The organism is Streptomyces sp. NPDC012474, assembly GCF_042955185.1.
Lineage (GTDB): Bacteria > Actinomycetota > Actinomycetes > Streptomycetales > Streptomycetaceae > Streptomyces > Streptomyces cahuitamycinicus.
The window spans coordinates 12481-69181 of record NZ_JBIBEP010000019.1 but is presented as its reverse complement, the minus strand read 5'-3'; the positions used below and the strand labels follow the sequence as shown (position 1 = coordinate 69181).

The 56701-nt window shown below is 69.7% G+C and carries 60 protein-coding genes and 3 pseudogenes (2 of these 63 running past the window's edge); 47 read left to right on the top strand and 16 right to left on the bottom strand.

What is annotated here, in order from left to right; translation table 11 throughout:
• The 9 genes from ACFY9S_RS32395 to ACFY9S_RS32355 form a co-directional block, all read left to right on the top strand.
• Nucleotides 1–547 carry the 3' portion of a hypothetical protein gene (locus ACFY9S_RS32395; RefSeq protein ID WP_391135503.1) on the top strand. It extends 170 nt beyond the left edge of the window, so 547 of the gene's 717 nt are visible here — the last part of the coding sequence; its start codon lies beyond the left edge, outside the window; the stop codon is at nt 545–547.
• 155 nt (nt 548–702) lie between these two features.
• The gene (locus tag ACFY9S_RS32390; RefSeq protein WP_391135501.1) at nt 703–1344 is read left to right on the top strand and encodes a WhiB family transcriptional regulator; all 642 of its coding nucleotides are present in this window, start codon (nt 703–705) and stop codon (nt 1342–1344) included.
• Nucleotides 1341–2936 carry a hypothetical protein gene (locus ACFY9S_RS32385; protein ID WP_391135499.1) on the top strand — a complete coding sequence of 532 codons (1596 nt, stop codon included), beginning with the start codon at nt 1341–1343 and terminating at the stop codon, nt 2934–2936. Before ACFY9S_RS32390 ends, ACFY9S_RS32385 begins: the two co-directional genes overlap by 4 nt.
• Entirely contained in the window at nt 2933–3124 is a 192-nt protein-coding gene (locus ACFY9S_RS32380; RefSeq protein ID WP_365225244.1) for a hypothetical protein, read from the top strand. Before ACFY9S_RS32385 ends, ACFY9S_RS32380 begins: the two co-directional genes overlap by 4 nt.
• Before the next feature lie 85 nt (nt 3125–3209).
• On the top strand, nt 3210–3446 hold the full coding sequence (locus ACFY9S_RS32375) for a hypothetical protein (RefSeq protein ID WP_391135496.1): 237 nt from the start codon (nt 3210–3212) through the stop codon (nt 3444–3446).
• Nucleotides 3443–4069: a plasmid mobilization protein gene (locus tag ACFY9S_RS32370; protein ID WP_391135493.1), complete on the top strand. Its 627-nt coding sequence runs from the start codon at nt 3443–3445 to the stop codon at nt 4067–4069. Before ACFY9S_RS32375 ends, ACFY9S_RS32370 begins: the two co-directional genes overlap by 4 nt.
• Entirely contained in the window at nt 4066–5808 is a 1743-nt protein-coding gene (locus ACFY9S_RS32365; protein ID WP_391135490.1) for a relaxase/mobilization nuclease domain-containing protein, read from the top strand. Before ACFY9S_RS32370 ends, ACFY9S_RS32365 begins: the two co-directional genes overlap by 4 nt.
• A gap of 439 nt (nt 5809–6247) precedes the next feature.
• Nucleotides 6248–6691: a hypothetical protein gene (locus ACFY9S_RS32360; protein WP_391135487.1), complete on the top strand. Its 444-nt coding sequence runs from the start codon at nt 6248–6250 to the stop codon at nt 6689–6691.
• 79 nt (nt 6692–6770) lie between these two features.
• Entirely contained in the window at nt 6771–7463 is a 693-nt protein-coding gene (locus ACFY9S_RS32355) for a hypothetical protein (protein ID WP_391135484.1), read from the top strand.
• A 556-nt stretch (nt 7464–8019) separates the two neighbouring features.
• Here the strand turns inward: ACFY9S_RS32355 and ACFY9S_RS32350 are convergent.
• The 3 genes from ACFY9S_RS32350 to ACFY9S_RS32340 all read right to left on the bottom strand — a co-directional run bounded on the left by ACFY9S_RS32350 (nt 8020) and on the right by ACFY9S_RS32340 (nt 9606).
• Nucleotides 8020–8841 (bottom strand): DUF317 domain-containing protein, encoded by an 822-nt coding sequence (locus ACFY9S_RS32350; RefSeq protein ID WP_391135481.1) that lies wholly within the window; start codon nt 8839–8841, stop codon nt 8020–8022.
• Between the two features lie 15 nt (nt 8842–8856).
• Nucleotides 8857–9147, bottom strand: a complete 291-nt coding sequence (locus tag ACFY9S_RS32345) for a hypothetical protein (protein WP_185015125.1) — start codon at nt 9145–9147, stop codon at nt 8857–8859.
• Nucleotides 9148–9252: 105 nt separating this feature from the next.
• Nucleotides 9253–9606, bottom strand: a complete 354-nt coding sequence (locus ACFY9S_RS32340; RefSeq protein WP_356927522.1) for a DUF317 domain-containing protein — start codon at nt 9604–9606, stop codon at nt 9253–9255.
• 766 nt (nt 9607–10372) lie between these two features.
• On the opposite strand from ACFY9S_RS32340, the gene ACFY9S_RS32335 reads away from it, so the two are divergent.
• The 6 genes from ACFY9S_RS32335 (at nt 10373) to ACFY9S_RS32310 (ending at nt 18815) form a co-directional block, all read left to right on the top strand.
• Nucleotides 10373–12448, top strand: coding sequence for an AAA family ATPase (locus ACFY9S_RS32335; RefSeq protein ID WP_391135476.1), 2076 nt, complete (start codon nt 10373–10375; stop codon nt 12446–12448).
• Complete coding sequence (locus ACFY9S_RS32330; RefSeq protein WP_391135473.1) at nt 12445–14934, top strand: WD40 repeat domain-containing protein; 2490 nt, start codon at nt 12445–12447, stop codon at nt 14932–14934. The genes ACFY9S_RS32335 and ACFY9S_RS32330 overlap by 4 nt, the downstream gene beginning before the upstream one ends.
• Nucleotides 14931–15761: a hypothetical protein gene (locus tag ACFY9S_RS32325; RefSeq protein WP_391135470.1), complete on the top strand. Its 831-nt coding sequence runs from the start codon at nt 14931–14933 to the stop codon at nt 15759–15761. Before ACFY9S_RS32330 ends, ACFY9S_RS32325 begins: the two co-directional genes overlap by 4 nt.
• Nucleotides 15762–16303: 542 nt before the next feature.
• Complete coding sequence (locus ACFY9S_RS32320; RefSeq protein WP_391135468.1) at nt 16304–17029, top strand: hypothetical protein; 726 nt, start codon at nt 16304–16306, stop codon at nt 17027–17029.
• A 456-nt stretch (nt 17030–17485) separates the two neighbouring features.
• Nucleotides 17486–18268 (top strand): hypothetical protein, encoded by a 783-nt coding sequence (locus tag ACFY9S_RS32315; RefSeq protein WP_391135465.1) that lies wholly within the window; start codon nt 17486–17488, stop codon nt 18266–18268.
• A 325-nt stretch (nt 18269–18593) separates the two neighbouring features.
• On the top strand, nt 18594–18815 hold the full coding sequence (locus ACFY9S_RS32310; protein WP_391135462.1) for a hypothetical protein: 222 nt from the start codon (nt 18594–18596) through the stop codon (nt 18813–18815).
• Nucleotides 18816–19302: 487 nt separating this feature from the next.
• Here ACFY9S_RS32310 and ACFY9S_RS32305 read toward each other — a convergent pair whose 3' ends face one another.
• The 6 genes from ACFY9S_RS32305 to ACFY9S_RS32280 form a co-directional block, all read right to left on the bottom strand.
• Nucleotides 19303–20145 (bottom strand): winged helix-turn-helix transcriptional regulator, encoded by an 843-nt coding sequence (locus ACFY9S_RS32305; protein ID WP_391135459.1) that lies wholly within the window; start codon nt 20143–20145, stop codon nt 19303–19305.
• A gap of 41 nt (nt 20146–20186) precedes the next feature.
• Nucleotides 20187–20600 (bottom strand): hypothetical protein, encoded by a 414-nt coding sequence (locus tag ACFY9S_RS32300; protein WP_391135456.1) that lies wholly within the window; start codon nt 20598–20600, stop codon nt 20187–20189.
• A gap of 10 nt (nt 20601–20610) precedes the next feature.
• Complete coding sequence (locus ACFY9S_RS32295; protein ID WP_391135453.1) at nt 20611–21054, bottom strand: hypothetical protein; 444 nt, start codon at nt 21052–21054, stop codon at nt 20611–20613.
• Nucleotides 21051–21533: a hypothetical protein gene (locus ACFY9S_RS32290; protein WP_391135763.1), complete on the bottom strand. Its 483-nt coding sequence runs from the start codon at nt 21531–21533 to the stop codon at nt 21051–21053. The genes ACFY9S_RS32295 and ACFY9S_RS32290 overlap by 4 nt, the downstream gene beginning before the upstream one ends.
• Before the next feature lie 95 nt (nt 21534–21628).
• The gene (locus ACFY9S_RS32285; RefSeq protein WP_245936718.1) at nt 21629–21982 is read right to left on the bottom strand and encodes an SH3 domain-containing protein; all 354 of its coding nucleotides are present in this window, start codon (nt 21980–21982) and stop codon (nt 21629–21631) included.
• A 152-nt stretch (nt 21983–22134) separates the two neighbouring features.
• Nucleotides 22135–22758, bottom strand: a complete 624-nt coding sequence (locus ACFY9S_RS32280; RefSeq protein WP_391135450.1) for a hypothetical protein — start codon at nt 22756–22758, stop codon at nt 22135–22137.
• On the opposite strand from ACFY9S_RS32280, the pseudogene ACFY9S_RS32275 reads away from it, so the two are divergent.
• The 3 genes and pseudogenes from ACFY9S_RS32275 to ACFY9S_RS32265 all read left to right on the top strand — a co-directional run.
• Nucleotides 22739–22906, top strand: a pseudogene (locus ACFY9S_RS32275) (IS5/IS1182 family transposase); the annotation flags it as partial. The gene ACFY9S_RS32280 and the pseudogene ACFY9S_RS32275 overlap by 20 nt on opposite strands.
• A 357-nt stretch (nt 22907–23263) precedes the next feature.
• The gene (locus tag ACFY9S_RS32270) at nt 23264–24622 is read left to right on the top strand and encodes a hypothetical protein (protein ID WP_391135447.1); all 1359 of its coding nucleotides are present in this window, start codon (nt 23264–23266) and stop codon (nt 24620–24622) included.
• A 51-nt stretch (nt 24623–24673) separates the two neighbouring features.
• Nucleotides 24674–25126 (top strand): hypothetical protein, encoded by a 453-nt coding sequence (locus ACFY9S_RS32265; RefSeq protein WP_391135444.1) that lies wholly within the window; start codon nt 24674–24676, stop codon nt 25124–25126.
• Nucleotides 25127–25453: 327 nt separating this feature from the next.
• Here ACFY9S_RS32265 and ACFY9S_RS32260 read toward each other — a convergent pair whose 3' ends face one another.
• The 6 genes from ACFY9S_RS32260 to ACFY9S_RS32235 all read right to left on the bottom strand — a co-directional run bounded on the left by ACFY9S_RS32260 (nt 25454) and on the right by ACFY9S_RS32235 (nt 31961).
• Nucleotides 25454–27916, bottom strand: coding sequence for a tyrosine-type recombinase/integrase (locus ACFY9S_RS32260; protein WP_391135441.1), 2463 nt, complete (start codon nt 27914–27916; stop codon nt 25454–25456).
• Nucleotides 27909–29108: a tyrosine-type recombinase/integrase gene (locus ACFY9S_RS32255; protein WP_391135439.1), complete on the bottom strand. Its 1200-nt coding sequence runs from the start codon at nt 29106–29108 to the stop codon at nt 27909–27911. The genes ACFY9S_RS32260 and ACFY9S_RS32255 overlap by 8 nt, the downstream gene beginning before the upstream one ends.
• 551 nt (nt 29109–29659) lie before the next feature.
• Nucleotides 29660–29911, bottom strand: a complete 252-nt coding sequence (locus ACFY9S_RS32250) for a hypothetical protein (protein WP_391135436.1) — start codon at nt 29909–29911, stop codon at nt 29660–29662.
• An 18-nt stretch (nt 29912–29929) separates the two neighbouring features.
• Nucleotides 29930–30415 (bottom strand): hypothetical protein, encoded by a 486-nt coding sequence (locus ACFY9S_RS32245; RefSeq protein ID WP_020271124.1) that lies wholly within the window; start codon nt 30413–30415, stop codon nt 29930–29932.
• Nucleotides 30412–30954 (bottom strand): DUF4913 domain-containing protein, encoded by a 543-nt coding sequence (locus tag ACFY9S_RS32240; protein ID WP_391135760.1) that lies wholly within the window; start codon nt 30952–30954, stop codon nt 30412–30414. The genes ACFY9S_RS32245 and ACFY9S_RS32240 overlap by 4 nt, the downstream gene beginning before the upstream one ends.
• Nucleotides 30955–31205: 251 nt before the next feature.
• A complete protein-coding gene (locus ACFY9S_RS32235; RefSeq protein WP_031109304.1) occupies nt 31206–31961 on the bottom strand; it encodes a site-specific DNA-methyltransferase in 756 nt (251 codons plus the stop codon).
• A gap of 514 nt (nt 31962–32475) precedes the next feature.
• On the opposite strand from ACFY9S_RS32235, the gene ACFY9S_RS32230 reads away from it, so the two are divergent.
• The 8 genes from ACFY9S_RS32230 (at nt 32476) to ACFY9S_RS32195 (ending at nt 40445) form a co-directional block, all read left to right on the top strand.
• The gene (locus ACFY9S_RS32230; RefSeq protein WP_391135433.1) at nt 32476–33606 is read left to right on the top strand and encodes an NlpC/P60 family protein; all 1131 of its coding nucleotides are present in this window, start codon (nt 32476–32478) and stop codon (nt 33604–33606) included.
• Nucleotides 33607–33778: 172 nt separating this feature from the next.
• Nucleotides 33779–34144, top strand: a complete 366-nt coding sequence (locus ACFY9S_RS32225) for a hypothetical protein (protein ID WP_391135432.1) — start codon at nt 33779–33781, stop codon at nt 34142–34144.
• A 216-nt stretch (nt 34145–34360) separates the two neighbouring features.
• Nucleotides 34361–34675: a DUF6112 family protein gene (locus ACFY9S_RS32220; RefSeq protein WP_011031268.1), complete on the top strand. Its 315-nt coding sequence runs from the start codon at nt 34361–34363 to the stop codon at nt 34673–34675.
• On the top strand, nt 34675–35367 hold the full coding sequence (locus ACFY9S_RS32215; protein ID WP_391135429.1) for a hypothetical protein: 693 nt from the start codon (nt 34675–34677) through the stop codon (nt 35365–35367). The genes ACFY9S_RS32220 and ACFY9S_RS32215 overlap by 1 nt, the downstream gene beginning before the upstream one ends.
• A gap of 36 nt (nt 35368–35403) precedes the next feature.
• On the top strand, nt 35404–36783 hold the full coding sequence (locus ACFY9S_RS32210; protein ID WP_391135426.1) for an ATP-binding protein: 1380 nt from the start codon (nt 35404–35406) through the stop codon (nt 36781–36783).
• 80 nt (nt 36784–36863) lie between these two features.
• Nucleotides 36864–38336 (top strand): SCO6880 family protein, encoded by a 1473-nt coding sequence (locus ACFY9S_RS32205; protein ID WP_391135423.1) that lies wholly within the window; start codon nt 36864–36866, stop codon nt 38334–38336.
• A gap of 104 nt (nt 38337–38440) precedes the next feature.
• Complete coding sequence (locus tag ACFY9S_RS32200; RefSeq protein WP_391135421.1) at nt 38441–38902, top strand: DUF6238 family protein; 462 nt, start codon at nt 38441–38443, stop codon at nt 38900–38902.
• 28 nt (nt 38903–38930) lie between these two features.
• The gene (locus ACFY9S_RS32195) at nt 38931–40445 is read left to right on the top strand and encodes a VirB4 family type IV secretion system protein (protein WP_391135418.1); all 1515 of its coding nucleotides are present in this window, start codon (nt 38931–38933) and stop codon (nt 40443–40445) included.
• A 143-nt stretch (nt 40446–40588) separates the two neighbouring features.
• Here ACFY9S_RS32195 and ACFY9S_RS32190 read toward each other — a convergent pair whose 3' ends face one another.
• Nucleotides 40589–41509 (bottom strand): hypothetical protein, encoded by a 921-nt coding sequence (locus ACFY9S_RS32190; RefSeq protein WP_391135415.1) that lies wholly within the window; start codon nt 41507–41509, stop codon nt 40589–40591.
• A 118-nt stretch (nt 41510–41627) separates the two neighbouring features.
• Between ACFY9S_RS32190 and ACFY9S_RS32185 the strand changes: the two genes are divergently transcribed.
• The 21 genes and pseudogenes from ACFY9S_RS32185 to ACFY9S_RS32085 all read left to right on the top strand — a co-directional run.
• Complete coding sequence (locus tag ACFY9S_RS32185; RefSeq protein ID WP_391135412.1) at nt 41628–42551, top strand: hypothetical protein; 924 nt, start codon at nt 41628–41630, stop codon at nt 42549–42551.
• Nucleotides 42552–42765: 214 nt separating this feature from the next.
• Complete coding sequence (locus tag ACFY9S_RS32180) at nt 42766–43833, top strand: hypothetical protein (protein ID WP_391135409.1); 1068 nt, start codon at nt 42766–42768, stop codon at nt 43831–43833.
• Between the two features lie 211 nt (nt 43834–44044).
• Nucleotides 44045–44491, top strand: a complete 447-nt coding sequence (locus ACFY9S_RS32175; RefSeq protein ID WP_391135757.1) for a hypothetical protein — start codon at nt 44045–44047, stop codon at nt 44489–44491.
• Nucleotides 44492–44539: 48 nt separating this feature from the next.
• Nucleotides 44540–45283 carry a glycosyltransferase gene (locus ACFY9S_RS32170; protein ID WP_391135754.1) on the top strand — a complete coding sequence of 248 codons (744 nt, stop codon included), beginning with the start codon at nt 44540–44542 and terminating at the stop codon, nt 45281–45283.
• Nucleotides 45284–45568: 285 nt separating this feature from the next.
• Nucleotides 45569–46027, top strand: coding sequence for a hypothetical protein (locus ACFY9S_RS32165; protein WP_391135406.1), 459 nt, complete (start codon nt 45569–45571; stop codon nt 46025–46027).
• On the top strand, nt 46024–47214 hold the full coding sequence (locus ACFY9S_RS32160; protein WP_391135404.1) for a hypothetical protein: 1191 nt from the start codon (nt 46024–46026) through the stop codon (nt 47212–47214). Before ACFY9S_RS32165 ends, ACFY9S_RS32160 begins: the two co-directional genes overlap by 4 nt.
• A gap of 18 nt (nt 47215–47232) precedes the next feature.
• Nucleotides 47233–48462, top strand: a complete 1230-nt coding sequence (locus tag ACFY9S_RS32155; RefSeq protein ID WP_391135401.1) for an MFS transporter — start codon at nt 47233–47235, stop codon at nt 48460–48462.
• 86 nt (nt 48463–48548) lie between these two features.
• Nucleotides 48549–49046 (top strand): hypothetical protein, encoded by a 498-nt coding sequence (locus ACFY9S_RS32150; RefSeq protein ID WP_391135398.1) that lies wholly within the window; start codon nt 48549–48551, stop codon nt 49044–49046.
• A gap of 99 nt (nt 49047–49145) precedes the next feature.
• A complete protein-coding gene (locus tag ACFY9S_RS32145; protein WP_391135396.1) occupies nt 49146–49571 on the top strand; it encodes a hypothetical protein in 426 nt (141 codons plus the stop codon).
• Nucleotides 49568–50413, top strand: a complete 846-nt coding sequence (locus tag ACFY9S_RS32140) for a relaxase/mobilization nuclease (protein WP_391135393.1) — start codon at nt 49568–49570, stop codon at nt 50411–50413. Before ACFY9S_RS32145 ends, ACFY9S_RS32140 begins: the two co-directional genes overlap by 4 nt.
• Before the next feature lie 14 nt (nt 50414–50427).
• Complete coding sequence (locus ACFY9S_RS32135) at nt 50428–51123, top strand: hypothetical protein (protein WP_391135390.1); 696 nt, start codon at nt 50428–50430, stop codon at nt 51121–51123.
• 23 nt (nt 51124–51146) lie between these two features.
• A complete protein-coding gene (locus ACFY9S_RS32130; RefSeq protein ID WP_391135387.1) occupies nt 51147–51905 on the top strand; it encodes a hypothetical protein in 759 nt (252 codons plus the stop codon).
• Nucleotides 51902–52552 (top strand): hypothetical protein, encoded by a 651-nt coding sequence (locus tag ACFY9S_RS32125; RefSeq protein WP_391135384.1) that lies wholly within the window; start codon nt 51902–51904, stop codon nt 52550–52552. The genes ACFY9S_RS32130 and ACFY9S_RS32125 overlap by 4 nt, the downstream gene beginning before the upstream one ends.
• Before the next feature lie 14 nt (nt 52553–52566).
• Entirely contained in the window at nt 52567–52974 is a 408-nt protein-coding gene (locus ACFY9S_RS32120) for a hypothetical protein (protein ID WP_391135381.1), read from the top strand.
• A 276-nt stretch (nt 52975–53250) separates the two neighbouring features.
• Nucleotides 53251–53634: a hypothetical protein gene (locus ACFY9S_RS32115; protein WP_391135378.1), complete on the top strand. Its 384-nt coding sequence runs from the start codon at nt 53251–53253 to the stop codon at nt 53632–53634.
• Nucleotides 53631–54434, top strand: coding sequence for a DUF317 domain-containing protein (locus ACFY9S_RS32110; RefSeq protein ID WP_391135376.1), 804 nt, complete (start codon nt 53631–53633; stop codon nt 54432–54434). The genes ACFY9S_RS32115 and ACFY9S_RS32110 overlap by 4 nt, the downstream gene beginning before the upstream one ends.
• A 28-nt stretch (nt 54435–54462) precedes the next feature.
• Complete coding sequence (locus ACFY9S_RS32105; RefSeq protein ID WP_359310462.1) at nt 54463–54819, top strand: hypothetical protein; 357 nt, start codon at nt 54463–54465, stop codon at nt 54817–54819.
• Nucleotides 54810–55628 carry a DUF317 domain-containing protein gene (locus ACFY9S_RS32100; RefSeq protein ID WP_366815839.1) on the top strand — a complete coding sequence of 273 codons (819 nt, stop codon included), beginning with the start codon at nt 54810–54812 and terminating at the stop codon, nt 55626–55628. The genes ACFY9S_RS32105 and ACFY9S_RS32100 overlap by 10 nt, the downstream gene beginning before the upstream one ends.
• A gap of 73 nt (nt 55629–55701) precedes the next feature.
• Nucleotides 55702–56214 (top strand): hypothetical protein, encoded by a 513-nt coding sequence (locus ACFY9S_RS32095; protein WP_362238471.1) that lies wholly within the window; start codon nt 55702–55704, stop codon nt 56212–56214.
• A 194-nt stretch (nt 56215–56408) separates the two neighbouring features.
• Nucleotides 56409–56486 (top strand): annotated as a pseudogene (locus ACFY9S_RS32090) (hypothetical protein); the annotation flags it as partial.
• A 182-nt stretch (nt 56487–56668) separates the two neighbouring features.
• Nucleotides 56669–56701: pseudogene (locus tag ACFY9S_RS32085) on the top strand (hypothetical protein); its annotated part runs 237 nt beyond the window's last position; the annotation flags it as partial.

Genomic DNA, 56701 nt, shown 5'->3' with positions numbered 1-56701 from the left:
CCAGCACATCCGCACCTCGCCGTACCAGATCCTGCCCGCGGACCTGGCCCGTCCCTGGGAGAGCTACCGACGCGACCGCCTGGCGAGGCACTCCGACCCGACACCGTCCGTCGACCCGGACGACCAGGCCGCCTGGACCGCCGAGCTGGTCGGCACCCGCCGCGCCGTCGCCGCAGGTACCGCGCAGCCCGCGCAGGCCCGGGCGATCACCAGCGGTCGCGACGGAGTCGACCCGAAGCTGGAGGCGCGGCTGCGGGAGATCGGCTCCTGCATACCGCCCGCCGCCCGAGCAGCCCTCGCGCCCTACCGGCCCGCCCGCGCAGTCCGTGAGGCCGCTGTCGCGCAGGGGCTGCCCGATGCCCTGAGCGTGCGGTGCGAGTGGTGCCTGGCCCAGCCCGGCGAGCCGTGCCGCCGCCGGAGGATCGGCCCCGATGGCGGAGCCCGCGGAACCGCCCCGCGCGCCACTCCGCACCCCGGCCGTCTCGACCTCGCCACCGCCGAGCAGGCACAGCGCACCGAACAGGCCCAACAGCCCGCCTTCGCCTGACCCGGCGCCTCCGGCGCGTGCATTCCGTCCGCTGCACCGCCGCAACATCACCGTCCCGCATCGGCTGCTCGCACGCCCCTGCGCCGCAGCTGGCACCCGACGCCGCACCCGCCGAGCACCGCCCGGCCGGCGCGGCAGCACATCGGAGACTCGCCTTGCGCCACATCACTACCCACGACGCGCCGGCCACCGGCCTGCGCGGCATCGGAGACACCAGCTGGCACGTCCGCGGAGCGTGCCACGGCATGGACGTCGAGGACGCCGACGCCGTGTTCTTCCCCGGGCCCCGGGACCACGAGGAGATCGCGGAGGCCAAGGAGCTGTGCGGTTGGTGCCCCGTACGCCGCGAGTGCCTGGACTTCGCCCTGGAGAACGTCCTCAAGGAGGGCGTCTGGGGCGGCCTCACCGAAGCCGAGCGGCGCCCGCTGCACGACGGACTGCACCAGCGCCTGGACTACCGGCGCGTGACCGCCTTCTTCCAGGGACGCGACGTGCATCTGACCGAGGCCGAGCGGCAGGTCGTCCTCGACCACGCCTACGTCCGGGGCTGGCAGCCCGACCGGCTCGCCGCCGCCCTGCAGATCAGCCACAAGCACGCCCGCGACCTGCTCCGGCAAGCCGCCAACAAGGTCCTCGACCGCGACCGTAACTACGGCGTGCCCCGCCCCAAGAAGAAGCGGAAGAAGACCTCCAAGACCAAGGGCACCTCCGCGCCCGCAGCTCCCGGCACGCAGGAGCCGGCAGGCCACCCGGCAGCGTCGCCCCCGACGCACGCCCCTCTCGGAAAGGCAGCATGACCCACCCCGTCCTCGCCTTCGGTGCTACTTCGGACCTTCCTCTCCTCCTCGCCGCCGTCGTGCCCGCCACCCTCGCGCTCGTGCTGACCGCCTGGACCATCCGGCGCCGGATATCTCGCTCGCAGAAGCGTCTCGGCGGCCCAGCGGTCAAGGTCGCCTCCGTCGCCGCCCTCGGCTGCACCGCCTACAGCGCCGATACCTCGTGGCGGTTCGCCGCCGACTACCTCGACATGGCCGGCGCCGCCGAGCGCGCCGGCATGTTCGCCGCCGCCGAACTCGCCCTGTTTGCCACCGCGCTGATGGCACGGCAGAACCTCGCCGTCCAGGGCGCCCCCGGCCTGCCGGGCACGCTGGTCTGGGTGATCACCACGGTGCAGGTGATCCCCGCCTACGCAGAGAGCGGCCCCATCGGCGGCACGGTCCGCGCCTTCGTCGGACCAGTCATGGCGGCGATGCTGTGGCACCTGGCCATGGGCATCGAACTGCGCCTGCGCACACCCGGCGCCGCCTCAAGGGGACTGATCGCCGTCCTGGGCCGGGAGGCACGCGAGCGGCTGCTGTCCCGCCTGGGCATCGCCGCGCGAGACCGCGACGCTGCGCAGATCACCCGGGACCGAGCCACCGCCCGTGCGGTCACCCTCGCCGCCCGCCTCGCCGAGCGCACACCCGAGCAGCAGCGGAACCGTCGAGGCCGTCGGCTGACGCGACGCCTGTCGAAGGCGGTCGGCAGGGCCTCGGTCGGCACCGACCCCCTCCAACGGGCACAGCTGCTCGACCAGCTCGCCGCCCGGCGACACGCGCTCGCGCTCGCCACGGTCCCGCTCCCTTCTCCCTGGTCCCCTGCGCACAGCAGCGCATCGGCGGCCGCGGTCCCCGCACAGCCGACATCGAATGTGCCGGTCCCCGTCCCCGGTCCCGACGGTTCCGACGAGCCGGTCCCGGACCGAGGACCGAGGACTCCTCGGGGACCGGTCCCCGAGGAGGCGGACCCGGAAGCCAAGGTCGGCGCGGGGGCCGAGGGCGACGAAACGGGAACGACCGCGGGAACCAAGCCCCCGGAAGACGGCGCGGTCCCGGGGACCGAACCCGCCGATCCAGAAGCCGCAGCGCGGGACACAGCGGCCACGAGGACCGACCGCAACACGCGAGAAGTAGCAGCTCAGGACCCAGATTCTCATCGGGGACCGAACCTCGCGAAGTCGGGGACCGAGAGCACCGAGGACCGAGGACCGACCACCACCGAGTCCGGGACCGAGACCACCCAGGACCGAGGACACAAGGTCCCACTCCGTCGGAAGCCGCCCCGGAAGTCCCGGACGAAGAACAAGGACAACCGTGCCCGGTCCCGCTCGCCGCAGACGGAGCGCCCGGCACGCGAGCTGGGCGAGTCCGAGCGCCAGCTTGTCCACGAGGTACGCCCACATGTTCCCGCCCTGCTCGAACGGGACGGCAACGGAGCGATCACCCGGGTGCAGCTGCGCGAAATCATCCGCCGCCAGGGCCTGACGGGTATCGGGAACGACCGACTCGGCCTCGTCCTCCAGGAGCTGCGGAACGAGGACATCACGACGACGAGGAGCACCGCCCGATGAAGACCTGCCACCAGTTCGACACCGTCCGCGCGGAGTACGAGCGAGAGATCGGGTTCATGCTCGCTCACTCCGAGCGGCACGCGGGCAGGCCGGCGGCGAAGTCCAGCGCGAAGCAAGCTGCCTCGGCGAAACAGCGGATGGCTCGCGCGCTCAACAGCCACATCGGGCGCTGCCCCGAGTGCGGCTGAACCGGCAAAGCCCCAGTTCAAAGCCCGTGCCCGCAAACGTGGCCCGGCTCCGTGCCGGGCCACCGCCCCGCTTAGGAGGTACGCCGTGATTCCGCGTCCCCCTCGTTCTTCCGAGCCCACCGTCGCCGAGGCCGATGCCTGGGCGGACGTCCTGGTCCGCCGGCAACTCCTACACGCCGTCGTCCTCACGCCGACCGGGCAGTGGCTCGTCCAGTACCGCCCCGACGGGCCGGTCCGCGTCCTTGCCAGCCCAGCCGGTGTCCTCGCGCTGGCCGCAACCATCCAGCAGCACACCCGCTCTACGAGGCCCGAATCCCGATGACGAACGCACGCAAGAACGGCACCACCCCGGAACAGGATCCCGACTCCAACTCGGTCTCGCGGCGAGCAAGTTGGGGCGGAAGCGTAGCTTCCGCCGAACCCGCCCCCTCGGGGGCGGGAGAGGACCTGCACCGGGGGGCGCAGGTCCTTGAGGCTTCGACCGGGGGCGGATCGAAGCCAGGGCAGGAGGAGAAGCAGACCGAACCGCGTGTACGCCGACAGCGCGCTCCTCGCGCCCGCCAGCGTCCGCGCCAGTCGCCCGAGAAGAAGCGCCTCCACCAGCCCAACACACGTTTCAGTGATGATGAGTTCGCCGTGATCAAGTCCGCCGCCGCCCAGTGCAATCTGTCCGTCGCCGGGTTCCTCGCCCGCTCCGCGCTCGCCGCCGCCCGCGACCTCAACCGCACCACTGCCGAGATCGCCGACGAACGCGAAGTCATCACAGCCCTGTTCGACAGCCGACGTCGGCTCGGCTGGGCCGGCAGCAATCTCAACCAGGCAGTCAAAGCGCTCAACTCCGGTGCAGACGTTCCTCAGCTCGAAGCGGCCGTCGCCGCCGTACGGCGTGCCGCCAACACCGCCCACGAAGCCGCCACACGGCTGATCGAGCACCACGGCTCATGATCCCCAGCGTCAACCCGTCCGGGTCGGACACCAGAGGTCTCCTCTACTACCTCTACGAGACCGGCAAGTACGAGGATCACACCGACCCCCATCTCGTCGCCTCCTTCGACGGCATGTCCCCCGACCCCGGCCGCGACCCGAGCGCCACCCTCACAGACCTCCAGCAGCTCCTGGACCAGCCCGTGATGGCCCTCGCCAAGCACGCCCGCCCGGCCAAGCACGTGTGGCACACCTCCGTACGCGCCGACCCCGGCGACCGGATCCTGTCCGACGAGGAGTGGGCCGACATCGCCCGCCGCATCGTCGCCGCTACCGGCATCGACCCCGGCGACGGACAGCCCGGCTGCCGCTGGGCAGCCGTACGCCACGCCGATGACCACATCCACATCGTCGCCACCCTCGTCACCGAGGACGGCCACCGCCCCGACGACTTCCGCTCCGGCGCCCGCGCACAGGCAGAAGCCCGGCTCATCGAGAAGGAACTCGGCCTCCACCAGGTCGCACCCGGCGACGGCACCGCAGCCCAACGGCCCACCAGCGCCGAACGCCACAAAGCCGAGCGGCAGGGTCGCGAGCGCACCGCCCGCGAGGAACTGCGCGAAACCGTACGACGGGCGGTGGCCGGCGCGAGGAGCGACGAGGAGTTCTTCGACCGGCTCGCCGCCGCCGGCCTCCTGATCCGCAAGCGCGCCGCTCCCTCTGGCGACCTCCTCGGATACAAGGTCGCCCTGCCCGATGACCTGAACAAGGACGGCGAGCCGGTGTTCTACCCCGGCGCACGCCTGGCCCCCGACCTGTCGCTGCCCCGCATCCGCGAGCGCTGGGCCGGTGACGCGCAGGACATTCCGGCTGCCCGGCGGGAGGGTGCGATCCGTACGGGGCCGGGCAGTCCGGCCGCCGCACGCCGCGGGACGGCCTCGGCCGTGCGGCAGGCCGTGCTCGTCGTCGAGCACGGCGAGGACGCGGTCGCCGCCGCCCACATCGCAGCGGCTGGCGAGGTCCTGGATGCCCTCGCGAAGACCTCCGCCGCCCACACTCGCCGCGAACTGCACGACGCTGCAACGGCTTTCGAACGGGCCTCGCGCTCTCACGTCCGCGCCGTGCGCGGGCACGATCGAGCCCTGCGGCAGGCCGCCCGCGACCTCGTCCAAGGCGGCCCGGCCCTCGGCCGCGGCGAGGACGGAGCCACCACGGCCATGGCCATCGACATGCTGTTCTTCCTCATCACCGCCGCCGCGCACTGGCACGCCAGGAAGGGGCACGCCCAGCAGGCCGAGGCCGCTACCCGGGCCGCCGCGCACCTGCGCACCGCCTACCAGGCCGCCGCCGCCCAGCCCCTAGGCGTGCTCTACCAGCGCGGCCGACGCCTGAGCCGACCGATGCTCCAGCGGCAGACCATGCTGCTGCGCGAGGCGCTGCCGGAGCTGGCCGAGCAGATCCTCGCCGAACCCGGCTGGTACGCCCTGGCGGCGACCATCGCGGAAGCCGAAGCCGCCGGCCATGACACGGCTGTCCTTCTGTCCGACGTTGCCGGCCGCCGCGAACTCGGCACCGCGGACTCCGTCAGCGACGTGCTCGTGTGGCGGATGCGGCGGACCGCCGATCTGCCCGCCGACGCCTCCCACCTGTCCGAGACCAGCACCGCAGGGCACCAGTCCGCAACGCGCGGGACGACCACCAGGCCCTCCGCGCCCGGCAGGCAGCGCAGCGGAGAGGACACATCACGTAAGACCCTGTGAGCCGGCCGGGTGTCTGCACTCGGACTCAGTGCATCACCGAGAAAAGGGGCAGCGCCACCGCTTCGCCCGCAATCCAAAGCATGGTCGTGCGCCACATCGAACCTCGGTGGCGACCAGGTCCGATGTGGGGGCTGTCGGCATCCGTGCACCCGCAGGACGGACGGGCGTGGCTCAGGTGGGGCGAGTCGAGCCAGTAGGCGTCGCGAAGTTGAGCGGTCGAGGGAGACGATGGCGTGTGATCGGGCACACCCTGGCATGGCCACCCCGGCGCATGGAGACACGCATCGTGGCCAACTCGTCATCTGGGCAGCCGAGACGCCGAACCTCTGCTGACCTGGCCGGAGGTGACTGTGGACTTTGTGAATTGAAACCGCCGGGGGCGTGGGGCACGATCATGAAACGCGCAGGACGAGGTGCTGAGGTAGAGGAGGACGCCAAGGTGTTTCACCGGATACGCCGCAGGGCCAAGGAGCAGAGCGAAGCTCAGAGACAGTTCGCCGAGCTGTACGTGCACCTGCAGGGCCAAGTCCCGCCCGGCTTCGGAGTGCCGGCGCCTGAGCCGGAGTCCGCCGAGCCGGCCGCCATCGTGGACGACTTCCTCCCGCCGGAACTGCGGGTGCCGAGCCACGACCAGGTCGAAGGCAAGATGATGCCGTGGAAGCAGCCCCTCGTCCTCGACGGCGAGATGGCCGCCTGCACCGAGTGCGGCGCATACCGGGACTGGCTCATCCTTTCCACCCGCGGTGAGATCTGGCTGCGCTGCAGGGCCGGACACCAGCAGCAGGAGACCCGCATCGACACCGCCTGGTACAACCGGCACTCCGGGCCGGCGGACGCGACGCACGCCACGTTCGAGGACTGCCTGCGCCACCTCGGGCACTGACCACCACTCCTACGACCCCACCGGGCCCGCGGGCCCGCACTGACCACCCGTCGCCTAGCACTAAGGGGTCAGTTCCGTCATGCGCGTTCGCGTCGCCACCACCGTACTCGGCATCACCGCCGCCCTCCTCGCCGTGCCCGCCTGCTCCACCGACACCACCGGATCCAAGCACCAGACCCCCTCCTCCCGCACCGGAAAGCCAGCCGACGCCGTCCAGAAGCCGGCCGCGCTCTCCTCGGCCGCGCTCGAGTCCCGCCTGCTCGACCCGCGCGACCTCGGCAGCGGCTACCTTCCCAAGCCGGAGCGTCCGGACCAGCACGACGACGTCACCGTCATCGGCTGCCCCGCCCTGAGCGAGCTGGGCGGCGACGCGGCGACTGGCGGCACGCTCGCCTTCCCGCACAAGGCGAAGGCGGACTTCACCTACGGCGGCAGCTCCTCGGAGGTCTCCGAGGAGCTGTACAGCGACAGCGTGAAGAAGCTCTCCGACGGCATCCACCGGATCTTCGACGCCATGACCAGCTGCCCGACCTATCAGGTCGTCGCGGGCGGCACCCCGGTCGACGTGACCTCGCAGAAGCTGCCCGCACCCCACGCCAGCGGTGACGAGCAGTGGAGCCAGCTCCTGACGTTCATCGCCGGGGGACGGAGCACCCTGGTCAAGCAGACCGCGATCCGCGACGGCAACCTGCTGCTGGTCATCTCCGGCTCCCCGGCCCTCGTCGACCGCCACCTCGACAAGGCCCTCGACAAGGCCACGGCAACGAGCTGACCTGCGTGCACGTCACGCTGCTGCCTCCGACCACCGCAGGTCGGGCGCAGCAGTGCGTTACTGGCTGACGCGTTGAGCGGCGCGAGCGGCTTGGCCTGGTACCCAGGCTCGGACCTGGCCGGGCTGGAAGCAGAGCACGTTCGGGTTTTGACTGTGCGGCCCGTAGCCGCTGCAGGTGTTCACGAGCAGGTACCTGCCTGCGGGAACGTGCCAGTTCCAGAACCAGGCGTCCTGCTGCCGCCCGGTGTCGCACCAGGTCACGACAGCTTTGGAGCCACGGCGGACGTGCTGGTAGACCCGCGTCACCTGGAGGAGTTGCCCCTGCCCGGAGCTCCAGTGCTGCTGAAATGCCTGCCACTGCGGCGACGATGAGAGCGATGACCATAAAGGCGCCGGGGCTGGGGTGCATCGCCGCCTCCTACATCGTTCCATCAACGGGCGGCAATTCTTCCTGGGCATCGAAGACCGGGCCACTTCACCCGAGAAGCGAGAAAGTCCGGCCCCCCCCAACTGGGAGGGTGCCGGACTGCGATCGTCGAGAGTTGTGCGCGGGACGTTAGATGGCCGGCGCGCGCAGGAGGCGCTCCTGGGTGGCCTCGGGCAGTACCCGCCGCAGGACCGGTGCGGTCGAGCTGAGGGAGGCGGCGAAGGCGGCGACGAGATCGTGCGGGACGCTGGCGGCGAACGATGCCGCCCACAGACACGGTGCGCCGAGCGCGGGCTCGGCCCACGCCTGCCATCCGGCCGGTCCCGTCTCGTCGTCCTCGGCGGACAGGGCCCGCGGGTCGGCGTCCTGGATGAGGGGCGGGACCTCGCCGAGGCTGATGTGCGAAGTGAACGTCGGGTCCGTCGCCGCCGCCTCGGGTTGGTCGATGTCGCGGAACCATCCGTGGGCGGCGACAGCGTCAAGGACCAGCTCGGATCCGGCGAGCGGCACGGCAGGCTGGTCGCTAGCGTCGAGCGCGATGAGGAAGTCGACCACCGCCTCGCCGGGGACGTCACGGGTGAAGTAGGCCGACCACTGGGCGAGCGGGCTGCTCGCCTCGGCTCGGGCGGAAATCTGCCAGGCGATCGGCAGCTCACCCAGGTGGAACGGCTCGTCCGCCAAGCCCCACTGGGCCCAGCGCAAGGCATCGGGGCTGATGTGCAGGACGGTGCTGCGCAGGACCTGGCGGTCCTCCGGCGCCTCGTCCGGCTCGTGCCGTCCGCGGACGATCGTCAGGCTCGTCCAACCCAGGCCGGCAAGAGCGTCGGCGACGACGTCGTAGAGGCGCCCATCGTCACCGGCCAGGTGCCGGGGGCCGACCCAAAACGCGGGCTGTCCGCCACGCGGGGCGGACGAGTCGGGCGGGAAGTCGGGGTACAGGGGCGCCTCCAAGGGCTCGGTGCGGGTCTAGTTGCCGCCGGCGCGGCGGCGAGGGCGGCGCGGGGGCGCCTGGACGGGGCCCTGCCACGTCAGGGCGATGGCGACCTCCGGCGGAAGGTGGCCGAGCTGTGCGTCCGGGTCCGGTCCTTCGGCGAGGTAGACGACGGTCTGGCCGGTCTCGTCGACCGACTGCAGGACCTGCGCCAAGCGGTGCGCCATCGGGGCGAAGGGGTTCATGGCCTGGCGGACCGGAGCACTCCGGTCGCAGCCGGACAACAGGTCGATGAGATCGCCGACGGTCATCTCCGGGGACGTCACAGACAGCCTCCTGGGGTTCGGGGAAACGGGGGGGCAGTGGAACGGGCCGGCCTTCGGTACGGCCAGCGCTCACAGGGCGGTCACTACGTGTCGGTGTCCGCGCTGTCAGAGGCGGCGTGAGGTCTCCAGCACACTCGCTACGGTGGCGGCGACGATGTCGGCCGGCGTCTCGGTATCGAACGACAGTTGGTAGCCGCGGACTTTGGTGGTTCCGGTGACAGCGATCTTCCATCCCTCGCTATCCGTGCCGGGGCGGCCGAGCGGAAACCAGCCGAGGTAGAACCGGCCGTCCTTGGAGCTGACGTGCACGTCCGCGCGATCATCGACGATCAGGTGGAAGTCCTCGGCGGAGAACTGGTCCATGACCAGGGTCGGCTGACCGGGGCCGAGCTGCCACTCCCGCGGTCGCAGGGCTTCGACGGTGGTGGAGAAACCGGGGCCCGCAGGGGCTACGGTCACGGGCAATCACCTCTCTGACCTGGGGTTTCTTGCAAGGTCGTCTACGTTGACATGCCCTCGCGCCCGTTGGCCAGTGTTTCCGCGATCTTTCCTGTCTGCCCCCGGCGAACTGTCCGTTGACATCGATGTAGGGTCTCAGCTCTCGTGGCCAAATCTCAGACCGGATGGCCACTGTCTTGCCAGTTGGCCACCTCGCTGAGACACGCACGTCAGCAGCGTCACTCGTTGGGGTGTCGCCTGGCCCGGCTGTCGAAGAACCAGACCGGCTCTTGCAGCGCGAGCGGTTCGATTGTCGGGACGTACGCCCAGCACTGGCTTTTCCACACCCTGACGGGCCCGCCGCCTCACCTCGCCCACCCGGACCTCGCGCCATCCGCCGGAGCGCAACGCCAGCAGTACCAGCACCTCCGCTGGCACTGTCACCCGCCTCGAACAGTGGCGCACCCGGTACGAACAGGACTATCTCTCGTTCCAGGACATCGCCGGTGGCGATGGAACTAGCCTCGCTACCGTCCGACTCGCATTCCTGCAAGAGCAGCGTCCCACTACGTCCCGCCGGGACCTATCCCCGTCGCCCCAGGCAGAAATGATTCCAACCTACAAACAAGCCGGCCTGATCGATGGGGAGGTTTGCGAAATCCCGTCCCGGCAGCCGCTCAGTCTTCTAACCTGCTCTGTGGCGATCACAGGCGATGCAGCAAGGGTGTGATGAGTGGCTGGGCGCGACTTACCGGGGAAGGCCAACGACCTTGCCGTGGTGCTTTCGATGTCCAAGTTTCAGCTTGCGCTCTCGGACAACGACGGTGAGGAAGACAACCCGGAAGACCCGCCGGAACGATCGACCTGGCGCGAGCTCAAGTTTGCCGAGCACCTCGGTGGGCTCGTTGCCGAGCGCTTGTCTGGAGTGCTGCCCGGCCCTCCGGACCACCTGCACAACCCGGACTACTCAGCGGTCGCCCGTCGCATGGATCAGGTACTGGGCGACATCGAGGAGGGCGGCGACGCGATCGTCCATGTCCTCAGCCACGGCTTAATCCTCCAGGGAGACGATCTGGGCATCGTCGCCACGGACTCCCTGCCTTCGGACCACCGGCACGTCGCTCGGACAACGTTCCGCATCCACAACTTCCTCACGGATGCGTACACGTGCTCCGGGCGCATCTTGCTGCTACTTGATGTCTGCCACAGCGGAGCAGGCATCGATTGGACCAGGAAGATCACCTTCCCGGACCGCCGCGCGTTCGTCATCGCGGCCTGTCCATCCAACGAGCAGGCATGGGAAGGACGCTTCTCCCAGGCGGTCAGCGACGTCCTCAAAGGTGTGGCTCAGGGCCACAACGAGATCCACCCGAGCGAGCGCTTCCTTCGTCTCACGTGGTTCAAGGACGCGGTGCACAAACGGGTGAGGCAGCTGTGCACGGACGCGGGCCATCCAGTGCAGGAGGTCGTCTCCAGCGACCTGTACGGGCTCGTGACCCAGTTCCTGCCCAACCCGTGGTTTCGAGAAGACCCCGCAGAGGTCCTGGGGCTGAACAACTACTGGGACCTGCAGGAGTTCATCGTCGGCAGTGTGCATCCCTCGCTCGACGTGAATCACTACATGTCACGCGCGTCCGGGCGGGAGACCACGCAGCAGGCTCAGTTGACCTGCCACTTCTCCGGTCGTGAAGCGGAGTTGGAACGGATCCGCGACTGGCTTGAGAATGGCGCGGAGGAAGGTGCGACGCTGTGCGTCGTCACCGGGAGCCCTGGGGTCGGCAAGTCCGCGCTGCTGGGCGTCGTGGTCTGCTGTGCCCACCCGCAGCTGGCCAAGGGACTCAAGCCGGTCATGCAGAGCATCCCGAAGAAGCTCCGTCCCGATCCCCGCTCCCGAGTGGCCGCGGTGCACGCGCGGGGCATGGCGCTGAGTCAGGTCGTCGAGGCGGTCGCCGCTCAGCTCGACCTTCCGCTGCCGCCAGGAGGCTGGACCGCTCAGAAACTGGTGGACGCGGTAGCCGGGCTGGCGGAGGAACCTCTGATCGTGATGGACGCCCTGGACGAAGCCACCGAGAGCGTCCAGATCACCGTGGAGCTGCTGCTGCCGCTGGCAAACCGGGAGAACCGGGGCGGCGGCCGACGCCGGGCATGCCAGCTCATGGTGGGTGTGCGCCCCTATTGGGACAAGCTTCCCCAGTTGGCGGAGGCTGCTGGTGACGCCCGCCAGTCGCTAATCAATCTGGACGCCGTCGACCGGGTCGGGCTCAGGGACGCCTTGGACTCGTACATCGACGACATGCTCAGTGACACGGACACCTACCTCACCCGCGGAGAGGAGCGGCGCAGGGTCGCCCAGCGCGCGGCCGAACGCATCGAAAGCCGCGCCGAAGGAGGAGAGTTCCTCAAGGCCCAGCTGTCCGTCCGGTACCTCGAGGCTGCGGCCCCGATGACCGAAAACGAGCTCGAGCGCGCTCTCAGCGGACTGCCCCTGACCTTCGCCGCCCTGTTGGAGACACAGCTGAGCGAGGAACGTACCCATCCGTGGGCACGCCCGGTCCTCGCGACCCTGGCCTTCAGTGCAGGCAGCGGAATGCCCGCCGAGGCGATCGCCGATGTCGCGCCCGAATTCCACCCCCGTAAGGCACGGCCTACCCGGGCAGACATCCGATCGGCTCTGGACCACGTGGCGTTCTACCTCAGGCACGACGTCGACCCGACGTACGGGACGACTCTGTACCGGCTCTTCCACCAGGAGCTGGTGGACCATCTACATCGGCACCCGCGCTCCGGGCCCGGCCCGTCGGCCGGGTCGCTCGCCGACGGGTCCGAAGGAGGATCGGGTGCAGGCCCGGTGACGGCGTCATGACCGGGGACGAGGAGGCCGTCTTCCGACGGCTGCTGTCCAGCCTCCCGCGCTACGGCGCCGGCCGGCGCTGGGACCTCGCCGATCCCTACCTGCGGCGGCATGCCGCCGAGCACGCGGCCCGAGTGGGTGGCGACCTGCTCGGCGAACTCTTCTCCGACGGCGAGTACCTCGTGAACGCGGACCCGAGGTCCGTCACATCGGCGCTATCCCCCTTCCGGGACGTGTACGGGGGCTTCATCCAGCAGCTACTCGATGTGTATTGCGCCTCCGTCAGCTGGCATCAGCGGGTGGGCCCGGGAGCGCGACGTCAGATCCTCGCCCTTGATGCACTGCGCCTCGGCCACCGGGACCTGGCAGCGAGCATGGAACGCCTGCCGGGCGGCCGCGTGCTTCCGTGGCACTGCGTGTGGTCGAGCGCCACCAACGTCTCCCCATCGGCAGGCGCCACCATGACCGGTCACGCCGAGGCCATCACCGCCCTGACCGTGACCGAGGTCACCGGTGGTCTGGTGGCGGCAACGGGCAGCAAGGACCGTACGGCTCGGATCTGGGATCTCACCACCGGCCGGACCCGGCACGTGCTGCTGCACGGTTCGCCGGTCACCAGCCTCGCCTCCAGCCTTCTCAACGGCCGGCCGATCCTGGTGACCGGCAGCGACCGGATCACTTGGTGGGATCTGTCAACCGGCCATCTGCTGGGCTCGGTGTCCGTGGGATCTCCCGTCAGGCAACTCGCCCTCGATGACTCCGGTCTGATCGCCATGGCCACAGAAACCTTCCCGTACGTGGCCGACCTGCGTGCGGAATCAGAACATCCCCGGCCGGTGCGGGCCGCAGGACAGCGGGTGCGGTTCGTGGCCGCCTGCCGCGAAGGGAACAGCCGCTTCGCGCTGGCCGTCACCGAGGGCAGCTACGTCAGCGCCTTCGCCCTGCCCGGCGGCGAGCTCCGGTACCGGAACGTGCTGCGCCGCAACGGCGACACGGCGGACCGGATCACCGCCCTCGCCACCCAGGACATCAACGGCCAGTGCGTGGCGCTCGTCGGCCATGAGAGCGGAGCTTGTACGGCCTTCCACGCACACAGCGGCCTACTCGTCCATTCCCTGCTCCACCCGGCCGTCACCGAGGGCCGGCGACCCCGAGGGGTGCGCAACGAGGTCGACTCCATCGAAATCCACCCGTCAGCGCACGGCTGGCGGGCTGTTGCGGGCCACCGCGACGGCATGCTGCGCACCTGGGACCTGGGCTCCGGCGGGCTGCTGCGCGAGGAACGGGCACACGCCGGCTCCGTCACGGATCTCGTGACCACCACCGTGGACGGCCGCCGCGTGTTGCTGACCGCTTCGGAGGACGACACGGTCCGTTCCTGGGATGCGGAGACGGGCGAACTCAGGGACGTCCTCGCCGGCCACACCAGTGGGGTCACCCGCGTCGCGCCTGCCCTGTCTGGCCTGCCCGGTACCCGTCCGGTGGCGGTGACCGTGTCGAAGGACCGGACCGTGCGCACCTGGGACCTGCGCAAACGTCGGCCGGCCCGACTTCCCGGCGAACACCCGAACTGGGTCCGCACCCTCGGCCTCCACCGCATCGACGGCCGGCTGTGCGCAGTCACCTCCTGCCGCGACGCCACCATCCGGGTGCTCGACGCGGACACCGGCGAGAACGTACGGGAGTTCAGGGAACCGGACATGCAGCCCCTCCAGGCCGCCGACGTCCTCACGCAGAGCGGGTTGACCTGGATCGCCGCAGGCGGCGAGCAGGGCCGGCTGCACCTGTGGGAGTACAGCACGCCGGAGCCGAGGGAAAGCACGGGCTCCGGCACCAGCGCAGTCACCGCGCTGGCGATCCTCGCACGGGACCCGTTCGGGTTCCAGGTGGTCGCAGGCAGGAACGACGGCGCGCTGGCCGTCTGGTACCCGGGCACCGGCGAGGAACCACGGCTGCTCGCCCCGCCCGGGCGTGGCAGAGACGCCGGAGTGTCTGCACTGGCCGTCGCCGCAACCCCACGCGGACCGGTGGTCCTCAGCGGAGCGTACGACGGCACGTGCCGGACGCTGCTCCTGCACAACAGGCGCCTGTTGCACAGCCACCGCTACGGGACACCAGTCAAGGCGGTCGCGATCGGATCGGTCGCCGGTGAGCAGGTCACCGCGGCGGGCGACGATAGCGGCCGGATCACCCTGCGGCGCCTGGACGACGGCACGGCACTGCGCACGCTGCTGGGGCATACCGGCCCCGTGCGCTCCCTCGCCTTTTCCCGGGTCGGCCACGTGGACGCCCTGGTCTCGGGCAGCTCCGACGGCACCGTCCGCATCTGGGAGCCCTCGACCGGAACCCCGCTCGACCGCATTGACCTCCCGGATTACGTCCAGACCGTCGCCCATGCCGACGGCGTGCTGGCCATCGGCTATGGGCGGGAGGTCTCCGTGTTCGCCCCGTCAAGCCGGCCGACCCAGCCGGAACACAGAGCAGAAGGAAGCCGATGACCCGCATTCTCGCCATCCACGGCGTCAACCAGTACGACCCGGCGCGCACACCAGAGGCGGCCGCCTCCCGCCTCGGCGCGGTCTGGCACCAGGCCCTCAACCGGAAGCTGCCCGTTCCCGTGGATGCCGTGGACATGCGTCTGGTGTACTACGCGGACCTACTGCGTCCCACCGGTCCCGCCGCACAGAGCGCCACTGACGACCTCGACCATTTGTCACCCGAGGCCGCTGACGCCGCGCGTCGATGGGGTGAATTGCACGGTCTCGATCTGAACAAGGCACAGGGCCGGGTCCTGACGCCCGTCCGCTGGGTCGCGGACGTCGTCGCCCAGCGCAAGGGGCTGGACAGCAAACTCGTCCGCAGGTTCGTGGCCTCCTACTTCCCCGAACTCGTCGCCTACCTGCACTCCCCCGCGCGCCAGGCGGTGCAACAGCGGCTGGCGGACGCCATCGCCAAGGAGTCACCCACGGTTCTGATCGCCCACTCGCTGGGCTCGGTCGTCGCCTACGACACGCTCTGGCAGCACGCCCACAAGGTCGACGTGTTGCTCACCATCGGGTCGCCGCTGGCAATGCCGGACATCGTCTTCCCGCACCTCCAGCACACACCCGGGTCCGGCAAGGGAGTACGGCCTCACACGGTGGGCCACTGGATCAATGTCGCCGACCCCGGAGATCTGGTCGCCATTCCTCAGCCCCTCACCCACCACTTCGACGACGTCGACTCGAACGTGTCGTCGGGCATCGGCGCTTTCAGCTTCCACAAGGCCGCCTCCTACCTTAAGTGCTCCGCCACAGCCAAGGCGCTCGCTCCGTTCCTCGGATAACGCCTTCTCGCTAACGGGTCGTATCGGTGGCCGGCTATCGGAGCGTGCTACTAGCCCGGGCGCCCGGATCCGTGGGCAGGGTGCCGAACGATGTTCGACACCCTGCCGTATCGGCGTAAGGACGTTGTCACCGGGGTTGGCTACACCCAGCCTCCGCATGCGTCGGCTGACACAGGGTCGGCTAGATGGAGTCCGAAGTCACCGCCGGAGTCTGCTGCCGTCTGCACTCAAAATGGCCGCCCCCGTGAGACGCAACTTCCATGCCACAGCTGAGACAACTAGCAGAGCGCCAGGTCAGCGAGCAGTCCCATGGCATGAGCCGCGAGACCCTACAATCGAACTGTGGGATCTCATTTCTCGTGTCGGAATCTCACGGTCGATGTCGGATGCAAGTCGGATCCGACATCGTGGCGAGACACCGCAGTTGTCCTGTCGAATTAAAGCTGTCGGATTCTCACTCGCTCGCATTCGCGGTGTCGGATTCTCGCTGCGGCATCTGCCGAAAGGTGCCATCCGGACGTGTCGCGTCTACGCTTGACCTCGTGGACAACGGCGTACCGATCTGGGCCTGGCACTACTTCTCCTTGGACCACGCTCGCGCCGCGAGCTCTCTCTCCCGCAAGTGCGGCGAACTGGAAGCCCTGGCACCGAGCTCCGCTGAGGAAGACACCGCGCCCATCGGTACCAGGTCGGACCACCGCTCCTACGCGACATCTTCCGTGCTCGCGTCCGGAGCCTTCATCGAAGCATGCATCAACGAGTTCATCCTCACGGCCTCACGAGACGACCTCTCACACGTCGAAGGCGCCGAAGCCCGGACTGGACTGGAGCTGAACGAACGGCAGCGGATCACGGCCGCTGGCGAGGACCTCTCGAAGGAGTCCAATACGCTTGAGCGATACCAGAAGGTGCTGCAGTTGCTCGGACGGGAGCAATTCGACCGTGGCGCCCGTCCCTTCAGCGAAGCAGCTCTACTCATGAGGCTGCGCAACGCGCTGGTTCACTACAAACCTCAGTGGCGCCCCGAGCACAGCGACGAGCGACGAAGTACTGACCAGCACAACTTGGTGGTTGGGCTCATGGAGCGGAAGTTCACGCCGAACCCTTTCTACGCCGACTCCATGAACCCGTACTTCCCGGAAAAGTGCCTCGGCCACGGCTGCACCAGCTGGGCATGGAACAGCGCCCTGAAGTTCGCCGACTGCTTCTTCAGCCGCGCAGGAACCACATGGATGTACGAGAACACCCGAGACACTCTGCAGCCCTAAGTGCCCGCTTCTGCCTCCATCGCGAACGAGACTTCCGCGAAAGTCAGGTCGCCTGAGAACACCGACCCTCAGCAATTGCAAAAGATCTGGCACCCCCAGCAGGTCAAGGGCTCGCCCTCTGACAAACGCGACGTGACAGGACAGCAGTTCAGCGGTCCGCGCCGTCGCCGCCGGTCGGCGCCGACGGCGTTTTCCGACACGAAACTGAGACACCGAGCCTCCGACACGACTTGAGACAGCGGCCAGACCCACTGGTCGCGAGACCGATGTCCGACACGAGCCGCGAGACCCTACACGAACTGTGGGATCTCAGGCCCCGTGGCCGAATTTCACGAACCGTGGCCGCTCAGTGGCCAGTTGGCTGCGACTGGCCAGCTACCCCGTCGCATTCGCAGCCGCCAGTCGGCGCGGCCGGGTTCCCCTTTGGCGTGATCTTCGGCGTGAAACAATGCCGGGATGGATGAGGGGGCAGCTGCCGTACTCGCGGCGCTGATCGCGGTGGCAGGCGTGGCGCTTGGCCTGTTTGGGGCCCGCTGGCAGGCACGCGGCATGCAGGAGCAGGCGAACGCAGCCATCGAAGCGGTCAAGACTCAGGGACGAGACCAAAATGCACAGTGGCGTCGGACCGTAAGGCGCGACGTCTGGGTCGAATATCTCGGCGCCGTGGATGAGTTCAGGCTGGCTGCCGGAGAGGTAGCAGGACATCTCGCTGACGAAGATTTGCCGGAGGCCGAGCTGGGACTCGAAGCGGCTCATTCTCGGTCTGTGGGCGCAACCGACGCATATCGCAAGATCGAGCTCGAAGGACCTGAGCAGATCGTCTCTAAGGGCTACGCCTTGCAGGGCGCCATGGTCCAGACGATCTTCGAGCTGGAGCAGGCACTCACCGCCGCACGAGCGATGGGAGTACTCGAAGAAGCCGGGCAGCGTGAGCAGCGCGAAGTTTCCTCCGATCAGCATCGGCCGATCGCGGCGGTTCTCAGTTCTCTACACGAGCTGCGGGGAATGGAATCCGACGACCCGGGCAGCACGGAGTACGGACAGCGCCTCGGCCTCCAGATCCTCGCCTTGGACTTGCTATCTGCCTCTGACACCACAGCCCTCGTTTTCACGTACGCACACCAGCTGTCGCTAAGCGAGGCTGTGGAGCGCTACCCCCACGGGCGGTGGCAGCGTTTCCACGAAGTGCGAACAGACTTCGTTCAAGCGGCTCGCTCGCATCTCGATGGCAGCACTTGAGCCTGGCCGCCGGTCAGGGCGCGGGTAGATCGTCGCTCAGGCGAGCGCCGGTCCGAGGATTCCGACACGACCCTGAGACTGGCGGGCCGGGACACGGCGCGAGACTCGGGCGAAACCACAGGGCACGATGCGCTGCATCACACGAGCTGCGAGATCCTACGCGAACCCAGTCGTTTTGCTGTCGAACCGAGTCGCGCCGCATCCGGCGTGCCCAGAACCACGAAACGAAGGAGGGCCGACGGCAAGCCATCGGCCCTCTGGTCAGCTACCCCACAGCACAGCAAGCCCCTGCTGCCCCGATCCGGAACCCAACGAGGACGGCTCCATGCCGCGGCATCTGATCCGATCCCACCATTACAAGAACGTCCGCGACTCCGACGGCCACCACATCTCTGCTGGTGAGGAGCGCGCCGTCCCCTGGGTCGCGATCACCCCCGTCGTCAACGCCATCCGTGTCCTGGAACGCATCGTCCCCAAGGGCGAGCTCCTGCTCAGCTCCACCCACCACGATGTCATCGGCCAGCGCAAGCACCACGGTGCGCTGTAGCGCGCCAGCCTGGGCCGCCGCGTCGAGAATCTCGTGTCGTGGATCAACCAGGAGGCCACCGCCCAGGGCGGACCAGAGAGCGTGCGGAGACGGGCCAGGCCCGCTTCCGCTCCGTCGGCGCGCTCGGTGATGAGCGATGGTGCCAACAGGGCAAGGACGTGCCGAATGCGGCTGCTGAACTCGCAGACGTGGTTCGGGACGGCGTGACGCCGGGCCCAGCGGGCCATCGCGTTGTACAGGTCGGACAACTCCATCCCAGCCTCGGTCAGTTCCAGACCGGTGCCGGGCGCGATCCGGATGAGACCGTGGGCGCGGGCCGTGTCGGATGCGCTGCGCAGTTGGTGCGTGGAGAGGTCGGGCAGGGTGCCGGCCAGCCGTCGCGGCGGTATGGCGCCGTTGTCGTCGATCTCGGTGACCAGGCGGACCAAGGGCCGCGAGGCGAGCAGTTCAACAGCGCGCTGCGCTTCGGCAGAGGTAAGGGGGGTGCTCATCGGCGCGGGCCTCCCGCCGGGACGGCTGCCTTCGGGCGGGCGGTCGCAGCGTGCGAGAAGAGATCCCCGTTGTGCCAGGCCGGAGGGGAATGGGGTGTCCGAGCGGGTGGGAGCGCCGTGGGGGCCTGCAGAGACTGGCTGCTGAGCCACGGCCTCGGCGCGGGCTTCGCCTGCGGGTGCCCCCAGACCGGGTGCTGGGCCGCCTGGTCGAGGGGCTGCCCGGCGGCCCACGCGGACAGGGTACCGAGCACGGGGCCCAGGCCATCGCCGGCCGCGGACAGCCGGTAGGGCCGGCCCATGCCGTCGGTGTCAACCAGGCCGTCGCAGACGAGCTGCCGCAGAGGCGGATAGATATTGGTCCAGTCGCTGCTGGGCATCACGATTCGGGCCAGAGCCCGGCCGCTGACTTCCTCACGGGACTTCAGCACCCACAGGATGGCGGCGGCATGGCGCCGGGTGAGCAGGGTGAGGCTGTCCTCGATCTGCTCGATCGCGGCCAGCGGGCGGTCCGCCTTCTCCAGGTGTTCCTCGGCCCAGGTAACAATCATCGGCAGGACCGGCAGCAGGGCAACGCCACGTTCGGTGTGGCCGTAGGTCACGTGCCGTGCGGTGTGTTCGGTGCGTTCGACGAGTCCGGCGTCGCACAGCGCCTGGAGTTTGGGGTGGAGCTGGCCGTTCTGCAGCCAGGACACCTTGGCCGCCAGCTCGCTGTAGCGCAGCGGCGGGCCGGAGAGGGCCAAGAGGATCCTCACGCTCCAGCGCGGGGTGATCATGGCGAGGGCCTCGGTGACCCGGGCGATGTCGGCGTCGGTGTCAGGGGGCAGAGCGGTGATGGCCAAGGGAGGAACTCCTGGGTGAATGCAAGGGGATCGCCTGCGGGTCAGCGGCTGTGCGCCGGACTCGGCGCCGCAGGAGGCGGAGCCGGAGCAGGCTGCGAGGGAGCTGGCGGGACAGGCGTCGGGGCCGGGACGCGGGCCAGGCTCTGCAGGACGGCGGCGACCGATTTGGCCTGGACCTCGCGAACGGCGACGGCTTCGGCGAGTCGGCGGATCCCGTCGAGGAGGTGGGAGACCTCGTGCGGGCCGATCTGCCGTTCGGGGTGGATGAGCCGGGCGAGGTGGTCGCGGTGGAAGTCGATGCTGCGCTCGGCGAGGGCAAGGTCGTCGTGCATGCCGAGCAGGGCAGAGAGCATGCCGGGCGGCTGGTCCTGGGCGTGGGCTTCGAGGTCGGCGAGCGGTGCGCCGTACAGGTCCTCGATCCGTCCAGCTATGCCGGTGGACGTGGGGTGGGGCAATCGGGGGCTTTCACAGTCGGCGGGCCCGGGCCGCCCCGGCACGCTGGGGTGCCGGGGCGGCAGACGGGGGCAGGGTTGCGGTGGCCCAGAGCTGAGCCGTTCGTACGGGCCGGGCCTGCTGGGCGGGCGGGGGCATGGTGCGCAGCAGCTCGCCGAGGGCGGCGCGGTAGCCGTCGCGGGCCTTCAGTGCCGCGTCCAGCCACTGCGCGTCGAAGCGGAGCTTGTCCGCCGACAGTTCGCCCATGTTGCGGTCCGGATCCATCTCGGCGTGGACGCGGTCGCGGACGCGGGCGACCTGCTCCTCGGTGAGCGCCAGGAAGGACCGCAGTTCCAGGGCCCGGGCGAGCGCGGGCGAGGCATCGTAGTCGGCAGCCGCCTCGTACAGCTCGAGGACCGGCTTACCGAAGACCTTCTGCAGGTCGGCGTCCATGGTGCTGGCCTTGTCCCGGCTCATCGGGCGGCCCTTGCCGACCGCCAGGCCGTCGCCGGTGCGGTTGAACCCGCGGGCCGGTTGGGGGCGCTGGTCTGCACCGCAGGCCCGGTGCGGGGCCGAAGGCGGGCGAGGCGCTCTGCGGCGAGGTCCTTCTTCCCCGGGGCGTTCGGGTCGAGGAGCCATCGCACCACCATGGCCCGGCCGTCGCGGGCAGTGACGGCCGCGTTCACCCTGTGGGCGAGGCCCATCGTCGGGTCGTCGACCTCGCTGGGCTGGGTCTGCAGTGCGGCGAGGAGGTCGTCCTCCGCGCGCTCCAGCACGGACTGAGCCTCGACCAGAAGGCCGTGCCACTTGACGACGTCGGTGGCGTCAGGGTTCGCGGTCGGCGCGGCGGCGACCGCGGCCTTCAACTGGTCCATGCCCATGTCGAAGCGCGCTTCGATCCGTTCGGTGAGCACGCCCACGACATCCGCAGAATCCTCGGATATGCCGTCGGACAGGGGGATCTCCTGTTCTGGATAGGCTGATGCGTAGGGAATGTGAGGGGCCCCGTAATCGGCGGATCAGCCGCTTGCCGGGAGGTGCTGAAGCCTGGTCAGTCCAGGCACATACGGACGTCGCGGTAGACGTACGTGCCGGAGACCCAGCCCTTGACGCCGGTCGTCTTGTCTGTGATGTAGAGCCAGTTGCCGCTCTTCTTGGAGACGGTGAACTTGTGGCTCTTGTAGAGCACGCCGAGCGCCGTGGACTTCGAGCTGGCCTTGGACCGGATGGTCACGGCCTTGGCGTGCACCGCGTACGGGAGCGGCGGCAGGTTGTGGCAGCTGACGGCGGAGGCGGCGGTTGCTGCCGTGGGTACGGTCGCGGCGCTGGCGGAGGTGGCAGACAGCACCGGCAGCGCGAGTGCGCCGAGCATCGCCGCGGATATGGCAATTCGGGTGGAGCGCATGCGGAAAAAGCCTCCGTGAAGGCGTGGGGAATGTGTGGAAGGGCGCCGCGGGGGGGTGTCCCGGCGGCGCCTGTATAAGAGTCCGGAGAATCGCCGGTTTGGCTAACCGGCGATCGTCGGCTATGTTGCGCTGCCCGCGTCGGGCTGAGCGCTTAGCGCGAACGGCCTGGCGGGCGCGGGGCAGGGGTCTTCGCCACACCGGCCGGGCGGCTGGCAGCGGCTGCAGGGCGGACCGGCGGGAGAGGGCTGGCCTCTCCGGTGAGCCGGTCGTCGCACCACTGCAGGGCCTCGTCGACCGTGTCGAAGCCGCCCTCGCGCAGGGTGTGCGTCCAGGTGTTGGTGTCGACCTCTTCGACCACAACGCGGAACGGCGACGGGGCGCGTTCGTCCAGGGCACGCAGGGCCACAACGACGACCATGTCGTCCGGGTCGTCGCTGGTGTAGGAGTAGCCCATGGCGTAGTGGTCGCCGTCGCCGGCGAGGCGTCGCTCCAGTGCTCGCGTGGCCTCGTCAGCTGGCGGCGGGCCCAGCTCGGGGTCGAGGTCGATGGCATCGTGCGGGCAGCCGCGGTGGATGAGCCAGGACTGCGCCATCGCGGGCAGCGGCAGCGGGGCCTTCTCGAAGCTGAACGTCCGCTTCTCGTGGTCCCGTTGCAGATGCACGGCGAGCACCTGGGGCATGCCGGGGTGTCCCCAGGTCGCGGTGCGGTCGAACAGGACGTAGTTTCTCTGCACTTCACTCTGCGGGGTGAACAGGTGGCAGAAGTCGCACAACACCTCCCACAAACAGATCCGGGCGCGCGTCAAGCACACCTTCGCCCGTATGAAGTGTTGGAAGCTCCTGCAGGATTGCCACCTCAAGGGGGATGGCGTCCATCACACCATGCTCGGCATCGCCCGCCTGCACAACCTCACTCTCGCCGGACAGGGGTATTGCCCCCACCGCAGTGACCGTGCTCCAACCGCACCGGAGATCATTTACGGGACAGCCCGCAAAGTCTGTGTCGCAACGCTGACTGATCTCCCAAAAGGGACTTTGCAGGCCCTGCCGGAACGCTGAAAATCGGCGCATAATCGGGCAGTTGACCTTGCTGCGGGTGGCCGGATCCTGCCGTGATCGCGGTTGCGTAACAGGCTTTGGAGAGCTTCGTAGATTTGTCTTGAAACGATCTTCTCCCGGTTGGGTCAGTGATCTTAGCTCGATCAGGACCAGCGACTGTGCACTGCCCTGATTCAGGCACAAGACGGCAGCCTGATCGGGCAGAAGAGGGAGGGGTAGCTCATGGCGGGATACGGCAGAATATTCAACGCTCAGAGATTGAGACGGGCCACGGCAGCATCGGCTTTCACGGTGATGCTCGTCAGTGGCGTGGTGCCTGCTGCGGCTGACACTCCGAGCGAGAGTGAGACGCCGGCCGCCGATACCCGGACGTCTAGTTCCAGGCCCGTGACGCCGGAGTTGACACCGGGCTCCGACAAACCGATCGCGCAACCCCAACCGGAAGGGGCAGGCGGGATGCTCGCCGCCGGATCACCGGAAACCTGCAGCGAGCCCAACGAAGAAGGTACCTTCGGCTGCTTTGTGGTTGCCTCAGGCGTAAAACAGCCAGAACGCGCAAGCGAAGAAATGGGAGCTGCCGCGGGCGTTGCTCCACCTCAGTGGTGCGAACAGAGCACAGGAACCCCTCTTGGTAACCGCACTGCAGTCTGTCAAGTCAACGCCGGCGTCTACACAACCTACAAGAAGGTGAACAACACAGTAAGTGTCAGCGGCTCGGCCAACCTCTTGGTCATCAACTACAGCTACGGCGACACAGGGATCCCAACTATCGCCCACCAGATCGACATCTCAGCATACTCGGGCTGGGGAGAGGCCCTGAAAGGCACAATCACCGCCAAGGCCGACACACCCACCAGGCAAGAGGAAGAGCTCGAGGGAGTGGAAGACGAGGATCTGAGCGATTGCACCGTCGAAAGCTCCTCTTTCCCAGCCAAGGCGATTTCACCGCTGAATTCCTGGGGAACTGGCGAGTCGTTCTTCGACTCCAACGCCATCACCCCAGGCGATAAGGCACTCTGTGCCACCCGGTGGAATATCACCATCACGAACGGCGGCCAGGCTCCCGTCAAAGCTGCCTACAAGCTCAAGCAGTTCCGCTGCGACAACGCTACGGGTGGCCGTCCCAATGCGGGATGCGTTGTCCCATGGTTCCCCTCTCTCCTGACCTACAGCAAGGCGTCGGCACCCGATCTCGTTCGGCACGTGACTCTCGCCCAGCAATCAGGCTTGCCGGGTGCGACATACGAGGCTCCTCTGAAGAGGAGCACCAACGAGCCACTGAACGCCTCAAACCGAAGCCTCGCCTGTGGCGACGCGCCAAGCATCGCGGGCAAGAGCTGCGATGAGTACCCGTTCGCAACCACACTCAACGGCCTAACTAACATGGCCCCACGCGCTCGACGCACCTTCGCCGATTGCGATCTGCCGAACATCCCCTCTGGCACTACCGGCCCGAAGGCGGTGAGCATCTGTATGATCCCCGTAGCCGACCAGAGCTATCAGGGCGGCAAAAACGCTCAATTCTACCGAGCCGAGCGTATGCTTCACGGGGACCCCTTCAGGGTCGGTACCGTGGCCTGAGTCGTCGCATGCAACCTCCAGGCTGACGCGACACCAGCTTATGGGAGAGCTATGGCCAACCAAGTGTTCGTCAACGAAGGGATCTTCGGAGTCCTGGACCATGGAGAGATTCCCGTCGATACGGCGAACTTTTCCAACGGTTTGGCCGCTCCGATGGCTGCCGGAGCCCTCATCTTGACTGGTATCAACACCGGTTACGTCAACGTTGAAACAAGGGTTGTGGACAGGTTCCCCGACGTAGACACGGATGGCTGGGAGGAGGTCATGGAGATCAGCGTCAACGCCCCTGCTGGTGACCTGAAGGTCGAGTCGCTAGAGCGCGGCCCCGACAGCAACTCGCACTCCCTGAGCCCAATGGGGTCTGCTTGGTACAGGCTTCGAGTGCACGCGCGAGGTCGCGAGGTCATGCGCGACAAGGTGAGTCTGGAGCCGGTCGAAGATTACCTACTCATCGTGTGGCCAGCGCCTCCCACGGACGCAACTGTTCTCCGCTCTGGAGCATAGGGCCGCCATCCGCAGGAGCCACAACTCGCCGTCATCGAGCTGCTAGCGATTGAGAGGTAGGCAAACCGAGGCCCCGGGCGGGTGACGCCCGGGGCCTCAGGTCGTCAAGCATTGGCCAGGTCTGCGGACCCTCGCCGAGGTCGTCGACCGCCTCGGCTCCGACGGCAAGACCGGGAACGTCGACGGCACCGAGATCCGGTGTCAGCACTCACTGATAAAGCCAGACGGCCAGCCGCCGGACACAAGGACGGGGGGCATCTCCGGCAAGAGCAAGGAGAATGCCGTCAAAGCCGTGGTCATCCAAGCCCCAAGACCGCGTCTCGTCGATCATGTGCAGCGCGAGCGTGGATATGGAAGGCCGAGATCGACGGGGGGCCGTCGCTTGAGGCGTGCAGCGTCGGCTTGCTTGGTGCGGAGGAAGGTCAGGGTCAGATCGATGCCCTCGATCTCGCCGAGCCACTGCTCTTCCTCGGCGCGCTTGCGCCGGAGGAGGAGGTCCTTTTCCAGAGCGGCGAGCCGGGGCAGCATCTTGGGGTTGACCTGGAGCATCGGGCAGCGGATGCATGCGTGCTCATGCTGACAAGGTGAACCATAGGGGCGAGCGCAGCTGCCGAGCTCGACCTTGCGCTTGTCGAAATGCTCCTCGAACTCCTCCCACTCACCAGGGGGGACGTCGATGTACTCCCCCTCGGGCCGGAGCGACCTGCGGTGGTTGAGGTAGTCCTGGTAGTGCTTGATGATGTCCTCGGCGAACACCGCGACGTAGCCCTGAGTGGTCTGCAGATTCAGGTGTCCGAGCAAAGCGGCTCCGATGTGGATGGGCAGGCCGCCGTTGACGACGTCGGTGGCGAAGAGCCTGCGGAAGTCGTGCGGGGTGAACTTGGCGAACGCCGGGTTGGTCTCGCCGATCTCCCTGCAGGTGCGGGTGAGCATGTTGAGAACGGTGCCGGCGGCCATGACGCCCCGGACGGTGCCGAGCTGGCGTTGCAGCAGGAACGGCATGGGCTCGGACCAGGTCTTCTCGTGGGGGTCGTAGCGGCTGATCAGCGGAATGGTGCGCGCATTCCGGGTCTGGCGGCGGACGATCTGGGCGACGGCGTGGAAGAGGTCGGCGGACATGGGAATGACCCGCTCGCGTTCGCTCTTGGACGGGGCGATCACCAGGAGCGCGATGATCTCGCCGTTGGGCCGCTGGTATTGGCGGATGCTGAGGTGGGTCAGCTCGCAGAGCTCCTCAATACGAATGCCGCTGTGCCGCAGGATCTCGACCGCCGCCCACTCCCAGAAGGCCGCATCCTCGGCCATGGTCACGTGAATGGTCTCGCCGGTGCCGTGGTCGATGACCCGGACGGACGGGTCAGAGAAGATGGTGGCCCTGCGCCGGTCATCCCGTGAGTCGGTGCGACTGTAGCTGCGTCCCTGGTGCACGAAGGATGCGCCCAAGGGGACCGGCGTGGCGGCTTCGAGGAGGCTGGTCAGGTGTTCGTAGCGTGCCTCGACGTGCTGGACGAGTACGGGCAGCAGCGGCTGGCGGATTCGGGTTCTGTCGGCCATCCGCCGGTTGATCTCCCGGCGGCGTTTCCCGAAGCCCTTGAGATCGCGCGGCATGATCGGGCAGGGAGCGACCCACTGGGCCCACCGCTCGGGTTCGGCGATTGCCCAGCTGTGCAGGTCGACGTAGAGACCGCGGACGGCCAGCAGGATACTGGCGGCACCCTTGCGTTGCTTGGTCCGGTCTCTCTGCTGGTACTGGAGCTCGGCTCGCCACTGATCGTAGACATCTGAACTGAGCTCGAGATTCTGCTGGTTGGGGTTGATGCGCTCGATGGCCGCCCAGAACAGGCTGGCCAGATTGCGGGAGAGCCCCTCGATGGTGATGTAGTCGGTGTCCGCGCGGCGCCGGACGAGGTAGTCGATCAGGAGCTGGCGGACGCCAGCATTCCTGATGCCGTAACGGTCGACGAGTTCCTCGACGGTGTACTGGCCGCTGTAGATGAACATCCGGAGAGTCGGGGCCGTCCCGGGCGGGAAGTGCCCCATGCGATGCAGGATCTCCCAGGCGCCCAGGGCCGCGAAGCGGGTGGTGTTGTTGATGGCGCCGGGGGTGAGGCCGAGCCGCTTGTTCTCCAGCGAGTAGTGCAGCAGAGCGGACGGCGTCAGGTGTTCCAGTGCGATGCCCTGCGTGGTGAGCGCGCAGGTGACGTCGAACTTCGCCCGTTGGCGGTGGACAAGGTGCAGGTGCGGCTGGGCGTCGACCGTCTTGAAGAACTCGTCCAGCCGCGGGTCCTTCTGAATGATTCGGAACGGCTCGGCGTAGTCGGTGAACTTGTTGGCCCTGAACCCCGGCACGGACGGCTGGATGATCCGCAGGGAGAATGCCATCTTGAGCGCCGAGGTCAGGCAGCTGCTGTGGTACCTCACCTCGGGCCGCCCCAGAATGGTGACCGACGGAGCGTTCACGTCGTTGAAGCCGCTGGTCTCCCACCGTTCCTGCCACGTGTTACCCGGCAGGGTCGCCAGATGGTGGAACAGCATCCGGATGCCGGCCCGACGCTGCTCGGCTGACGATCCGCTCTGGCCCGGCAGGATGTCCCTGGACACGCCGCACAGCTCGACGACCTCCGCCTTCGAGAGGTCCCCGAACGGGGCCGGCGGGTTCTCCGGCCGTGGGGCTGGTGCCGCTTTGATGGCGGCGCTGGTGAACCGGGTCGGCTCGGGGGCGGGGTCCTCGCGGAAGGTCTGCCGACGGTTACGGGCCGTGTAGGTGTCGACCCGGGTGCGGCTAACCACCGAACACCGCCTTGACATCGTCGGGGTCGTATCCCGGTGCGAAGCTCCGCTCGACGCGGGGCCGGTTGTAGTGCTGCTGCAGAGCGTCGAAGAGGTCCTCGACGCGGGCGTTGAGGTAACGGCCGGTGGTCGCAAGGTCGGCGTGTCGCATGATCGCCCGCACTTGAGCGAGGGTGAGGTTGGGGTCGTTGGCCATCCGGTTCGCGGCGGTGTGCCGCAGGTCGTGCAAGCTCCAGTTCGTCTGGAGTTTCTCGTTTGCCCGCTGCAAAACGCGCCGCATCGCCCAGTAGCTCAGCGGCTTGTCGGCGCCGCGAAGAGTGCGGAAAATCGGCTCATGGGCCGGCGGCAGACCCGCTTGGTCGAGGTAAGCGGCCAGGATGACCAGGGACTGCGGGCTGGCCGGGACCGGTTCGCGGTCGTCGGTGCCCTTGGTCACCACGTAGATTTGCTGGCCGGGCCAGTCGATGTCGCCAGGAGTGACGCCCAGGAGTTCGCTGGCCCGCGAGCCGCTGGAGACATAGAGCAAGATCGCCGCCCGGTCCCGGTTGTGTGTCATCGCTGCGAAGAGCTCGTCCCACAGCGCGTCCGGAATCGCGCGCGGGTCGGTCTGCCTGACGCGCTGCCTCAGACGGGCCCGCCGGAACACTGGCATGTGGGCGTCGGGGATACGGTGGGCCAGGGCCTGGCGTTGCACCCGTGATTCCGGCACTGGATTCACCAGCGGACCCCGGTTGTGGTGCCGGTGGAAGGCGTAGAAGCTGCTGACCACGGTGAGGTTGTGGTTGATCGTGGTGGGCGCGTAGCCAGCCTTGAGGTAGCGCTTGCCGGTCCGCAGGTTCACCGAGCCGGGCGGCGGAGCGCCGGGGTTCTTCCGGCCGCGCTGCGGGTTCTCAGTGACACGGAGCCAGCCCACCAGCGCGGAGGCTTCGGCCTCGGTGGCCCGCTCCCAGGCCACCCCGAGGAACCACAGCAGCCTGTGCCAACGCAGCAGGTCGTACGCGTAGCTTCGGCTGGTCAGCGGCCGGTTGTCATCGAGTGCGAGCCCGCGCAGATACGACGCGACGGGTTCGACGACGACGCCGGATGCAGCGAGGACGGCGTATCGGGGATGTACGGTCTCCAGCTCGACGACAGAACCGACGCGGGGCACGTTGGCCCGCCCCTCGATGAGCTCACGATGTAGATCCTGCAACTCTGGCTCCCTGGTGTTGAGTTCATCCCGCTCAACGAGCCAGAGAAGGTGCAGTTAACACACCAGCTGTGCGGACCGTCGTGATGTTCGGCGAGGGGGACGAGCATGTCCTTGTGGACGCCGACCTTGCGGTAGAAGTCGAAGTACCTCTCCTCGTCGGCGTCGAGGTCGTCCAGATCGAAGTCGACTTGGGGGATGGACTTCCGGACCGGCGCCGGTTCGGTGGGAGACAACAAGGGGCCTTTCGGTGGAGTTCAGTGCCGCGAGTTGACGGCGATGTGCCGGGGCAAGCTGGGACCTTCGGCGTCTGCGGCGTGGGGGCCCGGCGGGCGGCGAAAAGCGCGGCTCGTCCGGCGTCGGCAGGCGCGACCGGCTGGCCGGCGTGTACGGGGTGACCGGTGTCCCGCGCGACCAGGCCGGCGTCCTCCAGCCGCCGTAGCTTGGCCTGGGAGATGCGGGTGCCGGAGGTGGCTGTGACGGACATCCGACCGGTCAGAAGGTGTTCGTAGAGCTTGGCGCCGTCGGCAAGGGCGAGCAGCGCCGCCTGGTCGTCAGTCGAGAGCTGCTGCGCGTCGGGCGCGACGGACGCTGCTGCGGCTTCGGCGCACGTGGAAGATGACGCCAGTCTGGGTCTTGGCCAGCTTCCGGTGCCGGTCCACCAGTTGGGCGTGCTGCTCGTCGAGGACGCTGCGCTCGCGGTAGGCCCACAGGGTGTCGATGTCGTGCCCGGTGGCGGCTTCGAGGCGATGGTCGAGCGGGGAGACCGCACGCCGGGAGGGTGCTGGCGCGGGTTCAGGGGGCATAGGCGACGCTCCGTGCGTTCAGCGGGTGGGATGGTGCGCGGGGTTCGGTGCGGGACGGGGCAGACCCGGTGGCGCAGTGGGCGGCGGACCGGGCCGGGGCACGGGCGCGCGGGCGGCCAGTTGCGGGGAACGGGAGCGTGCCGCGTGGGTGCGGGCGCTCAGCGGCCGGCGAGTCATGCCCAAACGGCGGCCGACCTCGTCGTAGACGTCGTTGCCCGCGCGCGGCCGGATCGCGACGACGTGGATCTCCTTGTGGTGGGCGGATTCCGCGGGCGCCGGCCGGACGGCGTAGACGACGCGCCAGTCCTTGCGGGAGTCCACGAACAGCTTTCGACAGCCCTCCAGGTCACCGTCGAGGCGCAGCCCGAAGCGCTGCGCGTTCACGACTTCCTGCAGGTAGGCAAGGGTGAGGTCACGTATGTCACTGGGGGCCTGGAGGAGATCGGTCAGCGCGCGCGGATCGAAGCTCAGTCCGAAGGCGGGCTGTCCCTGTCCCGCGGTCATGACGCCGGCTCGTCCTGGTCAGCGGCTTCCGCCGTGGTCTCCGTCTCCGTCCGTACGGACGGCGGCGGACCGGGCAGGAGACGGTGTGCGGGCCGGTCGGGAGAGGTCATGCAGGCCGACAGCGGGCCGCCCGGTGCGCGGATCGCCGCGACGGCGTGGGTGAGGAAGTCTCGGTGCCACACGAACAGGCCGGAGAGCCCGGCTTCGGGATCCTTGTGCTGCTGGTAGGCGAGCCACAAGGCATGGAGCCAGGCCACGACGTCGTCGTGCTCCTGCCACTGCAAGCACCAGGGCGCCGCGGTGGTGACCTCGGCCCCGTATACCGGGAGGAAGAAGTCGTCGACCCAGTCGGACAGGGCGTCGAGTTCGTCCTCGCGTTCCTCTCCGTCCAGTTCCAGGATCGGGCGGGGCTCCGGTGGAGCGGCGGTCGGCGGGCCGTCGAGTCCCGGCATGCCGAACGCGGCGAACGGTGATCCACTCGGCGACGGGGCGGACGCGAGGTGGTCGAGCTGCTGAGCCTGTTGCGCCGACTGCTCCATGAGCCGCCGCACGCTCGCCTCGATTCCCTCCAGCTGCGGATCCGGAATACGAATCGGCTCCGTCTCTCCATCGTCGGCAGGTTTTGCGGATTCGGGCATTGAGAAGTTCGGCCTCCTACGAGACGCGGAATGAGGGAAGTGCGGGGGCGCACTCGCGCGGCGCCGTCGGCGGATTGCACGTTCCTCCGGCGGTATTCCGCCGACGGCTACGCCTGGGGGCTGGTCGCCTTGGCGACGGGCAAGGACGCGGCTCAGGCTGTGAGAACCAGGTCGTCCTGCGTGAGGGTTGCGCGGATCGTCTCGGTGAGCCGGTCGGCCGCGATCGACGCGTAGTGCTCGGTCTTCTCCACGCCGATGAAGTCCCGGCCTTCCAGCAGGGCGGCCACGCCCGTGGAGCCGGAGCCGGCGCAGAAGTCGAGGACCGTGCCGCCCTCGGGGCTGATCTTGACCAGCTCGCGCATCACCTCGACCGGCTTCTGCGTGATGTGCTGGCGCTTCGCGCCAGAGGGCTGCGAAGCCGAGTACATGCCAGGCAGATAGACGGGGTTGCGGGAGCCGTCGATCGGCCCCTTGCTGGCCCAGACGATGAACTCGCAGTTCTGGGTGAACCGGCCCTTCTGGGGCCTGGCCTGCGGCTTGTGCCAGGCCAGGACACCGCGCCACAGCCATCCGGCCGCCTGGATCGCGTCCGTCGTCGTCGGGAGCTGGCGCCAGTCGGTGAACAGCAGGGCCGTCCCGCCGGTCTTGGTGAGACGGTGAGCCTCGGTCATGATCTGCGTCAGCCAGAACGAGTAGGACCTCTGGTCCATGTTCTCGCCGGTGAAGTCGGCGAGGTCGTTCTTGGCGTCGGCGGAGGTGTACTTCTGCTTCGCGGAGCGCGTGGTGCGCTCCTTCGCGGTCCGCCCTCCGCTGTTGTACGGCGGGTCGGTGATGACGGAGTCGACGCAGCCGTCCGGAAGGCCGGAGAGAACGGCCAGAGCGTCGCCCTGGTGAAGGGAAAAAGGCAAAGGGGAACCCCGATTCGGGTGCGGAAAGGCGGAGGGAAATAGTCGCCTCGCGCAGGAGTCCTCGCGGGCCGGAAGTGGGCATGCAGAAGCCCAGGGCCGCAGACCGAGGAGGGCGAGGGGGAGTCCAAAAACTGTAGAGGCGAAACCGCCGACGACCAAGAAGTGCCCTGTCGAGGTATCGGTTTCCGGCACCTCACGCCGACTTTTTGGTCAACCGCCGATCCGCGCCTACTGTTTTTGAACCGCCCGGCGCACACCGCCGCTGGCCACTCCCCTGCCACACCTCACGGAGGTACCCCTTGCCCCGGCACACCTAGCTCACGGCCCGGCCACGCGGAGCGAGCGGCAACTCGCCCCGCACCGGCCCGTCCCGATCGCCCACCCCGGCTGCCGCGCCCTTCCGAGACGCCTCGCGCACGCGGTACGCCGGACACCGCACCCCCAAGGACACGCTCATGATGTCTCGCTACCCACCCATGCCCGAAAACGCTGACCGGCGAGCGGTCCGCTCGGATTGAAGGGGCTCGCCGCCGGCATCGGCGTCGTCTTCCTGTCCCCGATCCTGATCGCCGGCACCGGCATGATGCTGGCCTCCTCGGCCGACGCCGTGCAGCGCAGCGGCTCCTTCAGCAGCTGCCTGAGCGACATCGACAGCGACAAGGTCGCCGAACAGGTCACCAAGATCCTCGACGGCGCCTCCGGCAAGGACGTGCACGTCGAGGGCCTGGACCTGCCCGCCGAGCAGGTCCCCAACGCCCAGACGATCGTGGCCGCCGGCCTCTCCCTCGACGTCCCCAAGAAGGGACAGATCATCGCGCTCGCCACGGCGATGCAGGAGAGCCGACTGCGCAACCTCGCCTACGGCGACCGCGACTCCCTCGGCCTTTTCCAGCAGCGCCCTTCCCAGGGCTGGGGCAGCGCCGAGCAGATCCGCGACCCCACCTACGCGAGCGAGCAGTTCTACAAGCACTTGCTCAAAGTGAGCGGGTGGCAGCAGATGACCGTCACCCAAGCCGCCCAAGCCGTGCAGAAGTCCGGCCTGCCAGACGCGTACGCGCAGTGGGAAGAGCTCGCCACCGCGCTGCAGGCCGCCATCGCCAAGACCTTCCCCGGCGGCGGTGACGCGGACGGCAAGGACACAGACCAGGACAAGAAGCCGTCGACCAGTACGACCGGCTGCGCGCCGGGCCAGGACGGTTCCGGCTTCGGCCGCATCCCCGAGGGGAGCGTCCCGAAGGGCTACTCGATCCCCAAGGACGCCCATCCGAGGGCCCGTAAGGCCATCACGTGGGCGATGCAGCAGCTCGGCACCCTCTACCAGTGGGGCGGCTCCTGCACGAACTCGCACGGCCCCGACCCCATGGGCCGCTGCGACTGCTCCAGCCTGATGCAGCAGGCGTACGCGCATGCCGGCGTCACGCTCACCCGCACCACGTACACGCAGGTCAACGAGGGCAATGCGGTCTCGCCCTCCCAACTTGAGCCCGGGGACCTGATCTTCAGCCGGGGCACCGCCGCACGGCCCGAGCATGTCGGCATGTACATGGGCAAGGGCCTCGTGATCGAGGCGCCGCGCACCACCAAGCCGGTCCGGATCACCCCGATCAAGGACTGGACGATCCTCGCCGCCCGCCGCGTCATCTGATCCCGGACAGCCCGCAGGCCCGCTAGCCGCCGTCACCAGGACCTCGCCGGCGGTCTGCCCGATAGCTCTCGGTGGCCGACTCCCCATCTCTCTCGACCGCTTCGCCCGACGGCCGCCCAGCAGGACGAGCCGACGGCCCACTCCCTATCCCTCAACACCCCGGAGCATCCACGTGACAATCCACTCCCGCGTCCGGCGCGCCCTCGCGGCCAGCTCGATCGGCCTCGCAGTTGCGGCCAGCGGCCTAGCCAGCGCCTCCACAGCCCAGGCGTACGACACCGGCCACACGACGATCTCGTGCAAGGCGGTCAAGGTCCGCAAGGACCCTTCGAAGAAATCCACCGTCGTGGGCATCGCCTACGGGCACGACAAGGTCACCTATAACCAGTTCGCGTACAAGCACGCAGAGAAGACCTGGTACACCCGCGGCACGGTGACCCGGAAGTCCGACGGCAAGAAGATCCGCGGATACATGATCTACGACTGCGCCAACCCGTACGGGTCGAACCCGGCGCCGAAGCCGTCGATCCCGAAGTAGAACGCCCCGGCAGCCCTCGCTGGCCCCGAGCCGAAAAAGCGGCTTCGAAGCCGCGCCCCGGCCCGAGGAGTGGACTCTGCCCCGCCTCTGCCCGACGCCGGTCCGGGCGGGGCGCCGCCGCGGCCACTTCCGCGCTCCGAGCGCACCCCCCTCCGTTTTCCCCCTTTCCCGCCGGCTCTCGCCTGGCCCGCGTATGCAAGGAGCCCTGCCACACTTATGTCCGTCCCTCTCGCAGACCGCGTCATCCAGCTCGCCTACGACCCAGGAATCTCACCCAAAGGCGGCGGACTGCCCGGGCTGAGTGTGCTGAAGAACGTCGTCAACAGCATCAACATGTTCGGGATCATCGCCGTCGTCGGCGCCCTCGCCGTCTCGCTCGGCGTATGGGCCTGGGGTCACCACACCGGTGGTCACCAGGCCGAAGCCAACGGTAAGAAGGGCGCGGTCGTGGCCGCCGGTGCTGCCCTCGGGTTGGGTGCCGCGAACGGAATCGTGGCCTTCTTCTCCGGCCTGGGGTCGCAGGTCCACTGATGCGGAAACGATCCCCCTCCTTTTCGTTGTCCTCGTACGGCTCGGGCTGGTCGGCCAACCGGCGCATAGCGATCGTCACCTGCGTAGTCGCCGTCCTGCTCGCCATCGCCGGGGTCGTCGCCCTGCTGACCGGCGGCGGGAACGGCCACCAGGCCCCGGGCACCGCCGCGCCCGCCCCGGCTGACAGCCCGTCCTCCACCGAGGCCGCCCCGAAGCCTTCCTCCGGATCCGGGTCAGTGCCCAAGCCTCCGCAGATCGCCGAGCCGGTCGCCTACGCCAAGGCTGCGGCCCGAATGCTTTGGTCCTACGACACCCGCGACACCAGCCGCGACCAGCAGCTCGCCGGCATGCGCGCCTGGATGACCACGGAGACCAAATACGCCGACTGGGCCTCGGTCTCCGGCCAGGTTCCCGACCCAGTGCTGTGGTCGCGGATGGCCGACCAGGACCAGCACGCCACCGCAAGCGTCACCGAGGGCCACTACCCGTCCGCCTTCAAGGCGGCCCTGGCCGACGACCCGTCCGCGATCACCGAGGCGTACATCTACGTCGTCACCGTCAACGGCAAACAGACGCTCAGCTGGAAGAAGGGCGGCGGAGGGGCCGAGGAACGGGCCGTGACCCTCGCCGTCCAGTGCCGCCCGAACCACGACTGCACCCTGGCCGCCATCGCACCGAGCGTCACGCAGTGACCCGCGCCTGACACAAGAATGGAGGAGTAACTCCCCGTGGGTTTCTGTGATTTCCCCCTGGCAGACAAGCTGTGCGCCGTCGGCGATGCGGTCGACTTCGCCTCGGACCCCGCCAAGGCCATGGGCGACTGGATGGCGAAGTCCGCCGGTGAGCTGGCAGCCGCCGCAGCCGACCTGGCGGCCGAGGCAGTCAACACCACCACCAAGGTCGACCTGAACGCCGGGTGGTTCCGGGACAACTACGAAATGTTGCTGCCGCTGGGCCTGGTTCTGCTGGTCGCGACGTTCTGCGCGCAGCTGGTCCGAGCCGCCGTCAGGCGCGACGGACAAGCCCTGACACAAGCGTTCACCGGCACCATGTCGGGCGTCCTGTTCGCCTTCTGCGCCATCGCCCTGACCACGGTCGCCGTCGAAGTGGTCGACGCCCTGTCCGCCGGCCTGTTCAAGACAGCGAACCTGAACATCGAGTCGGCTGTGCGCCGCATCGTGAAGGTCGGCCAGATCCCGGGCCTGTCCGCACTGGGCTGGCTCGTGGCGGCAGTCGCCGGTCTCGGCGCCGCCATCGGCGCGTTCCTCTACTGGTGCGTGATGATGGTCCGCAAGATCGGCATCCTCGTCATGGTCACCCTGGCCGTCTTCGCCTCCGCCGGCGGTGGCTGGGAGGTCGCGCGCCGCTGGCGCAGGGGCTGGATCGAAGCCACCGCCACCCTCGTCGTCTCCAAGCTGCTGATGACCGTGATCTTCGTGCTCGGGATCGCCGCCATGGGCAAGACCGAGGCCAGCGATGGTATCGCCGCTCTGGCCGACGTTATGTCCGGCATCGTGATCATGATTCTGGTGTTGCTGTGCCCGTACGCCGTCTTCAAGTTCGTTCACTGGGCAGCCGAAGGCACCGACGGCGAGTCCATCCACCGGGCCGGTGGCGCTGGGGCCCAGATGGCCAAGGCTCACGCCGAGAAGGCCGCCCGTAAGACCGCCGCCGCTGCGGCCACCGCCGGAACCGGTGGCGCTGCCGCCGGAGCAGGCGCCGCAGCGATGGGCAGTGAGGCTGCTGCCGGAGGCGGTTTCCCTGGCGACATCGCCGCCAACCCGACCGGCGGAGGCGGCGAGGGCAAGGAGGGATCGCAGAGCGGCGGAACGGGTGCCTCGCCCGGCGGCGACGCGGTCAAGTCCGGACTGAAGAAGGCCGTCCAGCCCGCGCCGACGAGCGCGTCCGCCGACACCAGCGGCCAGGTGGGCGGCAGCCCGGGGCCTGGCGGATCCGGTGCGAGTGCCGCGTCTGGGCAGAGCAGCGGATGGCAGTCCACTCCGCCGACCACAACCCCTCCGCCGCAGGGCGCACCGCCGTCCTCCGGCACGCAGAACACCCCGTCCAGCGGGGCGAGCGGACCCCAGCCGCCTCCGACCGGCCTCTGATTCCCTGACCGACTCCGGGGGCGGGAAGTGCACGCGCCCTCCCGCCCCCGGGTTCCACCCGCGCCTCCAGGACCCGCCCCTTGACTGATCTTTCCGTCGCCCCGGTCACGGTGAAGTTCCCGCACCGGAGCCGCCGCGGCATCCTCCTCGGCCTCTCCCTGCCCCAACTCGTACTAATCTCCTGCATGCTGGCCCTGCTGCTGATGACGGTGATCTCCACCGGGCTTCTCGGCGCCGTCGCCCTGGCACCGCTCTGGGCGGCATCCGGGGCACTCGTCGCGATCCGCCGGCACGGCCGCTCCCTGATCGACTGGGCGCCGATCGTCACCCGGTATGCGCACCGTCGCCGCACCGGCCAGACCCTCTGGCTCGCTCGGCCCGTCACCCGGCCCCGGCAGGACGGCGTCCTCCATCTGCCCGGCACCGCCGCATCCCTCAAAGTGGTCACCCCCGGCGACTCCGCCAACGGCGCCGCAGCCGTCCACGACCCGCACCAGCAAACCCTGACCGCCATCGCCCGCGTCACCAGCCGCGCCTTCGCCCTCCTCGACCCCGCCACCCAGAACCACAACGTGAGCAGCTGGGGACGCGCGCTCGCGGGCATCGCCCGCACCGGGCACATCGCCACCGTGCAGGTGCTGGAACGCACCGTCCCCGACTCGGGCGACACCCTCACCCGCCACTGGACCCACAACGGGCAGCCCCAGACCCCCATCGCCGGACAGATCTACTCCGAGCTGGTCTCCTCTGCCGGCCCTGCCGCCGCCCCGCACGAGACCTACCTCGCCATCTCCCTCGACCTCAAGGCCGCCCGGCGCCTGATCAACCAGGCCGGCGGAGGGCTGCCCGGGGCGTTCACCGTCATGGAGCAGACCACCGCGTCCATCGCGCAGGCCGCCCGCAACGCAGGTCTCCAGGTCACCGGCTGGCTGAGCGCACGGGAAATCGCCGCCGTCATTCGCACCGCCTACGACCCGAAGGCCCTCGCCGCGCTCCAGCAGTGGTCCGAGACCGGCCGCGCCGAAGCCGACCCCGCAGCCGCCGGTCCCGTCGTCCAGTTCGAGGAGTACGACCGCCTCGCCACCGACAGCGCACGGCACGCGACGTACTGGGTGGAGAACTGGCCGAGGACCGAGATGGGGGCCGGGTTCCTGCACGGGCTGATGTTCACGGCCGGCGTGCGCCGCAGCCTCTCCCTTACATACGTGCCGCAGGGGCTCGAGTCCGCACTGCGGGACGTCCAGCGCAAGAAGGCCGCGATCATCGCCGACGCCAACGAGCGCGCACGCCGCGGACAGGTCGATTCCGAAGAGGACTCCGTCGAGTACGCCGACGTCAAAACCCGCGAACGCCAACTCATCGCCGGGCACGCGGATGTAGCACTGACCGGCCTGGTCACCGTCACCGCCGAGACCGACGCCCTCCTGGACGCCGCCTGCGCACAGATCGAGACCCACGCCGTCACCTCTGGCGTCGACCTCCGACGGCTCAACTACCAGCAGCCCGACGCCTTCGCCCTCTCCGCGCTCCCGCTCGCCCGCACCGCCTTGTGAACCAACCTCGCCAGTCCGCGCCCTGGCCCACTGCACTCCGGATCACCCGCGACGGGACGCACGCCCGTCGCCACCCTGCCTACCGGCAGGAAGGACCACCACCTTTGACCTCTCCTACGCGCCCCGACGACGCGCACCCCTACCTCCGCGCCGCGAGCGCCGGCATCCGCCACCACGCACGGACCCTAGCGCCGTCGGACGCGGACCCACCCAGGCCCGTGGACCGGCTGCACCTTGACGTGCTGCACGCCCACCTCACCGCTCTGCTCCAGCTTCTGGACCGGCTCGCCGACCACACCCGGCCCCCTCACCCGGCCGCCGGACGTCGACTGGCCACCGCCCACACCAGGCTCTGGCAGGCCACCACCGAAGTCCACGCCGCCTTCCACCTGCTACCCGGCACAACCGAGGCCAACGCCGGGACGAGCTCCTGTCATCCAGAGCGGCTTCCCGAGGGTCCGCCCCTGCTGACCATCTGCCAACGCCACCTCGCCGCCGGACACGTCGTCCGCCGCAAAACCACCCCCACCGACCTCCGCCCGCGCACCACGGCCTGCGTGCGATGAGCACCACCCGCAGAATCGAGGGCCCCCGATGAGCCACCGGCCCGCCCGTCGCGCCCGTCGCGCCTCCGCCAGCCCGCTGTTCACCCCCCACGGCACCGACCGCGCCAGCCGCAAGGCCGCCCGCCGCCAGCTCGCCGAGGCCACCGCCAAAGCCCGCGCCGAAGCCAGCGCCCACCAGAGCGAAAGCACGCCCGCCGAGCACCAGATGCCCGCCCCGCTCTACCCACCGAGCGGACGCCCCGGGCCCGCCTCCTCCCGCGGAAACCGGCTGAAGCTGCCCGTCCACCGCATGACCACAGCAGTCGCGGCCGGCGCCTATCCCTTCCTCGCCGAAGGCGGACTCGGCGCCGAGGGCATCTACATCGGCCGCGACGTCCACGCCGAAGCATCATTCGTCTTCGACCCGTTCGCTCTGTACGGCAAAGTCGAGGGATTCACCAACCCCAACCTGTTGCTCGCCGGCGTGATCGGCCAGGGCAAGAGCGCCCTCGCCAAGTCCTTCGCGCTGCGATCGGTCGCCTTTGGATACCGCGTCTACGTACCGTGCGACCCGAAGGGCGAGTGGACTCCGGTGGCAGAAGCCCTCGGCGGCCGGTCCGTCGCCCTCGGGCCCGGACTGCCGGGTCGCCTGAACCCCCTGGACGCGGCCCCGCGCCCGGAGAGCGTGTCCGAGGCCGATTGGGTCGGCGAGATCCGCAAACGACGCCTGCTCCTGCTCGGCTCCCTTGCTCGCACCGTCCTAGGCCGGGACCTGATGCCCATGGAGCACACCGCCCTGGACGTCGCCCTCGACGCCGTCGTCACCCGCGCCGCCGACACGCACCGCACCCCGCTCCTCGGCGACGTCGCCGCCACCCTCAACAACCCAAGCACGCTCGACGAGGCCGCCGGGATGATGTCGGGTCAACTCGGCGACGCAGCGCGAGACCTGGCCCACGCCATGCGGCGCATGGTCCACGGCGACCTGGCCGGCATGTTCGACGCCCCCTCCACCGTCGCCTTCGATCCGAACGCGCCGATGCTCACCATCGACCTGTCCCGCCTCGGCGGCTCCGGGGACGACACCGCCCTCGTCCTGGCAATGACCTGCGCGAGCGCCTGGATGGAATCCGCCCTCTCCGATCCCAACGGCGGCCGGCGCTGGATCGTGTACGACGAGGCATGGCGCCTGATGCGGCACGTCGGCCTGCTCCAGCGGATGCAGGCCCAGTGGAAGCTCAGCCGCGGCCTCGGCATCGCCAACCTCATGGTGATCCACCGGCTGTCCGACCTGCTCACCGCCGGCGACGCCGGATCACAAGGCCGGGCCCTAGCCGAGGGACTCCTCGCCGACTGCAGCACCCGGATCATCTACCGCCAGGAGACCGACCAGCTCCACGCCGCGGCCTCCCTGCTCGGCCTGACCTCCGTCGAGATGGACGCCATCGCGCACCTCAACCGAGGGCGTGGCCTGTGGAAAGTCGCAGGTCGGAGCTTCATTGTTCAGCACCTCCTGCACAGCCACGAACTGGCGCTCTTCGACACCGACGCCCGTATGCACTGAAAGGTCCGTGAGTTCCGGACTTCTGCGCCCATGATTCCCATGAACCCACGGGTTGTGTTCCGATGAAGAGGCTATGCCAGCCCGGAGTTCCCGGAACCCCCGACAGCACCATCGCATACTGCTTGCTTGGGGCGGGGGGACGGCTACGCAGTGTCGGACTTGATCCCAGCAGTCATGCGCACCAGCGCCGTAAGCTGGATCTTCTCCGCCGCCTCCCATACGAGACACTCGGTATCGCCGAACTGCGGGAGCGGCACACGCGGACGCTGGCGCGGGTACTGCCGCAGAACCAGGCGCTCGATCACTCGGGCTTGCCAACGCGGCACCTGAACTTTCTGCAGAACGAGGCCGCCACGCGTTTCGTGGTCGCGCACCCGCTGATCGAGGCCGATACCGATCTTGACGAAGCGTTCTCCATTCCAGTCCGGGAAGGCGATCAAGTACACCCACGTGGGAGTCTCATCGCCGAGCGGGAAAGATCCCAGACTGTAGAAGTGCCATCGGTCAGTCCGCGGCACGCGTCCCACTGCCGAATATCCCTGGTTCATCAGGACCATGTCCTTCAGCGGAATTGTGGGCAGCAAGACTTCCAGGCGGTCGTTGAAGAGCATCTGCTGCTTCTGAGGAGTGTTCCGCTTGTGTCCGCACGGGCACTTGATGCGCTTCCGCACCTCAGCGTACGAGTGCCAAACCCATGCGCGGACCCGGCTGCACTCGTCACAGGTGCGGATCTCGAACGGCGTCGGCATCCCCTGGGGAACACCGTCGCTGGGGTCGCCAAGCCAGACATCAATACGCCTAGCCTGCATCCCCATTCGCCCACCCCCGACGCGCATCGTACAGGTGTTCACAAGAAGGCCCGCCGGCGCCTCCGCCACCCAGGCCGGGCGGTCGTCACCGCTGACCGCGCCTGCCCGGAGCCCGATCCACCCACATCCCCAAGGAATGCTCTGAACCGCCCCGCTCATTTCAGCGACGCCGACCGGGACGAATACCAGCAGTGCCAGGCCGAGCACGACGACCTCATGGCGCAAGTCGCCGATCGTGAAGCCCAGCTGGAACACGACCTGATCGCCGCCGACGACGAGTACGAACTCGACTCCAGTCCGGTTCCGAAGCCAGAAGTCGACCTCGCTCGCCGAACGCCTCCGTCACACCGACCGGCGTCTCGCAGGAGAATCCGTGGCCGCTGACGAGGCGAACGCTACGGACGCCCGTGCGGCTCCGATCGCGCCACTTCCCGACCACCGCGACGTGAACATGCCGTGGTGGCAGGAGCTGTGGCGTCGCCACGCGCACATCACCACGCCGCTGCGAGCGCGCGGACTGCCATGCGACATCGAGTTCGGCCTCAGCGCCTACATCGTGCGCGTCTCGCTCCCCGACGACAGTTACCTGATCATCAGTCCGCCGCAGGAACCGTCCTCCGACCACCCGCCCGGAGACCCCGAGGGCTGGATCGCGACCCACGAGCACCCCGACGACCAGACGCTGTTCGAGGTTCTCTACGACTCCGCCCCCTCCGACAACCCCGGCGCTCGCCGGCGGCCCGAAGCCCGCCACGGCGGCAGCGCCCAACCCCTGATCGAGGCGATCGACCTCCGCCTCGCCCAGCTCGGACTGCTACCGCACCCCGCTCTGCCCCACGAAAGCCCCCACGTGCACCCGGCCCAACCGACGCCCACGCCCCCGTCCCCGGACATCCCCGGCAAACCAGACCGCGACCCCGCCTACGTCTACGGCGACGCGCTGCGCGATCTGACCGACCGGCTCAACGCAGCCGAGTCGCACGCGGATGCCGCTGCCCTTTTGCATCAAGTCCTGGAACCCGCCGACGGCCTGCTGGCACAGCTCGGCGAGTTCTTCGAAGCAGCCGGCGAGAAAGCCAAGGAAGCCGAGGAGGGCGACGGCTTCGACCTGTCCTACGACCTCGCCGACGCCGCTGCCGAGATCCGCAGCCTCGGAGAGGTCCTGCACGTGGCCGAGGACCGGATGCGGGCCCTCACCCCGCTCGCGCCCGCACCGCGGCTGCCCTCCACCCCGGCTCGTGCACCGTCCCTTCCGCCGCGAGCCCTCCCATCAGCTCCGTCGCGGCACATGCGCTGACGCCGCACCGCCGCCTCCCTCCCCTTCCCGCCGCCTACGGGGACAGCGGTCGCGCACTTCGCGTCCACGGCGTGGTCCAGCAGCTCACGGCCAAGGGCATCGGTGTGAACCTCCGCCACTCGGCCCGCCGCCAGCGCAGCCCTTCCGCCGACATCGCCGAAGACAGCACCCACGACCAGTCGTGCTCGCTGATCCCCATCCGCCCAGCAGACCCTTGGAGCCCCCTATCCGCACCGCTCGCCGTACCCTGCCGCTGTTCGTCGGCGCCGCCTGCCTCGCCCTGGCCCTCACCGGCTGCGCCGGCGAAGACGGCCCCGCCCATGCCCGGCAGACGCCCCACGCCAGCACCGCCCCGAAGCCCGTGCCCGCTCTCAGCGCCGCCCAGGCCCGCGACGTCATCACCCGCTATTCGGAGATCAACAACGAGGCCAACACCGACCGCGACCGGCGCCTGCTCGACACGGTCGAGGACGGCCCGCTGTACGCGATGTCCGTCTCGGACTACACCGAGACCGAAGGGCTCCCCGCGGCAGACCGCAAGCCGTACAAGCCGTGGTCCTACGACTCCGCGGACGCCAGGCTGTACATCCCGCGCCTGGGAGCCGGACAGAACCGCTGGTTCGCCGCCGCGCTCTCGGCCCAGAAGGGCAAGGCCCCCTCGCGGTTGGCCGTGTTCGCCGAACGCCCCCAGCACAAGCGCTGGGAGATGGTCTCCGTCGTCGACCTCGACAGCCCGGACCTGCCGGACATCGCCCTCGACCACGACGGATACGCAACGGCCGTCACCGCCGACGGCAACAAGCACCTCGCTGCCGACGCCAAGCTGCTGCGCACCGCGATCCTCGACAACTTCGCCACCGGAGGCACGAACACGGGGACGAAGGTCTTCGCACCGACCAAGGCGAGCAAGCGGCAGATCGAAGTCCACGACAAGACCGGCACCCGCTTCGGGGCCCAGGGCACCACCGTCTTCACCGGCGCCGCCAACCGCTACACGGACGCCTACGCCCTCAAGACCACCGACGGCGGCGCGCTGATCCTCTTCTCCCACACGCACACCCAGACCGACGCCGTGGCGCACTCCGGCCTGCAGATCAATCCCGGCAAGGACGACCGGGCCTGGCTCCACGACGTGCCCCGCACCTCCATCCGCAACACGTTCGTGTGCAACGACGCCGCCACCGTCCCCGCGAGGGCCGAGCCCTCCCGCCTGATCGGCTACACCTGCGCGCGTACCGACGCCTCCGGCCCTCCGGTCCCGTCCTGGTCCGACCGCGCGTAGACGCACCCGTGCGCCACCGTGACGGCCGCCGAACCTCCCCCGCACCCCGCTCGCTCCGGAGAATCCCCTGTCCACACGCTCCTTCATCGCCCGCCCCACCCGCGGTACGGGATACACGGGCATCCCCGTCCAGCTCGACGGCGTACCCAGCCACCTCCTCCCCTTGCTCCTGGCCGCCTACCAGTACAAGTTCGGACGCAACATCGAGGCCATGTCCCGGCACCTCATCGACGACGTCGTCGTCGGCTGGGACGAACTCGGCACCGATCTCCTCGACGACGTCCCGCCCGCACTCGTGACCGCGCTGACCGGCGGCGAGCACTGGCCCAGCCGAACCCTCGACCACCTGATCACCCCGGACGGCTCACCCCCGGTACGCATGTCGGTCACCGACACGACCGCCGACGAGCAGGACATGCAGTGGGGGTACGTCCTGCACAAGGAGGGCGTCGAGGTGATCAGCCTCCTGCACGAGGACATCGGCCCGATCGTGAGCTGGTCCACCGACCCGCGCACCGCCTTCAACGACCACCCGGCGGCCTGGTCCTCCCTCGACTCCCCGCCCGCCATGCGGGCTTCGCGCGGCAGGCAGCCCCAGAGGGCTCCTGCCGCAGCCCCGGCGAAGGCCGGCACCCCGCGCCCCGCCGCCCGACGCTAGGTCCTTCTCGTCTTCCCGGAGCCTTCTCTGCCCCCGTACACCACGCCCCTGATCACCGTCGTCATCGCAAGCCGCCTGCGCGAAGACCGACTGGACTACCTGGCCGCCATGCACGCCAGCCTCACCCGGCAGTCCGTGCCGTGGGAGGCCGTGATCGCGCTCGACGGTGCTTCGCCCGACCGTCTGCCGGCCCCGCTCGCGCGGGACCCGCGCGTTCGCACGCTGGCGCTGCCCCGTCCGGTCGGCGCCGCCTGCGCCAGGAACCTGGCCCTCTCTCACGTACGCACCCCGTACACCAACTGGGCCGACGACGATGACCTGTTCCCCGACGATGCGATGGCCGTACGGCTGAACGCCCTGCAGTCGACGAGAGTCGGCTGGTGCGCCGGCTGGAGCGAGGACCAGCACCCCGACGGCTCGACCACCCTGTGGCGCTGCCCCACGCCGCCCGGCCGGCATGAGGCCGGTGACGTGTGGACGTACTGGAAGTCGCCTGCGGACACCATCCCCATCGGGCCGACCACGATCCTCGCCCGCACCGACCTCGTGCGCGCCGCTCCGATGGGCGGCCTCGTCCAGGGTGAGGACTACTGCGCGGCCCTCGGCGTCACCGCTCTCGCCCCCGGGATCCTGCTGCCAGTACCCGTGTACAGGTACCGCAAGTGGGACGGGCAGATGACGGCCCAGGTCGGATACGACCGGCTGGAGGCGGCTGCCCGGGAGCACGCCTGGGCGTACGGCCGCAGCCTGCGCGCCGTCCTGCGCGGTGGCGAAAACCTGGTCCGTGGCTGAGGCACAGATCGTCCTGTCGCACAGCCGGGAGTCCGGGATCGTCGCGATCGCCTCGGGCGAGCAGTATCGGTGGGCGCACACCGCCCTTCCGTGCCGGAGCAGGAGCGCCGAGCACGCGCGTGGCCGGCCGTCGAGACGTGGCTCGCCGACGGCGAAACGTTCTTTCGTCAGGCCCGCATCAGCGCGCCCTATCGTCGCCCGGCCCTGCCCGTCACCGCGCCAGCCCGCCCCCGCACCGCGGCCCCTGGCCCTTCCGCCCCACGCCCCGAGGAGAGCCCCGCCCCCTTGCGACCCGGCACCCACTTCGCCTTCGGCGACCACGAGGAACACGGCTTCGTGGCCTCCTTCACCGCCGCCCTGCCCGCGCACCTCGCCCACTGGTACCTGGAGCGCGAGCAGTTCGAGCCCGTTCCCGGAGAACCCGGCCTTTACCGGCTCAGCGAGCCCGAGCGCGACGGAGTCCGCCGCACCCGCCAAGCCGTACACGACCTGCGCCGCCACGGCTACACCGTGCAGGCCGACATCCGCCTCGAGCCGTCCCTCTCGGCCGGCCCGCCGCGCCCCGTCCGGCCCAACGGACTCCAGGAGCGCCGCAGCCGGCTCGCCCAGGCAGCCGCTGGCCGGACGACGCAGCGCTCCGCACCGCCCACCACCTCCCCGCCGGCGGCCCGGCCGATCCCGCCGAAGCCCTCGTACGCTCCGACCGTCCATTTGACGGCCGCGACCGGCGGGCGGTCCCGATGACACTCGCGAGCAGCCCGGCCCCCGACGGCCCCTTGCCGACAGCTTCCGAACGGGCCAACGGGGCACGCGACTTCCGCTTACGGATGGCGGTCATCGACAGCGAGACCGAGGCCGCGCTCGACATGACACGCGACCGCTACGGCCGTACCGTCCACGCGGGCGCCGCGGCAGCCGCACGAGCCCACCGTGACAAGGCGGCGGTGGAGGCGTACGCCACCCACCTCGCCCCGCACGCCGAGGCTCTCCTCGATGCCGCCCGCCTCGTGCTCGACGAGCTGCCACCCGCCCGGCACCTGGCCGGGTGGCGAGCCGTCCTGGACGGCCTGGCTGCCTCCGCCGCCGAGATCCGCCGGGCCCTCGACCGGCCGGCCGCCCCTGGCTCCCAGGCCGAACGCACTCAGCACGCGGCCTTGTGGCCGTACCTCACCGCCTGGGCGGACCACAGCTCTATCGCCAGCAACCTCGCCGACCAGCGCGACGGCCAGCACCACAAGGCTCCGCTGACCGACGAGGAGCAGCAGATGTGGGCCGAGAGGCCCCAGGCCGCGCAGCGGCGCGGCGAGCTGGAGCTGACCGAGTCGTGGTATGCCGCCGACGGGCAGCCGATCACCCTCGCTTACCTGGTCGAGGACAACGACTCGACGGTGGTCGCGCTGCGCGGCGATCCGGGGGTACCGGGCTGGCAGGTGATCGGGCACTACGTCCACGAGTACGAGACGGGCAAGGCCCTGCCCGCTCCGGTCCCGCCCGGCATCCTGCGCGCAGACGTCTCCCGGTTCAACCGCCCGGCACCGGCCCCGGAGGTGTCCCTGCAGGAACTCATCCGCGACGTCGTCGAAGGCCACACCGCCGGTGACGCATCGAACGCTCTCCTCGGAGCCGTCCAGCGCGGCTACGCCGCCGGTCCGATGGTCCGCCTGCAGGAACTCCTGGACACGAGCAGCCAGTTCGCCAGCGCCCTGGAGACCGTGCAGGGCCGCCAGATCGCCGCCCGCCTCTCAGCGTTGGGCCGGCAGATCGAGTTCCTCACCCGTGAAGTCGAAGAGGTGGCCGAAGACCTCGGCGCGACCGTCACCGTCCTGCCCCCGCACCGCACCCCCGTACTACGCGCCCGCCCGCGCCCGGCCGTGGACACCACCCCGCCCACGCCGCCACCTCGCGCCAGCACGACCGCCCGCCACCGCTAGACCCCGAGAAAGCACCCGTTGTCCCCGACCGCACCCCCGGCCCCGGCACCGCGCATCACCTACGGCGCGGTGCTGGGCAGCCCGTACGTCGCCCGCCTCCTCGGCGGCACCCTCACCGGCCGACTCCCCAACGGCATGGCGCCCGTCGCCATCCTCCTGTGGGCCACCACGAGCGGCAGCAGCATCGCGTTCGGCGGACTGCTCAGCGCCCTGTACGGGCTGTCCTCCTCGGTGGTGCAGCCCGTCAAGGGACGCCTCATGGACCGCCACGGCCAGACGGCGGTGCATCTTCCAGCCGCCGTGCTCAACTCGGCTCTCCTGGTGACCCTCCCGCTGACGGGACCGTACGGCGGACCGGGCCTCGCCACGGCCCTCGTCGTCGCCGCCGGCCTGACCACCCCGTCCCTGGAGGCCGGGCTGCGGGCCCTGTGGCCCAGCGTGCTGCCCGACGCCCGCCTTCGGCACGCCGCGCTCGCCCTCGACACCGGCACGCAGGGCCTCCTGTACATCGTCGGCCCCCTGCTCGTCGCCGCCCTCGCCTCCGCGTACAACCCGAGCGTCGCGCTCACCGTCACCGCCGTCCTCGGCCTGGCCGGCACCACCGTGGTCGTCCTCGCTCCGCCATCGCGGCGATGGCGATCGACGCCGTCAGTCGGCACCCTGCACGGTGACGTTGGACGGCTGACCAGCCCCGGCCTGCTGCTCCTGTTCGTCTCGCTGACCGGCATCGGGTTCGCGATCGGGGCCATGAATGTGTGGTCGATCGCCATAGCCGAGCACCACGAACAGGACATGCTCTCGGGCATCATCCCCGCCGCGTTCTCCACCGGCAGCCTCCTGGGCGGCCTCGTCTACGGGCGCCGCACCTGGAGTCGGACCACCGCCGACCGGTTGATCATCGGCAGCGCCGCGTTCCTCGCCGGATGGCTCCCGCTCGCAACCCAGCCCGCGCCGTTCGCGGCCACCGCCGCGGTCGCCGTGCCTGGTGCGTTCCTGACCGTCGTGGTCGCCTGCGCCTACGTGACCACTGATGCCCTCGCCCCTGCGGGCCGGACCAGCGAGGCGTACGCGTGGCTGATCCTCTCGATCGGCGTCGGACAGTCCGCCGGTACCGCCCTGGCCGGACGCCTCGCCGAGCAGACGCTGGCCAGCGCGGCGCTCCCCGCCGCCGGCGCGGCCTTCGCCCTCGCCGTCCTTCTCGCCGCGCGCCGACAGCTCCACCCCGCCGGGCACCGGCCGCGCGGCTGACACCGCCGCCCACTCCGAGGCCGGCACAAGACGTCCTGATCAGGGCGCACCCCCCACCTTCCAACCCCTTTTGAGGAGATCGAATTATGGCCGTGCGTACGCACTGGACCGTGGAACACGCCTGCTCCCACAGCGTGGATCATGAACTGTCCAATCGCCCTGCCGACAAGCGGGCGGGCTTTGCCCGTTGGCTCGCGTCGAAGGACTGCACCGACTGCTGGAAGGCGGCGCGCGACGCCGACTCCGAGTCCAAGGAGGAGTGGCTCGCGACCAAGCGGGCCGAGGAGCAGGAGGCAGCCGTCGCGTGGGCCAAGCAGTTCTACATGCCGCAGTTGGAGGGCCCGGAGAAGGCCCTGGGCTGGGGCGAGCGCTCCCGCCACCAGCTGATGACGGCCGCGCACACCGCGCTCGTCGTCGAGGGCACTTGGGACGAGGCGGACTGGGCGGAGCTGGAGGAGAAGGCCCGCTCCGTCACCCGTGCCGGATGGTGGATCGACCAGCGGGACGCCGAAGGCACTGACCTGCTCGAACTCCTCGACGCGGCCAGTGAGGCGGACCGCGGGACGGAGAACCCGTTCCGCTGACGGCGGGGCAACATAGCCGGGAAACGCCGGTTAGCCAAACCGGCGTTCCTCCGGACTATTGATGCTCCCACCCCGCCAGCCATCGCGTGGAAGGAACTCATGTCCCAGCCCCCGTCCGCCTCGGCGTTCGCACCGACGCCCGACCCGCTCACCCCCGACCGGGACATCACCCACGCCCATTTCCAGGCCGGTGACACCATCGTCGTCCTGAAGGGGGTGGCCGGCGGAGAACTGTGGGGCGACGCGATGCGCGTCGTGGCCCCTTCCTGGCACACCCCGACCGACGAGGACGGGTGGCGGCTGCGTGATGCGACAGGCGGCGCCCAGTCCTACGTCACCGCCCACCCCCGCTACCTCGTGCACCTCTCACGCCGCTGCCCTGACTGCCTGATCTATCTACGGGCCATGGAGGACACCCTCCTCGCACGGTTCGTCGACCGCGACGAACTGATCGACTGCGGCTGGTACACCACCACCGCCCTGGGCCAGCTCGTGCACATCGCCGACAGCCGGAGCGGCCGGTGATCCCCCGCTTGCACGAGCGGACCCACCGGCCCCACGACCCGCTCGAAGAGGCGCTGGGGCAGCCGGTCTCACCGAACGAGGGCCTGACGGAGCACACGATCGTCGCCCACTGGCCCGGCCTGGATTACTTCACCCTGGACGACGAGCAGAGGATCTGGACGTCCGTCCAGTGGGCCGAGCACCTCGAAGACCCCTACCTGGAGCACCCGTTCGCCGCCAGCCCCGACGACGACCGGCGGGCGATCCTCCACCTCGACATCCGCCTTCACCCGGACGACCGGGAACTGACCGGACCGGAGTGGGCCGAGGTTGCTCAACGGCTCGCACGAGCCGTCGGCATCGAGATCCCCGGCAAGGAACATGGCTGCCGGTGGATCGCCGTCCAAGCCCAGCCCGGTCGCCTCGACCTGATCGCCAACCTGATCCATCTCGACGGCGTGTGGCACGCTCCTCCCGCAGACAAACGGCGGCGCCTGGCGGATGAGGCGCGTCGCATCGAACAGGACCTTCACCTGATCCCTGTCCGATCCGACCCCCCTTCGCGGCCTGCCGTCCGCGCGGCGCTCACGGCGTCGGCCCAGCTCGCGACCATCCTCACGCAGCTCGCCGACGAACAGGCCGGCCCTCTGGCAGCGGTACGCGGACTCGTCGAGCACACCTCGCACCGGATCGCCCGCCAGCCGGGAGCAGCCGGCACCGATACGGCACACCGCCTGGAGCTGATCGCCCGCCGCCTCCACGCCATCCAGCAGGACCTGGACACCACCGCAACCCGCCTGGTCCAGCCCCGTGCCGTCCCGGCCCCGACCGCCGTCCGGCACAACGCCCACCGACCGCCGTAGGAGAAAACGTCTCCTTGCCCCGCACCGACCGCTTCCTGGACATCCGCCGCGACCCGCACTCCGACGAACTCCTTGCCCGCGGCGGCGACTCCGAGGCACACAGCCTCCTCCAGCGCGCGGGCTTCGTCGCCGTCGTCCGCGTCCATGAGACGTACCACCGCGCCCCGACCGGCCTAGCGGAGGACGACGAGTCCCGTCTGGCCACCGACGCCGTGGCCCGCCTGCGGGCGGCCGGATACCACGTCGACTGCGACGCGGGCTTCGACACCGACTCGCGTCCGGCCAGCTACCTGCCGCTGGGATCCTCCATTGCCCACGTTGCCGAGCGCCTTCGCGAGGCCGCCACTACTGACGAGGCGGCCGATGCGCTGACTGAGCTGACCGCCGCCCACGACGGCGTCCTCGCCGCGCTGGAGGAAGTCCTCACCGCCACCGCCGACTTCCACGACGGGCTCGGCCAGGCGGCCGACCCCTACATCGCGCGGCGGCTTCGCTACCTCGCCGACGAGCACCTTCGCGTCATCCGTACCGACCTCTCCGAGACCCGCAACCAGCTCGCCGACCGGCATGCCCCGCACCCCGGCCGCAGCACCTGCACCGGGGAAGTCCCGTCAACCGAGCAAGAGCGCTCTGCCGTGTGCGCCTGCCCGCCACCGCCGCGCACCCTGCCGGCCCCGCCGCCCCCGATGGCCGCCGGACTGCGCCGCTGACTCCCACCTCGCCCAAGGACACCATGCACGACCACGACACCTCCGAGCGCCTCGCCTCGTACGCCGACGTTCTCGCCGGCGAACTCCCCGACAGTTGGACCAGCTCCCACCTGCCAGCCGACGCCAAGGACGACCTCGTCGAACTCGCCGACCGCATCTGGGACCTGGACCTGGTCGCCGCCTCTCTCGCCGAGCACCCCCTGCAGCAGGCCGCCGTCCTGAGCCGACAGGACGGTGCGCAGCTCGTCCTTCTGGACCGGCACGACGAGCGCGACGGCTTCCTCATCGCCGCCGTCGCCCCGCACGCCCTGCCCGATGAGGCGTTCCGCGGCGTTCCCGAGCCCAACGGCATCGCCCTGGCCGATGACCCGTTCCTGAGCGCCGAGCAGGTCACCGGCGACCTGCTCGCCCGATACGACGCCGCCCTCGCCCAGGTCCGCCACAACGCCCTGGGCGGCGGCATCCAGCCCTCCCAGCCGGACCGGGTCGTCCTGACTTGGCAGCCGGACGGCAGCATCGCCACCACCCCCGCCGACGACCGCGCCAGCGCTGTCCTCATGGCCCACGGCTTCGTCCAGGACCCGCAGAGTGGCATCTACCGCCTGAGTGGTGACGAAACTCAGGCCCAGGCCCGCGCCCTGCGCGAGATCGGCCCGCGCCTCGACGCGCTCGGCATCGGCACCGCTCTGCAGCATCCCGCAGGCCGGACCGCGCCCACTGCCGCCGCTTCCGTGCCGCCCGTCCCTGCCGGTCCCCGTACGCCGGCCACCCGGTCTCGGTGAAGCAGACGGAGCCCGACTTCTGGGTGCTGGAGTACGTCACCATCACCAAGGACCCCCGAACCGGCCTGGTCGTGGCCATCGGCGGTACCGAAAAGGCCGCGGACATCCTCCAGCGAACCGGCGGCTTCCTCTCCGCTCCCGGACCGCGCGGGGACTATCACCGGCTTCAGCACGGCCTGCCCGTCGAGCAGCAGCGCCGGAAGGCGACCGCTGCCTCGAACGCTCTGCTCGCCGCCGGTCACAGCGTCCACCTCGACCCCATGCTGAACATGCTGGTCGCACCGGACGGTGAACGTGAGGCCGCCCTGCGCTACCTGGCGGGTCTCGCTGAGCGAGCCGCAGCCGCCACAACCAGCAGCGAGGTGGCCGAGGTCCTGACCGAGATCGCTGCCCCCGTCCACGGGCTGCTGCCTCTCGCCAGAGAGGTCGTCGTCCGCGCCTGGATCGCCGCCAGCGACTTCCAAGGGGCCACGCCCGCCGGGGAACCCGATCCCATCGCACGGCTCGGAAGCACCGCCACCTCCATGAGCGAGGCCGCGCGCGCCATCCTCCACGCCCGCAACCACGTCGCACGCCCTGCGCAGCGGCCGGCCACTACCTCACCACCGCCGAGCCGCGCCCAGCCCGCGGTATCCCGCCGCCGCTGACTCCGGAGAACCACATGGCCAACCTGGCCGACGAATACGGCACGGACGTCGAGATCTACATCAAGGCCCTGACGACCACCATCCACGCCGACACCCCGACCGGCGCCCCCGCCCAGCTCCACGACTTGCTGGAACACCTCGGCCTGGAACGCCACGAGTACCCCGCCGACACGCCCATCTACATCTGGCACACCGTGCCCGAACACCTCGACGCCAGCGAGCAGAAGCGGCTGGCAACCCGCGCCATCCCCACCCTGCTCCTGGCCGGTTACGAGGTCAACTGCACGCCCGAAGTCTTCGACGAATCCGCCTACCGGCAGGCCGTGCAGGACCTGCGCACCCGCGCGGGCCGCCCTGCCGTGCGGCAACAGGCACCGATCGGCTCCCCCTCGCCTGCAGCTCCGGCCCGCCGCACCCCGTAAGGCACCTGGGCGGTCCCGGCAACCGCGCCGGGACCGCCCGCCTCACCACCCGAGACACGGAGAAACCCGTAGCAACCCGCACGCCCCCATCGATCAGTAACCGGCTCAAGCCCCGACTCGCCACGGCCCTTTTCCGCCGCTATCTGCGCGCCTGTATTCCGACCGGCCCCGACCACACCTCCCCGCTGGCCGGCGCCCGCCCGGAGGCCGCCCTCGCCGAGACACAGCGCGTCGGGCACCGCCACCACCACTGACCGTCCACCGCCCCGGAGGAGCATGTCCTACCCCACCCCCTACCCGGTGAGACTGGCCGACGAGATCACCCGCCAGCTCGGCCAGCTCGCCGACCACCTATCTCAGCTTCCCCTGCCCCAGGCCGCTCAGGTCATCGTCCGCGTGCTCGACCCGGACACCGGAGTCCTCGGCGGCGTCACCCACCTCGTCGCCACCGGCAGCGTGTTCGCCAAGGACCAGGCAGAGCGAGGCGCGCTCCCCGCGGAGGTGTGGCTCGCCCTGGGCCGTGCCTCGAACGAACTCGGCGACATCACCCTCGACCTGGACGAACGCAAAGACGCTCTTCAGCGCGTCGGCGCCCAGCCCGCCACTACGGCGGCGAAGCCCCCGGCACCCGCACCGCTCGTCGTCCGGCGCCGCCGGTGAAGAAGAAGCAGTGGCAGGGCTGGGGACCCGACGAGCAGGCCGAGCAGCACTATCTCGTCCAGCCCCGCGCCCTGGCCGGCGGCGGCGACGTCCGGCACGTCTCGGAGTTCCTGCGCGCCTCCGGCTGGCGGGACAAGTCCAAGACGGGCGGCCCCCTGCGCATGGAGAGCCCGGACCGCACCGTCCGCATCGCCTACGACCCCTACGTCCTCCCCGGCGGATGGACCATCCACGGCCACGCAGACGGAGCGAACGGCGAGTGGTCCGCCCACCTGGGCCAGCAAACGCCGGTGGAGATCGTCGCCGGCCTGACCGACGCCCTCACCCGCCCCCGCTTCGCCCACGCCCCCAACGTCTGGGCCCCGCTACAGGAGCAGAACTGGCACACGCGCTTCGAGGGCCAGAACTACATGGCGACGAGCCCCGACGACACCGCGTGGATGCAGTACCGGCAGAGCCCCGACGGGGCGGCGATGTGGTGGACCGGAGCACGGGACAAGCAGGGCAACGGCTGGACCGCCAACTTCACGCCGAACACCCCGATGCACCTGGTGCAAGCCTTCTCCACCGAACTCGCCAGCCCGGACCCCGTGATGCGCCCGCGCGGACGCGTGCCGCACAGCGCGCAGATCCGTACCTGGTCGGTGTCCGTGAAGCCCTCCCAGCTCAGTGCGTGGCAGCAGGCCCGCATCACGGCCGCCCGCGCCGCCACCTGGGCCCGCAACAGCGCCCGTAGCGCCAGGCCGCGCACCAGCGCCCGTCCCTACACCCCGACCGGCGGCGCACGCACCCGCCGCTGACCGCAATAACCCCGCCCCGAGGAGCCCGATGCCCGCACTCACCCCGGACACCATCCGCACCCTGACCGAAACGCTCGCGGACCTCACCGACTACCTGCGCGAGAACCCCGACCCCGCAGAAGCCCTCGCCCTCGTCGAGCCGCTCCTCGACGAGTACACGGGCCTGCCCGTCCAGTTCGCCGACACGCTGCGCGCCCTCGCCCGCGCCGTTCAGGAGAACCCTCACGCGCCGCGCACGGCGCAGGGCGACCTGCTGATCACCGAGCTGCGCACGGCCGCGTGGGAACTGGCCGACCAGCACACCCTCCACTACGTGCTGGACGATCTCCGTGACCTGTACGGCAGGTCGCCGACGAGCGAGCAGGGGTGCTGCTGGTGCCGCTGAGCGAACGGCAGCTCGCCGCCTTCGCCGACAAGCACGCCGTGCAGATCCCGTACGACACCAGCCCCCGCCACCTCGCCGGCCCCGGAGATGCCCGCCACGTCACCCACGGCCTGGCCGCCGCCGGATGGAACGCCGTCTCCGACCCCCTGAGCGCCGAGATCATCCTGGCAAGCCCTGACCTTCGCCACCGGCTCCAGTTCGACCCGCAGTCCCGCACCTCGGCGTGGTGGCGGCTACGGGCGGAGCCCGTCGGCACCGAGCCCGGCTGGTACGCCGAGTTCGGCGAACTCGTGCCCGCCGAGGTCCTCGCCGCCTTCACCGACGCCCTCACCGCCCCGCCGCCACAGCAGCCGGGCCCGTGGCAGCAGGTGACCTCGGCAGGATGGCACCACGAGCCAAACGGCGCGCGCTCGCCGGACTCCATGTGCCACATCGAACTGCGGCCGTTGAGCGAATTCCACGACCGGTCGTCCTGGCACATCGAGACCCGCGAGCCCGGCCACGGGGAGTTTCCCGGCCCGCGCATCTGGCACGCCTACCTCGACGAGCACACCCCCGCTCACCTGGTCAGCGCGTTCCTCACCGCGCTGACCGACCGCAATCCGCTCCAGCGCGGCATGTTCGAACGCACCGGCCACTACAGCGCCGTACAGGAGCCCAGCACGCTGCGCCCGCAGCAGGTGGTCGACGCCCACGCCACGCGCATCAAGCATCTACGCGCCCAGGCACGCTCAGCCCGCCGCCAGCAGACGAAACCCGCGACGATCCCGGCGCACGCCAATACCGCGCAGCCGGCCGCTCGCCGCTGACCTGACAGGACCCCTCCCCATCTTCCGAGACCACCACGCACACCGCGACTTCCTGCGCCACCTCGACCACTACGTGCGGGACAGCCAGAAGATCCTCGACGCCTGGGACGCCTACTCCGACGAGCACACCGGCCTCGACGGCTGGCCCTACGACGACCACGCCTACGGCATGCGCAAGAGCCAGCGCGATGCCGACACCGCCGAGGCCTTCGAGCCGCTCCGCTACGGCGCCCGGCACCTGCTGGCGACCGCCGAGACACAGCTGGCCCAGCTGCCGGAGAACACGGTGCAGAGCCGCTGGGTATACCAGCTGGGCGTCCTGCACACGGCCCTCGACCGTCTCGACGAACTGCACGAGCAATGGCTGCTCACCCGCGACGCCCTGCCCGCCACCGCCAAGCCCGGCACCGCCGAATTCGACGACGCCCTCGCCGAACATCACGCCGAATCCTGGAGCTACCTCGACGACTGGGCCACCCACGGCAAAGCGCTCCGGGAGATCAACACCGCAGCCCGCAAGGCCCCCTCATCCCTGGTTCCCATGCCTGCCCTCGCACCCTTGCGAGGAACCGCGGCACGGAAGTAGGGCCCCGACTCCCGAGACCATCGAGGTCGACTTCATCACCCCGCGCCACCTCGCCGGCGGCGGTGACACCGCCTGGATCACCGTTCCCCTCCACCGTGCCTGCGGATGGAGCCACGGCAACGACCCCCTGATGCCACGCGTCCTGCTCTCCAGCCCCGACCAGAAGCCCCACCTGCGCCCGACCCCGACGACCAGTGGTGGCCCTGCACCACGTCGCCGAGCCGGACCGGCCCGCCTGGTACGCCAGCTTCGGCGCCCGCACGGCCGTCAAACTGATCGCCGCCTTCACCGACGCCCTCACCGACCCGGCCCCAGCCGCTGACGCGCCTTGCGATCCGTACGGAGCGCTCCGGCAGGGCGGGGGGGGGGCCGGGGGGGGGCCCCCCCCCCGGGGGGCCCCCCCCCCCGGGGGGCGGGGGGGGGGGGGGGGGCCCCCGGGGGGGCGGGACCGCGGGTGGGGGCGGGGCGCCGCCGGCGGGGCCACCAC

Excerpts from the sequence above, each read along its gene's own strand:
- ACFY9S_RS32130 (WP_391135387.1), top strand. The coding sequence starts at position 51,147 with ATGCACGACCACGACACCTCCGAGCGCCTCGCCTCGTACGCCGACGTT.
- ACFY9S_RS32245 (WP_020271124.1), bottom strand. The coding sequence starts at position 30,415 with ATGACCGCGGGACAGGGACAGCCCGCCTTCGGACTGAGCTTCGATCCG.
- ACFY9S_RS32355 (WP_391135484.1), top strand. The coding sequence starts at position 6,771 with ATGCGCGTTCGCGTCGCCACCACCGTACTCGGCATCACCGCCGCCCTC.
- ACFY9S_RS32310 (WP_391135462.1), top strand. The coding sequence starts at position 18,594 with ATGCCGCGGCATCTGATCCGATCCCACCATTACAAGAACGTCCGCGAC.
- ACFY9S_RS32315 (WP_391135465.1), top strand. The coding sequence starts at position 17,486 with ATGGATGAGGGGGCAGCTGCCGTACTCGCGGCGCTGATCGCGGTGGCA.
- ACFY9S_RS32385 (WP_391135499.1), top strand. The coding sequence starts at position 1,341 with ATGACCCACCCCGTCCTCGCCTTCGGTGCTACTTCGGACCTTCCTCTC.
- ACFY9S_RS32370 (WP_391135493.1), top strand. The coding sequence starts at position 3,443 with ATGACGAACGCACGCAAGAACGGCACCACCCCGGAACAGGATCCCGAC.
- ACFY9S_RS32120 (WP_391135381.1), top strand. The coding sequence starts at position 52,567 with ATGGCCAACCTGGCCGACGAATACGGCACGGACGTCGAGATCTACATC.
- ACFY9S_RS32240 (WP_391135760.1), bottom strand. The coding sequence starts at position 30,954 with ATGGAGCAGTCGGCGCAACAGGCTCAGCAGCTCGACCACCTCGCGTCC.
- ACFY9S_RS32335 (WP_391135476.1), top strand. The coding sequence starts at position 10,373 with ATGTCCAAGTTTCAGCTTGCGCTCTCGGACAACGACGGTGAGGAAGAC.
- ACFY9S_RS32175 (WP_391135757.1), top strand. The coding sequence starts at position 44,045 with ATGTCCCGGCACCTCATCGACGACGTCGTCGTCGGCTGGGACGAACTC.
- ACFY9S_RS32285 (WP_245936718.1), bottom strand. The coding sequence starts at position 21,982 with ATGCGCTCCACCCGAATTGCCATATCCGCGGCGATGCTCGGCGCACTC.
- ACFY9S_RS32145 (WP_391135396.1), top strand. The coding sequence starts at position 49,146 with ATGTCCCAGCCCCCGTCCGCCTCGGCGTTCGCACCGACGCCCGACCCG.
- ACFY9S_RS32265 (WP_391135444.1), top strand. The coding sequence starts at position 24,674 with ATGGCCAACCAAGTGTTCGTCAACGAAGGGATCTTCGGAGTCCTGGAC.
- ACFY9S_RS32250 (WP_391135436.1), bottom strand. The coding sequence starts at position 29,911 with ATGCCCCCTGAACCCGCGCCAGCACCCTCCCGGCGTGCGGTCTCCCCG.
- ACFY9S_RS32220 (WP_011031268.1), top strand. The coding sequence starts at position 34,361 with ATGTCCGTCCCTCTCGCAGACCGCGTCATCCAGCTCGCCTACGACCCA.
- ACFY9S_RS32380 (WP_365225244.1), top strand. The coding sequence starts at position 2,933 with ATGAAGACCTGCCACCAGTTCGACACCGTCCGCGCGGAGTACGAGCGA.
- ACFY9S_RS32105 (WP_359310462.1), top strand. The coding sequence starts at position 54,463 with ATGCCCGCACTCACCCCGGACACCATCCGCACCCTGACCGAAACGCTC.
- ACFY9S_RS32215 (WP_391135429.1), top strand. The coding sequence starts at position 34,675 with ATGCGGAAACGATCCCCCTCCTTTTCGTTGTCCTCGTACGGCTCGGGC.
- ACFY9S_RS32195 (WP_391135418.1), top strand. The coding sequence starts at position 38,931 with ATGAGCCACCGGCCCGCCCGTCGCGCCCGTCGCGCCTCCGCCAGCCCG.
- ACFY9S_RS32115 (WP_391135378.1), top strand. The coding sequence starts at position 53,251 with ATGTCCTACCCCACCCCCTACCCGGTGAGACTGGCCGACGAGATCACC.
- ACFY9S_RS32295 (WP_391135453.1), bottom strand. The coding sequence starts at position 21,054 with ATGAGCCGGGACAAGGCCAGCACCATGGACGCCGACCTGCAGAAGGTC.
- ACFY9S_RS32330 (WP_391135473.1), top strand. The coding sequence starts at position 12,445 with ATGACCGGGGACGAGGAGGCCGTCTTCCGACGGCTGCTGTCCAGCCTC.
- ACFY9S_RS32160 (WP_391135404.1), top strand. The coding sequence starts at position 46,024 with ATGACACTCGCGAGCAGCCCGGCCCCCGACGGCCCCTTGCCGACAGCT.
- ACFY9S_RS32270 (WP_391135447.1), top strand. The coding sequence starts at position 23,264 with ATGGCGGGATACGGCAGAATATTCAACGCTCAGAGATTGAGACGGGCC.
- ACFY9S_RS32150 (WP_391135398.1), top strand. The coding sequence starts at position 48,549 with ATGGCCGTGCGTACGCACTGGACCGTGGAACACGCCTGCTCCCACAGC.
- ACFY9S_RS32325 (WP_391135470.1), top strand. The coding sequence starts at position 14,931 with ATGACCCGCATTCTCGCCATCCACGGCGTCAACCAGTACGACCCGGCG.
- ACFY9S_RS32365 (WP_391135490.1), top strand. The coding sequence starts at position 4,066 with ATGATCCCCAGCGTCAACCCGTCCGGGTCGGACACCAGAGGTCTCCTC.